The following is a 56,361-nucleotide window of genomic DNA, read 5'->3' on the forward strand; positions in this document are numbered from 1 at the left end:
TCACCCGTGCATGAAAGATCAGGGTACCGGGCCGCGTGCCCGACCGGATACAAGGTGATGCGGTCCTGCCGCATTGTCGTTCACGGCCCAGGCCTCGCATCACGTCCCGCCTGCCAGCGCCGATGCGCATGTTGCGAACGCTCCATTGTGGCGCCGAGCTCGTCGCGGTCAAGGCCGCTAACGCGCCGCCTCCGGCGGTGGCCTGCGGCCAGTCTTGACCGTGCCTCGCCTCGGCGCCCAAGACCGCCGCCAACAAACAATGCTCTCTTGACAACTCACTCCCCATACAAGGATGAGGGCGGGAGCTAGATCTGAGCTCCCGCTTCCAACTTTACTTCATCGGCCAGATCGCCTCGGCAATCGCCGCCTGCGGCGGGAAGATGGTGACGAACTTGCCGCCGACATATTGCAGCAGCACCGGATCGGCGTCGTTGTTCTGGCCCATCTCGTCGAACTTGACGCGCTTCCAGGGCATGATGGTCTTCTCGCCCGGGATGTCGGTCGCGGCCAGCGCGTCGCGGATCTTCTCGCCGTCGGTCGACTTGGCGCGGCTGATGGCGTCGGCCAGGATGATCAGGCCCATGAACTGGCGCGAGGTGAGGTCGTTGAAATCCTTGCCGGACTTGGCCTTGAACATCTCGTTGATCTTGCCGACCATCGGCCGCTTCTGCGCGAGGTCGAGCGAGAAGGTGCCGCGCGAGATCACGCCTTCGAGCTTGTCGCCGACCGCGTCGTACAGCGCCTTCTCGGAAAAGCCGGCGTCCTGCGCCACGATCGCATTCGGCTTGTAGCCGAGCTCGGCCATGGTCTTGACCAGGAGGATGCCGTCGGTGGTGTAGCTCGACGGCATCAGCACGTCGGCATTGGCGGTCTTGAGCTGCTGTACCTCGGCCGAGAGCGAGGGCGAGTTGGCGCGGTACTTGATATCGGTGACGATCTTGTAGCCGCGCTCGCCGGCGATCTTGGTCTGGGCGTTTCCGGAATCGGTGCCGAAGATGGTGTCCTCGTGGAACAGCGACAAAGTTTCGATCTTGGTGCCCTTCTTCTTCATGGCGTCGAAGAAGTCGAACATCGCGGCCGAGTACATCTCGTCATGCGGCGAGGCGCGGAAGTAATATTTCAGGCCGCGGCGGTGCAGGCTCGGCGAGGAATTGTCGGCGGACACGAACGGAACCTGATAGCGCTCGCAGATCTGGCTCACGGTCACGGCCACCGCGCTCTGGTAAGTGCCGATGATGGCGCAGACCTTCTCCTGTGTGATCAGGCGCTCGGCCTCAGCGCGGCCCTTCTGCGGATCGGCCTGATGATCGGCGAACACGAGACGGATCTTGCCACCGCCGAGACCCGGCAGGCCTTCGCCCTTCGCCAGCGGCAGGTCGAAGTCGGTGTCCTTGTTGATGACTTCGAGCGCGGTCTCATAGGCCTTCTGCGCGTCGACGCCCTGCTGCGCGCTGCCGCCGGAGAACGGATAGATCACGCCGATCACGACTTCCGAGGTCTGTGCGCGCGCTGCCAGCGGCACGAGAGCGGCAGTGGCGGTGGCTCCCAACAACACGTCGCGGCGAGTGATCGTCATGGCAAAGTCCCCTGTGACTGAATTTCGGCTGATCGAATGAAGCGATTGATGGATGCGGTAAAGCCTGAAGAAGCAGCAGACGCTGCCCACTAAATCACGGCCATGTTTCTGTTCTTGAGATCCGTCACCAGCATCAGGCCGGGCGAATGCGTGATCGCGAATGGAAGCTTTGCGGCATTGATCACCGATTGCGGCGTCACCCCGCAGGCCCAGAACACCGGAATCTCGTCGTCGGCGACCGGCACCGGATCGCCGTAGTCGGGCTTGGCAATGTCCTTGATGCCGATCAGATGCGGATGGCCGAGATGCACGGGCGCGCCGTGCACGGCGGGATAGCGCGAGGTGATCTGCACCGCGCGGATCGCGTCGGCCGGCCTGAACGGGCGCATCGACACCACCATGGGACCGGCAAACGGACCTGATACACCGCAAGCGATGTTGGTGCGATACATCGGCACGCGCACATTCTTCTCGATGTGGCGGATCGGCATGCCCTCCTCGAGCAGCGCCTCCTCGAACGAGAACGAGCAGCCGAGCACGAAGGTGACGAGGTCGTCGCGCCAGTAGCTCTTGACGTCGGTCGGCTCGTCCACGACCTCGCCGTCGCGCCAGACGCGGTAGCGCGGAACGTCGGTGCGGATGTCGAGGTCGGCGCCGAGCGAGGGGATGTAAGGGCTGCCGACGTCGGACATGCCGATGATCGGGCACGGTTTTGGATTGAGCTGGCAGAAGCGATGAAAGGCGCCGGCGTATTCCGCCGGCAGGATCGCCAGATTGCCCTGGACGTATCCGGGGGCGACGCCGGCGGTGGAGGCGACCAGCCCCTCGCGGTAGGCGAGCCGGGCCTTGCGGCTCGGAAGGGCGTCGGGTGTTTCAGTTTGCTGCGCTGCCACCAAAACAGTCATGTGATCGACCTGCCTATAAACTCGACAAAGACAAGCCAACACCAAGCGTGCTATAAAGTCTAATCGTCGTTTCTAATCAATCTCGATAAATCTGATTTATCGACTGGGAAAATCCTTCCAATGCTGGACTTCAGGTCGATCGAGACGTTCCTTTGGGTGGTGAAGCTCGGCAGCTTCCGTGGCGCCGCGCAGCGGCTCAACACCACACAGCCGGCGATCTCCCAGCGCATCGCCCAGCTCGAGCGCGAGATGGGCGTGAAGCTCTTGAACCGAGATCATCGCGTGGCCTCACCGACACCGAGCGGCCGGCAGATGATGGTCTACGCGGAGAAGCTGATCGGCCTGCGCGCTGCGATGATGGCGGAAATCGGCGACCGCTCGGCAATGCGCGGCGTGATGCGGCTCGGCGTCGCCGAGACCATCGTGCACACCTGGCTGCCGCGGCTCGTCAAGAGCGTGAACGAGGTCTATCCGAACCTGTCGCTGGAGATCGAGGTCGACATCACGCCGAACCTCACCGCGCGCCTGCTCGCGCAGGAGATCGAGCTCGCCTTCGTCGTCGGACCGCTGTCCGCCTCCGGCGTGCACAACCGCGTGCTTGCCGATTATCCGATCGGCTTCCTCGCAAGTCCCTCGCTCGGGCTCGGCAAGGGCCCGGTGACGCCGGCGGAGCTCGCGCGGTTTCCGATCATCACCTTCCCGCGCAAGACCAAGCCTTACGAGGTCGTGCGCGAGGTGTTCGACCGGCCGGAGCTGCCGCCGATCCGCCTGCATGCATCCGCCTCGCTGGCGACCGTCATCCATATGGCGGTCGAGGGCCTCGGCATCGCCGTGATCCCCGACGCCATCGTCGAGAACGAGCTTGCCGACGGGCGGCTGCAGCTGCTCGACACCGATCTCGCCATCGCGCCGCTGACCTTCACCGCAAGCTGGCTCGCCTCGCCCGATGTCGTCGCCGTCGAGCGCGTCGCCGAGCTTGCACGGCAAATTGCGCAGAGCAGCCTCGCGGTTGACGCGCCCGCACTGGCGCGTCATTGAAAAAGGCGCCGGACCTTTCTCCCGTCATTCCGGGGCGATGCGACAGCATCGAACCCGGAATCTCGAGATTCCGGGTTCGCCCTTCGGGCGCCCCGGAATGACAGCGACAAATGGAAACGACCGCATGAGCCGAGCCGCCACCAACCTGCAAATCGATTCCGCCCGCCTGTGGGGCTCCATCCACGAGACCGCGCAATTCGGCGCGACCGCCAAGGGCGGCGTGCGGCGGCTGACGTTGAGCCACGAAGACAAGCAGGTGCGCGATTGGTTCCGCAAGGCTTGCGAGGATGCCGGACTGGAAGTCCACGTCGATGCGCTCGGATCACAGTTCGGCCTGCGCAAGGGCCGCGACATGTCGAAGCTGCCCGTCGGCATCGGCTCGCATCTCGACACCCAGCCGACCGGCGGCAAGTACGACGGCATTCTGGGGACGCTCGGCGCGCTCGAGGTGATCCGCACGCTGAACGATGCCGGCATCGAGACCGAGGCGCCGATCTGCGTCGTGAACTGGACCAACGAGGAAGGCTCGCGCTTCGCACCTGCGATGATGGCCTCCGCCGCCTATGTCGGCGACTTCACCACCGACGACATTTTGTCGCGCAAGGACGCCGAAGGCACCACCGTGGGCCAGGCGCTCGACAGCATCGGCTATCGCGGCGAAAAGCCGGTCGGCTTCCAGAAGCTCGGCTGCTTCGTCGAGCTGCACATCGAGCAGGGACCGATCCTTGAAGCCGAAGGCAAGACCATCGGCGTGGTCGATTCGGGCCAGGGCGTGCTCTGGTACGACGGCAAGATCTCCGGCTTCGAGAGCCATGCGGGCTCGACCCCGATGCCGCTGCGGCGCGACGCACTGGCGACCTTGTCCGAAATCGTGCTGGCGATGGAGTCAATTGCGAAGAAGCACGGACCGAACGCAGTCGGCACCATCGGCGAGGCGGTCATTGCCAATCCCTCGCGCAACGTCATTCCCGGCGAGATCGCCTTCACCATGGACTGCCGCAGTGCCGATGGCGCCATCATGGATGCGCTCGATCGCGATCTGCGTGAGGCAATCGCCGAGATCGCCGCGCGCCGCAAGGTCGAGGTCAAGATCGATCTGGTCTGGCGCAAGCCCCCGACGCATTTCGATCCGAAGCTGATTGCGGCGGTCGAGAACGCCGCAAAGACGCTCGGCTATACCTCGCGCCGCATCACCTCCGGCGCCGGCCACGACGCCTGCAACCTCAACACGATCATGCCGGCGGCGATGGTGTTCGTGCCCTGCAAGGACGGCATCAGCCACAACGAGCTGGAGGATGCGACGCAGGGCGACTGCGCCGCGGGCACCAACGTCCTCATGCATACCGTGCTGGCGATCGCCGGCGTCGCATCCTGACCACCGGAGAGAACCATGCGCGGAGTTTTCGTCGACGCCAATGAATCGCTGGCCGTGATCATGGAGCGGCTGGAGAAGCCCGGTGATCCCAAGGTGCGGATCAACAGGAACCCCGACATCACGCCCGAGCAATATCCGGAAGTTCTCGATGGCGCCGAGATCGCGATCGTCGACCATACCGCGCTGCCGACCGAGGTCGCGAAGAAATGCACGGGGCTGAAGCACGTCGTGTTCCTCGGCACCGGCGCGCGCAGCTACATGAATCCGGAAGAGCTTGCCGAGCTCGGCATCTCCGTGCATCTGATCAAAGGCTACGGCGATACAGCGGTTGCGGAATCCGCGATCGCGCTGATGTGGGCGTCGGCCCGCGTCATCGCGATGATGGATCGCGAGATGCGGGCCGGCAACTGGCTGCGCGAGGACGGCATGCAGCTCACCGGCAAGACGCTCGGCCTGATCGGCTTCGGCGGCATCGCCGCGGAGGTCGCGCGTATTGCGTCCGGAAGCGGCATGAAGGTGATTGCCTGGAACCGCTCGCCGAAGAGCCACGCGAGCGTCGAATTCACCGACCTCAACAGCGTGCTGGCCAGAAGCGACGTGGTGTCGCTGCACCTGCTGCTCAACGACGAGACGCGCGGCATGATCACCCGCGAGAAGATCGGCAAGATGAAACGCGGCGTCATCCTCATCAACACCGCCCGCGCCGCGATCGTCGACGAAGCCGCCATGATCGAGGCGCTGAAGTCCGGCCATATCCGCCACGCCGGCCTCGATGTCTTCAACATCGAGCCGCTGCCCGGCGATCATCCGCTGACCAAGCTGCCGAACGTGACGCTGTCGGCGCATTCGGCCTTCCGCACGCCGGAAGCGAGCGAAAACCTGATTGAAGCGGCGCTGGTTCACTGCCGCCGGATCGTGAAGGGATAAGAGCAACAACAATGGCCGACTATCGCATCATCAAGGCTGAGCCGCTCACCAAGGCCATCCATACCATCGTCAAGGCTGGCGGCTCCTCGGACCGCGAGGCCGAGCTCGTATCGACCAATCTCGTCGAGGCCAATCTGAAGGGACATGACTCGCACGGCGTGGGCATGGTCCCGCGCTATGTCCAGAGCGTCACCAATGGCGGCCTTGCCGTGAACGCGCACGTCAAGATCGTGCTCGACACGGGTCCTCTTCTCACCCTCGACGGTCTCACCGGCTATGGCCAGGTGATCGGCCACGAGGCGATGGAGCTGGCGGCAGAGCGCGCCAAGCGCAACGGCGTGTGTCTCGTCGGCCTTTCGAACTCGCACCATATCGGCCGTATCGGCCACTGGGCCGAGCAGTGCATCGACCACGGGCTGGTCTCGATCCACTTCGTCAATGTGATCTCGCGCCCGATCGTGGCGCCCTGGGGCGGCAGCGATGCGCGCCACGGCACCAACCCGTTCTGCGTCGGCATCCCGCGCGCCGGCAAGGATCCGATCGTGCTCGATTTCGCCACCAGCAGGATCGCTCAGGGCAAGACCCGCGTCGCCCATAACAAGGGCGTCGAACTGGAGCCCGGCACGATCATTGATCACGAGGGCAAGCCCACGGTCAATCCGCGCTACACCGTGATCCCGCCGTACGGCGCCATCCTGCCGTTCGGCGAGCACAAGGGTTCGGGGCTCGCGCTGGTGTGCGAAATCCTCGGCGGCGCGCTCTCCGGCGGTCAGGTCGTCAAGGGCCCGTCCGACGGCAAGTACAACGTCCTCAACGGCATGCTCTCGATCGTCATCGATCCGGGCAAGCTCGGCACCGGCGAGAACCTCGCGCGCGAAGTCGAGAGTTTCGTCGCCTGGCACACCGGCTCGCCGCCCGCCCCCGGCGTCGACAAGGTCAGGATCGCGGGTGATCCCGAGCGCGAGACCAAGACGAAGCGGTTGGCCGAAGGCATCCCGATCGACCCGACCACCTGGCAGGAGATTCTGGAGGCCGGGAAGAAGTTCGGGCTGGATCAGGCGGCGATCGAGAAGATCGCGGGCTGAGCCATCACAACAGGTGTCATCCCGGACAAGCGCAACGAAGCGGAGCGCTGATCCGGGACCCATAGCCATAGGGAGCGGTTTGGCGAAGACTCGGAGTTACCCGCGAATGCTACGATTACTGCCTGTGGTTATGGGTCCCGGATCTGTGCGCGCTTTTGGCGCGCTTGTCCGGGACGACCACAGAGTTTGCCGCGACGGCGGAGCCTAGCTCTCGCAAGTCCGCCTTAGTCCACCATATCCGCAACCGCCTTGCCGCACGCAGTCGTGTCGGCATTGCCGCCGAGATCCTTCGTGCGCAGCGTGCGCTCTGCGAGCGTGCGCTCGATCGCCTCGACGATCGACTTGCCCGCTTCCTTCTCGCCGAGATGCTCGAACATCATCGCGCCGGACCAGATCATGCCGATCGGGTTGGCGATGCCCTGGCCTGCGATGTCGGGCGCCGAGCCGTGCACCGGCTCGAACAGGGATGGGAAATCGCCCTCGGGGTTGATGTTGCCGGACGGAGCGATGCCGATCGTGCCGGTGCAGGCCGGGCCGAGGTCGGAGAGGATGTCGCCGAACAGGTTGGAGCCGACCACGACGTCGAACCAGTCCGGATGCAGCACGAAGTTCGCGGTGAGAATGTCGATGTGGTACTTGTCCCACTTCACGCCCGGAAACTTCTTCGCCATCGCCTCCACGCGCTCGTCCCAATAGGGCATGGTGATCGAGATGCCGTTGGACTTGGTCGCCGAGGTCAGGTGCTTCTTCGGCCGCGACTGCGCAAGCTCGAAGGCGAATTTCAGGATACGATCGACCCCGGTGCGGGTCATCACCGTCTGCTGCGTCACGAACTCGCGGTCAGTGTCCGGGAACATGCGGCCGCCGACCGAGGAATATTCGCCTTCGGTGTTCTCGCGCACCACCCAGAAATCGATGTCGCCGGGCTTGCGCCCCGCCAGCGGTGACGGCACGCCGGGCATCAACCGCACCGGGCGCAGGCTCACGTACTGGTCGAACTCGCGGCGGAACTTGATCAGCGAGCCCCACAGCGAGACGTGGTCCGGGATCTTGGCCGGCCAGCCGACCGCACCGAAATAGATCGCATCGTGCTTGCCGATCTTCTCCTTCCAGTCGTCCGGCATCATCTGGCCGTGCTTCTCGTAATAGTCGTACGACGCGAAGTCGAAATGGTCGAAATGCAGCGAGACGTTGTGCTTCTTCGCCGCCGCCTCCAGGACGCGCAGGCCCTCCGGCATCACCTCCTTGCCGATGCCGTCGCCGGGAATGACCGCGATCCGGTATTGTTTCTTGCTCATCGAGAACGTCCTTGGTTGGTCCGGCAGTCGCCGCTTTCTGACTGCCCTGCAATGGACCAAACGCGGCGGCAGTGCAACGCTGCACTGCAATGTTGACCATGGCGCCGGCGAGCGCCTACTGATTTGATCCTGTTCCCACGAACGAGTACCCCCATGGACCTGCATCTGCGCGGCAAGCGCGTCCTGATCACCGGCGCGTCCAAGGGCATTGGCGCAGCCGCCGCCGAGGCGTTCGCCGAGGAAGGCGCGCATCTCCTCCTCGCGGCGCGCAGCGGCGATCAGCTCAAGGCGCTGGCCGACCGCCTGCGCACCGCGCACCAGATCGACGCCGCCACCAGCATCGTCGATCTGCGCAAGGAGGACGACGTGGCCCGGTTGGCGAAGGAAGCCGCCGACATCGACGTCCTCGTCAACAACGCCGGCGACATTCCCGGCGGCTCGATCGACAAGATCGACGAGGCAACCTGGCGGCACGCCTGGGAATTGAAGGTGTTCGGCTATATCAACCTGACGCGGTACATCTACGCGCAGATGAAGGCCAGGGGCGGCGGCGTCATCGTCAACGACATCGGCGCGGCCGGCGAGAAGTTCGACGCCAACTACATCTGCGGCAGCGCCGGCAATGCCGCGCTGATGGCGTTCACACGTGCGCTCGGCGGCAAGAGCCTCGCCGACAACATCCGGGTGGTCGGCATCAATCCCGGCCCCGTCGGCACCGACCGTCATGTCACCCTTTTGAAGACGCGGGCCAGGCACCAGTTCGGCGACGAGAGCCGCTACAAGGAATTCCAGAAGAGCCTGCCGCTCGGGCGCCCTGCGCATGCGCGCGAGATCGGCGACCTCATGGCGTTCCTCGCGTCCGATCGCGCCGGCTATACGTCGGGCGTGATCTACACGGTCGACGGCGGCATCAGCGCGGGGTGGGGTTGATGCATATAGTCATTCCGGGGCGCCCGAAGGGCGAACCCGGAATCTCGAGATTCTCAAGTGCGCAAGGGCGCACCATAGTTCGATGCTGCGCATCGCCCCGGAATGACGAACACGACAATGAGGAGCTATAAGTTTGTCTGATCTGATCCGCGAAACCGCCTGCACCGTCGTCGACAAGCTGCGCTCCGGCGACGTCTCGCCGCTCGAGCTCTTGGACGTGCTGGAGAAGCGCATCGAGGAGGTCGACGGCAAGGTCAATGCACTGCCGACCTTGTGTTTCGATCGCGCGCGGGACAGCGCGAAATCGCTGATGCAGAAGCCGGCCGGCGCGCGCGGACTGCTCGCCGGGCTGCCGGTGCCGATCAAGGATCTGACCGATGTCGCGGGCGTGTTGAACACGCAGGGCTCACCGATCTTCAAGGACAACATCCCCGCGAAGTCCGACCTCATGGTCGAGAACCTCGAGGGCAACGGCGCAGTCGTCTACGCCAAGTCGAACACGCCGGAATTCGGCGCCGGCGCCAACACGTTCAACGAGGTGTTCGGCGCGACACTCAATCCCTGGGATACGAGGAAATCGGCCGCGGGCTCTTCCGGCGGCGCGGCGGTGGCGCTTGCGACCGGCATGGCCTGGCTCGCCCAGGGCTCCGACATGGGCGGGTCCTTGCGCAGCCCCGCGGCCTTCTGCGGCGTCGTCGGCATGCGGCCGAGCATCGGCCGCGTCGCGCATACCCCCAAGTCCGGCATCGATCGCAATCTCGGCGTGGTCGGCCCGATGGCGCGCAACGTCGAGGATCTCGCGCTGCTGCTCGACGCCATGAGCGGCGACTATGCCGACGATCCGCTGTCGCTGCCGGCTCCCGCAACCTCGTTCCTGTCGGCGGCCCAGGCGGGCAAGAGGCCGAAGCGCATCGCCTATTCGCCCGATCTCGGCATCACCCCGGTCGATCCCGAAGTGAAGGCGATCACGCGCAAAGCCGCCGAACGTTTCGCCGAAGCTGGCGCCATCGTCGAGGAGGCGCATCCGGATTGGCGCGAGGCGCATGAATGCTTCCACGTGCTGCGCGCCTTCGATTTCGCGATCACCAAGGCCAATCTGCTGCGCACCAAGCGCGATTTGCTCAAGCCAGAGGTGATCTGGAACATCGAGGAAGGCCTCAAGCTCACGGTCGAGCAGCTCGCGCGCGCCGAGGCGCAGCGCGTCGGCATGACGGCGCGGGCGGTCGAGTTCTTCAAGAGCTACGACCTGCTGCTGACGCCGACCACGATTGTTCCGCCCTTCCCTATCGAGCATCGCTATGTCGCCGAATGCGATGGCAAGAAGTTCGAGAACTACATCGAATGGCTCGGCATCGTCTACGCCATCACGCTGGCCTGCTGCCCGTCTCTCTCCCTGCCCTGCGGCTTCACGGCCGCGGGCCTGCCGGTCGGCGTGCAGGTGGTCGGCGCGCCGCGCGCCGACGCGCAGGTGATTGCCGGCGCGAAGGTGCTGGAGGATATCCTAAGCCTGCGCGCGACGACGCCGATCGATCCGAAGGTGAAGGACTAGCCTCACTCTCGTGCCCCGGACGCCGCGCAGCGCTTCTTGAGCGTTGCGCTGCAGAGCCGGGGCCCATCTCTCCGCGACTTCCGGTGCTGCCCTGGGTCCCGGCTCTGCGGCGCAGCGCTAGCGCGCTGCCCCTTGTCCGGGACACGAGACCTCACCTCTCTGGTCGCCTCCAGGCTGCGATTGTGGCGCGACATCGCAAAGCAAAAGCAAAAGATCGCGGTACGACTTCCCGTCGCACCCTGCCAGTCATCGCGCGGCACGCAGAACGGTTGCTCGGTTCGCTATTTGGCGATCGGGCAGGAGCCGGGATCATCGCAGCGAGGAGGCGTCGGTCGCGTGGTACCGGTCGCCTCTTCGGAGCTCGGGCCTACCGCCCCGTTCAGAACGACCGAGACACTCCATCGATATGTTGTTTGCGGCGTCAGACCGGAATCCCCAAAGCTCGATCCTGTCACGTCGCCAATCGCCTGGAACGCACCATCTGGCCCCGCCCGCGAAACCCGGTAAGTTGTTCCGTCGTCCCCTGGAGACCAGGCCAGGTCAGCGCCGCTATCCGACGTATCGATCACGGTGAGCGACTGCGGTGCCGATAGCGAGGGCGCGGTCGCGCCGGCGGGCGCCGCGGCAGCGGCCGTGAGCGCATCCAGCATCGCTTTGATCGCCTTGATTTGCGATCCGGACTTCGTCACGTAGCTATCCTGATGGTCGACGTAGCTCCACCAATCCCAACAGGCCTGCGGATTGCTTGGCCAGTATGAGCTGGTCTTGGTCTGCGGATAGAGAATGACCAGGCGGTTTGTGTCCGCCCACTCATTGTAGCCGGCCTCATCCACGAATCTGCGTCCGATATCGGCGACGTCCTGCTTGCATCCATGGAGCGCGACATGGACGCGACACGGACTGCCCTGCTCGCAATCCCGAGGTACGAACACGTAGCCGGTATCGCCCATGCTCAGCGCGTCGGGCAGATGCGGCGTGGTATAGATCGATTGATCAAAGCTCTTCACCGAACCCGCAAGTTGCGCGGGACTGGGCGGATTCAGGCGGCCGTAAATATGCTGCAGGATGACGCCGGCCTGGTCATAGCCGCATTGGTCGATATAGGGCGCCGTGTTGGCCTTGCAGTCGTTGAGCCCGGGTGCGCCCTGTTTCGCCACGACGAACGAGTGGCCCGCGCCGAGCGTGGCTTGATAGAACAAGTTGGCGCGATTGGCATCCCCCAGATAATGGCGATAGAAATCGGCGGCCGCATCGGTCGCGGCCTTGTCGACGACAGCGTCATTGTAGCCGTGAAAGAGATAGATCTTCTGCCTGCTGACATTGCTGAGAGGGTCGATCTCGCCCGCTGCGGCCTTCGCGTCGGCCTTTGCCATAAAATCCTTCGGATTCAGATCCGACGCCGGCCCTTTCATGCATGCACCCGTGGCTCGCCAGATCGGCCCCCAGTACCAGGTGGCGGCGTCGAACGCGTCCGCCTTCGCGCACCAGTAAGGGCCGCCTGCGACCACGCCGACGCCCTTGATCACCGACGACCACGCCGTGCCGAACTGAACGGCCATGAACGTGCCCGACGAAATTCCCGAAATCGAACTCTCACCGATCGGCGCGCGATAGCGCCGCAACTCCTCGGCGGCGCACGATGACACGCCGAGAGTGGTTGTGAAGATCAGGATGCAGATCTGGGCGGCGGTGAATTGCCGCAAACCGGCCACGCGCATGACAGCCTCGCCAAATCGACCGCAGGAGCAACCTCTGGTATTAGAGATCAAGATCGGCAATCGATGCAAGCGCAAACAAGCGGCACCAAACGAGGGACCGTCACTTCGGCGTTGTCGGCGCCTCCAAGCTGCGACTGTAGCGTGACATCGCGAAACAGAAGAGAAAGTAGATCGCGGCAACGAAGATGTAGACTTCGACGGAAAATTGCTGCCAAGCGGGATCGATGATCGCGGTTTTGGCCGTCGTCAGCAGGTCGAAAATGCCGATGATCAGCACCAGGCTGGTGTCCTTGAAGAAGGCGATGAAGGTGTTGACCAACGGTGGAATGACGTGGCGGATCGCCTGCGGCAGGATGATCAGCCGGTGCTTGCGCCAGTAGGACAGGCCGAGCGCGTCGGCGGCTTCATATTGCCCGCGCGGCACGGCTTGAAGCCCGCCGCGGATCACTTCGGCGAGGTAGGCGCCGGCGAACAGGATGATCGCGATCTGTGCGCGCAGCAGCTTGTCGATGTTGAATCCGGCCGGCATAAACAGCGGAAACATCACGCTGGCCATGAACAAGAGGCTCACCAGCGGCACGCCACGGATCAGCTCGACATAGAGCACGCTGAGCGAGCGGATCGCCGGCAGCTTCGAGCGCCGGCCGAGCGCGACCAGGATGCCGAGCGGAAAGCCGAAGGCGAGGCCGAACGTCGCCAGGATCAGCGTCACCGGCAAGCCGCCCCAGCGATCCTGAGAGACGAAGGCCAGGCCGAACAGGCCGCCCCACATCAGCACGCTGATCAGCGCCAGCGCGCCGATCCAGAGATAGACCAGCTCGCGTCGCCACAGCGCGCGGCGGGTCGAGACGTAGTACAGCGCGATGAACAGCACGACCGACAGCGCCGGCCGCCACTGCTCGTCGAACGGGTAGGTGCCGAACAGGATGAAGCGGTACTTTTCGGGGATGATGGCCCAGCAGGCGCCGAGGCCGCGCGCGGCGCGACAGGCGCTGGAATCGTTGGTGGGCGTCAGCCAGACCGCGTTCGCGATGCCCCATTGCACGAAGCTGAAAATGCCCTTGGTGAGCAGCATCAGCAGCACGACCGTGATGATCCCATTCGGGATCGAGGAGAACAGGTTCTTGCGCAGCCAGTGCAGCACCGGATTGCCTATCTGCGGTCGGCGAGCGGCGCGGGGGGCATCGGGGATGTCCGTGATCGCGGTCATGATCAGCGCTCCACCAGCGCGATGCGCGCATTGTACCAGTTCATGAAGAAGCTGATCGAAAGGCTGATGGTCAGGAACACCGCCATGATCAGCGCGATCGCCTCGATGGCCTGTCCGGTCTGATTCAGCGTGGTGTTGGCGATCGAGACCACGTCCTGGTAGCCGATCGCGACCGCGAGCGAGGAGTTCTTGGTAAGGTTGAGATACTGGCTCGTCATCGGCGGCACGATGACGCGCAGCGCTTGCGGCAGGATGATCTGCCGCAGCATGAAGCTGCGACGCAGGCCGAGTGCGTTGGCGGCATCCCATTGCCCGCGCGGCACCGACTGTATGCCGCTGCGCACGATCTCGGCGATGAAGGCCGAGGTGTAGGTCACCAGTGCGATCAGCAGCGCGAAATATTCCGGCGCGAGCGTCATCCCGCCGACGAAGTTGAAGCCGCGCAGCTGCGGCCACTCGATGGTCCAGGACACGCCGAGCACCAGCGAGACCGCCACCGGCACCACGATGATAAGGCCGAGCGCAAACGGCCAGGCCGGCCGCGGCTTGCCGTCGCGCATCTGCTGCGCGACCAGCCATCGCCGGACGAGGTAGAACAGCGCGCAGCCCAGCACCGCGGTGCCGAGCACCGCGAGCTGCCGCGGGCCGAACGGGATCGCCGGCAGGATCAGGCCGCGATTGGACAGGAACACACCCTCGACGGGCCGCCACGCGGCGCGTGCGGCCGGCAGCGCCTGCATCAGCACGTACCAGAACAGCAGCTGGAGCAGCAGCGGGATGTCGCGGAGCGTTTCGACATAGACCGCGGCAAGCCGCGACAGCAACCAATTGGCCGACAGGCGCGAGATGCCGACCAGCGTGCCCAGGATCGTCGCGAGCACGATTCCGATCACCGCGACGCGCAAGGTGTTGGCGACGCCGACGACGAAGGCCCAGAGATAACTATCCCTCGGATTATAGGCGAGCAGACTGTCGGCGATCGGCATGCCGGCCTCGCGGCCGAGAAAGGCGAAGCCGGTGGTGATGCGGCGGGCCGAGAGATTGGTGACGGTGTTGGACCAGAGGAAGGCGATCACTGCGACCGCGATTCCGACCACCAGGACCTGCCAGAACAGGCCCTTCAATTCGTTGCGCCCGAGCGCGAAGAGGCGGCGGCGCGGCGGCGGCCTGGGACGATCGGCGGTCACAGCACAAAAATCCTTCCTCAAATGCAGCGATTTCCGGCGGCGCACGTCAACTGTTGCACCAAACTTCATTTCATGCAACAAATGTTTCATGGTCGTATCAGCGAAATCCTCGCCCCTGAGCGAACTGCGCATCGCATTGCCATCGCTCCCCCTGCGCTTGCAGGAGGTCGGCCGTTTCGTCGCTGCCAATGATTACGACGCCACCACGCGCTCGATGCGCGATCTCGCGGCGGAAGCCGGCGCCGATCCAGCCGCGTTCACGCGGCTTGCGAAGGCGATCGGCTATTCCGGCTGGGACGAGCTGCGTGCGGCGCTGACCGAGGCGCGGCGGCCGTCGCAGACCGCGCCCTTCTCCGGTCGCACAAGAGGCCGACGCCACGGGCCGAACGCCGATGTTGCGCTCGTCATCGACAAGCTCGAGGCTGAGGCCGCCGGCCTTCCGCGCATCCCGGCACAGCCGATCGCGGAAGCGGCGCACGCGCTGCACGACGCCAAGCGGATCTGGATCGCGGGCTATCGCAGCTGCCGCAGCGTCGCGGAGCTCCTGAACTACGAGCTGCGCCTGTTTCGGCCCGAACAGGTGCAGCTCGTCGGCACGTCCGGGCCTGACGACCTCGATCTCGGTGCGTTCCAGCCCGGCGAAGCCGTCGTCGTCATCGGCTTCCTGCCGTACACCCATGCCAGCGTCCGCGTCGCGCAGGCCGCTCATCGCAGCGGCGCCACGCTGATCGCGATTGCGGACAGCCTGTCGGCACCGATGGCCGAGGGTGCCAACCATGTGCTGCTGTTCGAAGCAGCATCCTCGCCCGGCTTTTTCCCCAGTCTCACGGGCGCGATCGCGATCGCGCAGTCGCTCGCGGCGGTCACGTTCTCGCTCGGCGGCGCCGCAGCAAAGAAACGTCTGGAAAATACCGAGGCGCGGCTCACCGCTGCCTCCACCTACGTCCCGGAGAAAGGTTGACCCATGAGCACTCGCACCAGCCGCGTGCTGCATCGCTCGCTGCGCGAAACGCCGCCCAAGGCGGTCGGCGGCGAGGGCGTTTATCTCTTCGCCGAGGACGGCCGCCGCATCATCGATGCCTCCGGCGGAGCGGCGGTCTCCTGCCTTGGCCACCAGCACCCGCGCGTGATCGCGGCGATGGCCAAGCAGGCCGCGACGCTGGCCTATGCCCACACCGCCTTCTTCTCTTCCGAGCCGGCCGAAGCGCTGGCCGAGCGGCTGGTCGGGCATGAGCCCGGCGGCCTCGCCTACGCCTATTTCGTCAGCGGCGGATCGGAGGCGATCGAAGCCAGCATCAAGCTGGCGCGGCAATATTTCATCGAGCGCGGCGAGCCGCAGCGGCAGCATTTCATCGCGCGGCGGCAGAGTTATCACGGCAACACGCTCGGCGCGCTCGCCGCCGGCGGCAACGCCTGGCGTCGCGCGCCCTACGCGCCGCTGCTGTCGACCGCTTTCAGCCACGTCACGCCGGCGTTCGCCTATCACGAGAAGCGCGAGGGCGATTCGGATGGGCAGTTCGTTGCGCGCCTCGCCGCCGAGCTCGAGGCCGAGTTCCAGCGGCTCGGCCCGGACACCGTCGCGGCGTTCCTCGCCGAGCCCGTCGTCGGCGCCACCGCCGGCGCCGTGACCGCCCCCGACGGCTACTTCAAAGCGATGCGCGAGATCTGTGACCGTCACGGCGCGCTGCTGATTCTCGACGAGGTCATGTGTGGCATGGGCCGCACCGGCACGACCCATGCGTGGGAGCAGGAAGGTGTCGCCCCCGACATCCAGGCGATCGCAAAGGGGCTCGGCGGCGGCTATCAGCCGATCGGTGCGATGCTGGCAAGCGGCAAGATCATCGACGCCATCCGCTCGGGCTCGGGCGCGTTCCAGCACGGCCACACCTATCTGGCACACCCCCTCGCCTGCGCCGCGGCGCTCGCGGTGCAGGATGTGATCCGCGAGGACGGTCTGCTCGACCGCGTGAAGGAGCGCGGCAAGCAGCTCGAGCAGCGCCTGACCGAACGCTTCGGCAATCACCGCCATGTCGGCGACATCAGGGGTCGCGGCCTGTTCTGGGCGATCGAGCTCGTCGCCGATCGCGCTAGCCGCGCTTCGTTCGATCCGGCGCTCAAGCTGCACCAGAAGATCAAGGCGGAGGCCTTTGCCGGCGGCCTCGGTTGCTATCCGGGCGGGGGCACCGTCGACGGCGTGCGCGGCGACCATGTGCTGCTGGCACCGCCCTATATCGCCTCAGCGGCCGAAATCGATCTGATCGTCGACAAGCTGGGCACGGCCGTCGACAACGTGTTGCGTAGTGTCAATCAGTGAGGGGAGAGTAGTATGAGGAACGTGGTTATCGCAACGGGACTGCTCGCGGCATCGACGGTGATCGCATCGGCGGCGACGCTCGATACTGTGAAGAGCCGCGGCACGCTGGTGTGCGGCGTCAGCGCCGGTTTTGCCGGCTTCTCGGCGCCGGACTCACAGGGCAATTACAAAGGTCTCGACGTCGACTATTGCCGCGCGCTGGCGGCCGGCGTGCTCGGCGATCCCACCAAGGTGCGCTACGTCTCGCTGACGGCCCAGAACCGCTTCACCGCCCTGCAATCGGGCGAGATCGACGTGCTCTATCGCAACTCGACGCAGACCTATCTGCGCGGCGTGACGCTGGGCCTGCGGCAGGGCCCGATCAACTTCTACGACGGCCAGGGTTTTGTCGTGAAGAAGGACCTCGGCGTCAAGGAGCTGAAGGACCTCAAGGGCGCCACCGTCTGCGTCGCGCAGGGCACCACGCACGAGGTCACGCTCGGCGATTACGGCCGCGCCAACGGTATCGACTGGAAGCCGCTGGTGTTCGACCGCATCGACACCATGTACCAGACCTTCTTCGGCGGCCGCTGCGATGCGATGACCCAGGACGCTTCCGCTCTCGCCGGCGCGGTGACCACGGCGGCGCCGAACGCGGCCGACTACATCGTGCTGCCGCAGACCATCAGCAAGGAGCCGCTCGGACCCTTCACCCGCAACGGCGACGAGGTCTGGAGCGACATCATCACCTGGCTGCATTACGGCCTGATCGAGGCCGAGGAGCTCGGCGTCACGCAAGCCAATGTCGAGGAGATGACGAAGTCGCAGACGCCCGCGATCCAGCGACTGCTGGGCGCCTCTGGCGACCTCGGTTCGCGGCTCGGACTCGACAACAAATGGCTGGTCACGGTGATCAAGGCCGGCGGCAATTACGGCGAGATTTTCGAGCGCAATGTCGGCAAGGCGAGCCCGCTCAAGCTCGACCGCGGCCTCAATGGTCTCTGGAGCAAGGGCGGCTTGATGTACGCCATTCCGTTCAAATAAATGTGCCCTGTGTCCCGGACGCGCTGCAGCGTGCAACGCTGCTGCGCAGAGCCGGAACCCAACAGCGACAATGGGCCCCGGACGCAGCGCAATACTGCGCATTGCGCTGCGTCCGGGGCACGAGACTTCCAGGTAGTCATCAATGACGACGCCCCCTCGCATCGCCCTGATCCACGCCCTTAAGCATTCCATCGCCCCGATCGAGGCGGCGTTTGCGCAGGCGTGGCCCGAGGCGCGGCTGATGAACCTGCTTGACGACAGCCTCTCGGCGGATCTCGCCCACGACGGGCAACTCAACAATGCCATGACCGACCGGTTCCTCGCGCTCGGCGATTACGCGGCGGCGACGGGAGCAGATGGAATCCTGTTCACCTGCTCCGCCTTCGGCCCGTGCATCGAAGCGGTTGCGCGCGCGCATGCGCCGATGCCGGTGCTCAAGCCGAACGAGGCCATGATCGAGAGAGCGGTGACCATGGGCCAGCGCATCGGCCTGCTCTCGACCTTTCCGCCGACGCTGGCGTCGATGCCTCCCGAGTTTCCCGCTGCGATCGAGGTCGTGCCGAAGCTTGCCGAAGGCGCGCTGGCCGCGCTCGACCGCGGCGACCGCGCCACGCATGACCGGCTGATCGCCGAAGCCTCGCGGAGCTTGCGCGATTGCGACGTCATCGCGCTGGCGCAATTCAGCATCGCCGCGACCGCGCCGCTGGTCGCCGCGGCCACCGGCCGCCCGGTCGTGACCACCCCGGACAGCGCGGTCGAGAAGCTGATGAGACTGCTGAAGGCGAAGCCCTAAGCGCCGGCCTTGGTCCGGCGCCGCGCATCCTTGATCGCGACCGCGAGCGCAGCCTTCGTCTCGTTGACGAAATCCTCGACCAGCTCCTCGCGCGTGGCGTGCGCCGCCTCGCCGGTGAACAGGCCTTGCTCGGCCAGCATCACCACGCCGTGCAGCGCCGCCCAGATCTTGAGTGCCTGCCGTTCGCGCAAATAGCCCACGGCGGGCGCTTCCAAAGCTTCGATGACGAGCGCAAACGTCTCCCGCGTCGCGGCGTGCAGCTCGCTGCCCTTGGCCGCGCAGGACACCGTGCGCGAGGCGAACATCAAGCGGTAGATGCCATTCCGGCGCAGACCGAACTCGAGCGTCGCCTGTGCGAGCCGCGAGAGCTTCGATTGCTTCGACGGCCTTGCCATCGCTTCGCGCAAGAGCGCCGAGAGCTGCCGGAATGCTGCCGCGGTGACGGCCGCGAGCAGCGCCTCGCGGTCGGCAAAATGCCGGTATGGCGCCGGCTGCGAAACGCCGAGCTTCTTGGCAAGCGCCTTGATGCTGATTGCTTCGGCGCCGCCCCGCTCTGCCTCTTGCAGCGCGGCCTCGATCAACGCATCGCGGAGATCGCCATGGTGGTAGGTCTTCTCGGGCTTGCGGGCTGGTCGTGAACGCATGTCGGGGGGAAGCCTATAAGTTTGCGCTTGACAGGGGAAGCCCGCCGCGAATGTAATAGCATATAACTTAAATAGAACCGAGATGAGGAAACGCGCCGCCTTCGGGCCCTCGCGCGCACGCGATCAAGGAAGCCGAATATGGCAGAGCGACTGAAGGTTCACGTCGATCCGGACAAATGCCAGGGCCATGCCCGCTGCAAGGCGCTCGCGCCGGAGCTTTTCGAGCTCGACGAATATGGCAACGCTCACGAAGCCGGCGACGGCACCGTTCCGGCGGGGCTCGAGGACAAGGCCTGGCTTGCGAAATCCAACTGCCCGGAAATCGCAATCGATGTGACCGAGGAATAGCGCGGCCGCTGCCGCCCTGCGTGCTTTCAGCCAGTTCGAGCCAAGGGATTCCATGCCATGTCCGACGTCGAGCAGCCCGCCGCCCATCCGCCCGTGACCGACTGGGTTCATGACTTCGACCACACCGATCCGCAATGGACCGAGGATCCGTTCCCGATCTGGGACGAGCTGCGAGCCGCAAGCCCCGTGGTGCACACGAAACGCTTTCTCGGCTGCTACCTGCCGACGACCTATGAGGCCGTGCGCGAGATCGCCAACGACACCGAGCACTTCTCCTCCCGCCGCATCATCGTCCGCGATGTGCGTCCCGAGATCACCAGGAACGCGGCGCCGCCGATCACCTCCGATCCGCCCGAGCACAAGCCGGCCAAGCAATTGCTGCTACCGCCCTTCACGCCGGACGCGATGAAGAAGCTCGAGCCGCGGGTCCGCGCCATCTGCAACGAGCTGATCGACGGCTTCATCTCCGAGGGCAAGGTCGATGCTGCCGCGCGCTACAGCAAGTACATCCCGGTCCGGGCCATCGCGCACATGCTCGGCATCCCCGAGAGCGACAGCGACCTTTTCATCAATTGGATCCACATGATCCTCGAGCTCGGCATCAAGGACGAGAGCAAGCTGCTCCAGGCCGTGCAGGAGATGACGGCTTATTTCGGCGGCCACATCGAAGCGCGCAAGAACAAGCCCACCGGCGACCTGATCTCCTACCTGATGAACGCGAGGGACAAGAACGGCAATCCGCTCGAGGACACCCACGTGCTGGGCTCGCTGCGCCTGCTGCTGATCGCCGGCATCGACACCACCTGGAGCGCGATCGGGTCCTCGCTCTGGCATCTTGCGAAGACGCCGGCCGACCGCGAGCGGCTGATCGCCGAGCCCGGGCTGATCCCGACTGCCGTCGAGGAGCTGCTGCGCGCCTATTCGCCGGTGACGATGGCGCGCGAGGTGGTGAAGGAGACCACGGTGTCAGGCTGTCCGGTCAAGCCAGGCAACATGGTGCTGCTGTCGTTTCCGGCCGCCAACCGCGACCCCAAGATGTTTCCGGACGCTGACAAAGTCGTGATCGACCGGCGCGAGAATCGCCACGCGGCCTTCGGCCTCGGCATCCACCGCTGCGTCGGTTCCAACCTCGCGCGCATGGAAATGCAGGTGGCGCTTGAGGAATGGCTGAAGCGGATTCCCGACTTCCGGCTCGATCCGGCAGGCACGGTGACCTGGTCGCAAGGCACGGTGCGCGGCCCACGCCAGTTGCCATTTTTGCTCGGAAAGGCGATGTAGGCCTCTCCAACACGAGACGGAGAAGCTGGACGGCCATGGCTGACGATAACGCGCCGCCCGACAGCAAGCTGACGCGCACCAAGGAGAAGTGGGCGCGCGAGGGCCGCTTTCTCACCGGCAAGATTACGCGGCCGGAGGATCAAAGGCTTCCACCCGGGCAGCACCTCACCAAGGACTGGCCGGTGCTCGATCTCGGGGTCACGCCGCCGGTCTCGCGCGAGCGCTGGCGGCTCGACGTCTATGGCGCGGTCGAGACCCCCGTGTTCTGGACCTTCGTCGAATTCGCCGCGCAGAAGCAGTCTCGGTTCACCTCGGACATCCATTGTGTCACGACCTGGTCGCGCTACGACAATGAATGGGAGGGACTCGCCACGCGCGATCTGCTCGCGGCCTGCCAGCCGCGCGAGGACGCCCGCTTCGTCGTGCTACATTCCTATGACGGCTACACCACCAACCTCGCGCTGGAGGATTTTGCCGCCGAGGACGCGTTGCTCGCCCACAGCTGGTCCGGCGAGCCGCTGACGGAGGAGCATGGCGGCCCGGTGCGGCTGGTCGTGCCGCACCTCTATTTCTGGAAAAGCGCGAAATGGCTCCAGGCCATCGAATTCCTGACCGAGGACGCGCCGGGCTTCTGGGAGGTCCGCGGCTATCATAACCGCGGCGATCCCTGGGCCGAGCAGCGCTATTCAGGCGATTAGGTTCGAGCAAGACGGGGGAAGCCCATGCCGACGGAACGCTTTCAATTCACCGGCGAAGGCGGCCATCAGCTCGCGGCCGCGCTGGAGCTGCCTGACGGCGAACCCGCGGCTTTCGCGCTGTTCGCCCATTGCTTCACTTGCGGCAAGGACACACTGGCGGCCAAGCGCATCTCGGTCGCGCTCGCCGCCAAGGGCATCGCGGTGCTGCGCTTCGACTTCACCGGGCTCGGCTCCAGCGGCGGCGACTTCGCCAATTCGACGTTCTCTTCCAACGTCGCCGATCTCGTCCGCGCCGCCGATCATCTGCGCAAGACCCGCAAGGCACCCTCGATCCTGATCGGCCACAGCCTCGGCGGGGCGGCGATCCTGGCCGCCGCCGGAAAGATTCCCGAGGCGAAGGCGGTGGTCACCATCGCGGCACCCTCGGATCCCGCCCACGTCACCGAGCTGTTCAGGGAGCATCTCGACCTTATCCGCGCGCAGGGCGAGGTCGAAGTCTCGCTCGCAGGACGGCCGTTCCGGATCAAGCGCGAATTCCTCGACGACATCGCCGAGCACGAGCTGATGAAAGACGTCACCGGCCTGCACAAGGCGCTGCTGGTGATGCATTCGCCCGTCGACGACACCGTCGGCATCGACAACGCGACGAAGCTCTTCGTTGCAGCAAGACACCCCAAGAGCTTCGTCTCGCTCGACCATGCCGATCATCTTCTGACCAAGCCTGCCGACGCGCTCTACGCCGCCGACGTGATCGTGGCCTGGGCCAGCCGTTACATCGATACGGCGACGCCGGCGAAGGCGATGGATCTGCCCGAGGAACCGCGGAAGGTCGTGGTGCAGGAGACCCGCAAGAGCAAGTTCAACCAGACCATCACCGTCGGCCCGCATCATTTGGTGGCGGATGAGCCGCTCGCGGCCGGCGGCGCCGATGCCGGACCCGGCCCGTACGATTTCCTGCTCGCCGGCTTAGGTGCCTGCACCTCCATGACCATGCGCCTCTATGCCGACCGCAAGTCGCTGCCGCTCGACCGCGTCACGGTGACGCTGAAGCATTCCAAGATCTACGCCAGGGATTGTGCGGAGTGCGAGACGCGCGAGGGCATGCTCGACCAGATCGAGCGCAACATCACCATCGACGGCGCCCTCGATGCCGAGCAGCGCAAGAAGCTGATGGAGATCGCCGACAAATGCCCGGTGCACCGCACGCTGACGTCGGAGATCCGCATCGTGACGAAGGCGATGGAGTGAAACGGTGCGCTAGAAGCATGATGCCATCGTCCGCAAGGCCGCGCTGATCTCGTTCTCGCGCCACGCCGCAAAGCCGAGCAGCAGGCCGTGATCGCGCGGCTTGCCGAGCGCCAGGCTGGATATCGCTCGCGTGACAACACCCGCCTCAACGAGCCGCGCTACCGCAGCCTGATCGGCGCGGCTGCGCTTGAGGCGGGCCACGAGCTGGATACCGCCCGAGGGCACCTCGACCGACAGCACCTCGCCGAGATGGCGCTCCAGCCCGGCGACGAGATGATCGCGCCGCGCGTGATAGAGCCGACGAACCCGGCGCAGATGCGCCAGAAAATGTCCGTCGGCGATGAACTCGGCGAGCGCCTCCTGGATGTGGCTGGAGGCGATGAGCCCGATATGCCGCTGTGCGATTTCCAAGGTACCGACGAGCGCCGGCGGCGCGACGAGATAGCCAAGCCTGATATCCGACGTCATCGCCTTCGAGAAGGTGCCGACATAGAACACGCGACCATAGGCGTCCAATCCCTGGAGCGCCGGCACCGGCCGGCTGTCATACTGGAATTCACCGTCGTAATCGTCCTCGACGATCCAGGTCTTTCCGGGCCGGCTTGCCCTGAGAAACTCGGTGCGGCGTGCCAGCGACATCAGCCGGCCGGTCGGATGCTGATGCGACGGCGTCATGAAGATGAGCCGCGGCGCGTCGCGGCCCGGCATCCGTTGCATGCCCTGCTCGTCCAGAGCGATACCCGTCGCGCGTGCGCCTGCGGCGCGGAAGGCAGCCGCGGCACCGGGATAACCTGGATCCTCGATCCAAACCTCGTCCCCGGGCGTGATCACGGCCGTCGCGATCAAGGTCAGCGCCGCCTGCGCGCTCGGCAGGATCAGGATCTGGTCCGCATCTGCGCGAACGCCTCTGCTGGTTGCGAGGTAGTGCGCCAGCGCCTCGCGCAAGCGCGGCCGGTTGACCGTTCCGAGCTCGCGCCTGGCTGCCCCGACCGCGCTGCGGCGCAGGCAGCGTCCCCAGATGTCGTTCGGAAATTCCCTGGCGTCGCCGTGGCCCGGACGCAACGGCTTGAATGGCGCCTGATAGGACATCGGCCAGTCGGTCTTCTGGAGCTTTGAGGCCCAGGAGGAGAGCCGCAGCCTGCCGGCGGTCGGACGCGATGCAGCTGTCCCTGCTGGATCGCTTCGCCCGGCACCATCAACGATGACGATGGGGCGCCGCCCGTGCGACGCTGCCAAATAGCCCTCCGCGACGAGCTGCTCGAACGCGTAGGTGACGGTGTTGCGGGAGACGCCGAGCTCGCTGGCGAGCCGGCGGCTCGAGGGCAGCGAGAGGCCCTTGCCGAGGCGACCGCTCGCAATCAGGCTGCGGAGCTGACCCGTCAGCTGCGTCGCCAGGCCCTCCCCGTCGGCCCGTTTCAGGTCGATCAGGCCTGCGATCATGCCTTCCAAAACTGGCACCTCTCTCTTCTCCAATCTGGCACTTTTCCAGGAGCCAGATGAGATGCTATCCGCCGGATCGGACCGCTTCAAGGATCTCCGAGATGAACTCCCTTTCGCCTCGCGCCGCCGTCGGCCTGTTTCTCATCGTCGTGCTGGCCTGGGGCGTGAACTGGTCGGTGACGAAGCAGCTCGTTCAGGTCCTGCCACCGCTATGGACGTCCGCAATCCGGAGCTGGATCGCGCTGTTTGGATTGTTCGCGATCCTTGGCCTCAGCAACAATCTGGTGATTCCGGGGCGCCGCGACATTCCTGTGGTCCTGAGCGTGGGACTGCTGCACATGACGCTGTTCTCGGTTCTGGTTGCGGCCGGTGTGCGCTTCCTACCGGCGAGCAAGGCAATCGTGCTCGGCCTACACCACGCCGCTCTGGGTCGCGATCGCCGCGCCCTTGCTGGGGAAGGATAGGCTGACCGCGCCAAAGCTCGCCGGCGCTCTGCTTGGGTTGATCGGTCTTGCCGCCATCTTGAATCCGTCCTCGATCGACTGGACCAACATCAACGTCCTCCTCGGAGCAGGTATGGTCATCCTGGCCGCGATCTCCTGGGCCGCTAACATCATCTATATCCGCGCGCATCGCTGGATCGCGTCCCCGCTCCAGCTCCTGCTCTGGCAGGTGCTCGTGGCCACGGCCGTGCTTACGACCCTGGCGATCATTATCGACGGGTTGCCGCGAATCGAGTGGTCATGGAGGCTTGTATTGCTCTTCCTGTACTCGGGCCTGATCGGGACGGCGCTGGCCTATTGGGCCATGTCGATGGTCAACAAGAGCATCTCGGCACTGACGACATCGCTCGGCACCACCGCGACGCCGCTCGTCGGCATCGCCAGTGCCGCGATCCTGCTGAGTGAGCCGATCGACGCGAGCCTCGCCGTCGCGGCCGGATTGATCGTCACCGGCATCGCGCTTGCGACGCTGGGCGATCGGCTATCGCGCAGTCAGGCCACCGCCAACGGCTGAACCCGCAGCGCGCCGCGCAGGCCCGCCGTCGTGCCGAGCAGGATGCCGGCAACCGCGACGAACGAGCCCAGCGCGAGCGTAGACACGCCGGTGAGCCCCTGCCCGATCGAGCAGCCGAACGCCATCACGCCGCCGATCCCCATCAGCGCGGCACCGGTGCCTGAGCGCAGCATGTGGCGCGGCGAGGAATAGCCTTCGAGCTTGAAGCGGCCTGTTGCGAGTGCCGTCGCCAGACTGCCGGCGAAGACGCCGGCCACCGTCGCGATGCCGAAATTGAGCGTCAGCCCGGTCGAGAGCATGGCATATTGCAGGCTGTCGGCGATCGGGGCAACGAACGTCAGGGAGGTCACGGGGACCGGATTGAAATCGTCGGTGCCGAGATAGCCGGTGACGTACCAGCCGCCGGCGACGAGGAGGCCCACGAGGATGCCCGCCAACATCTGGGCGGGCGAGCCGCGGAACGCCGGGTGCGCGAAAGCAAACAGGATCAACGCGACGACGATCGTCGCAGCGGCAAGCAAACGCGAAAACGATTCCGTGAAACCGAGCGTCGCCAGCAAAGACGGCAGCGAATTCGCGGCGACCGCGGTTTGCGTCGCCTGGACCAGCGCGATACGGCCCGGCGCGATCAAGCCCTTCAGCGTCATCTGCGCGGCGATCGCCAGCACGATCACGACCACGAAGGAGCGGAGATTGCCGCGGCCGAGCAGCACCAGCGCCCGCGAGCCGCAGCCGTTCGACAGCACCATGCCGTAGCCGAACAGCAGGCCGCCGAGAAACAGCACCGCCGGCGAAAACGACGGCTGCAGATAGATCGACTTGCCGAGATCGACCGTGCCGCTGCCGGCGAGGAGCTGGCTCGCGGCAATCGCAACCGAGATCGCCAGTGCATAGGTCCGCACCAGCCGTCCGTCCCCCTCTCCGAGAAACCCGCGCATGCTGCTCATCAGGCAGAAACCGCTGAGCAGGCCAACGGCGCCGTAGACGAGCCCGATGGCGAGGCCCGCGAGGATGACAAGTTGCGTGGATTCCATCGGTTGTTCTCAGACCTCTCGACGTTCTCCGTCATTGCGAGCGTAGCGAAACAATCCAGTCTGTCTCCGCGGATGCATTTTACGGATTGCTTCGCTGCGCTCGCAATGACGGCGTGTTACGGCTTCAGGATTACTCTATCGCGCGACGATCCGGCGACCGCAACATAGGCCTCCTTGGCGCGCTCGAACGGATAGATTGCATTCGCCTTGATCGGGAACGGCTTCAGATGGCCGCTCGCAAAACCCGGCCCGAGGTCGCGCAGGACGGCGCCCGTCGCGGCCGAGGACAGGCCCAGCGTGTCGATGCCGACATAGGTGTGCTGGCCCCGATAGAATTCGAGGATGTTGAACTGCACGATGCGGTCGATCGCGGCGATCAGGATCTGACGGCCGCGAAGCGCAAGCGACTTGTGCGCGGCCTGAAAATAGGGATCGCCGACCGTGTTGAAGACGATGTCGGCTCCCTTGCCGCCGGTCAATTCGCGCACGCGCGCGGCAACGTCGGTGGCGGAGGCGTCGATCACCTCGATGGCAGCGTTGGCGTGGCCTTCGTAAGCTTCCGCCTTGCGCACCACGCCGATCACGCGCGCGCCCTGCCAGGTCGCGATCTGCACCGCGGCCTGGCCGACCTTGCCGTTGACGCCGAACACCAGAACGGTCTCGCCGCTCTTCGGCAGGCCGGCGCGGCGAAAGCCTTCCATCGCGGTGACGAAGGGCACGCCGATGCCGGCGGCCTCCTCCCAGGACAGCGTCCTGGGCTTCTCCACGACGGCATCGGCTTCGACCACGAGATGGCTCGCGTGGGTCCCGTCACGACGGATGCCGAGATCGCCGGACGAGCCGAACACTTCGCGCCCTATCGTGCCCGCAGGCCCGTCGATCACAACGCCGGCATAGTCGCGGCCGGGGGTTCGCGGGAACACGGCATAGGGCATCAGGCCGGTCGCCGCCTTGACGTCGGAGGGATTGACCGCGGCAGCCTTTACCTCGATCAGGAGATCGTTCGGCCCGCATGCAAGCATCTGCCGCTCAATTGTCGGTGCAAGCGCAGCGGCATTTTCAGCTTTGGCGTTGAGGCGCACACAGCGTGCTTCGACCGTTTTGGCATCGGCTGGCGACATCGAAAGACCCGCGATTTCTCGCGGGCCTTGTCGCCTCTGGAGCCCATGGAGTCAATCCGCCCAGTCAGTCCTTGGGCCGCTTGTCATAGAGCCGCTTGGCCTTGCCGAGCGAGCGTTCCAGCGTCGCGGGCGCAACCACCTGCACCCTGGAGCTGACGCCGATCGTGTTCTTGATGTGGGTCGCAATCTGGTCGGCATGATCGACGAGCCCGCGGCCGTCCCAGCTCTCGGGGCGCGCCTCGGCGATGATGGTGAGCTCGTCCATGCGGCCCTCGCGGGTGAGTTCCAGGATGAAGTGGCCGCCGCACCAGTCGGTCGCGAGCAGGACCTCCTCGATCTGGGTCGGGAACAGGTTGACGCCGCGCAGGATGATCATGTCGTCCGAACGCCCGGTCACCTTCTCCATGCGCCGCATGCCCGGCCGTGCCGTGCCCGGCAGCAGCCGCGTCAGGTCGCGGGTGCGATAGCGGATCACCGGAAAGGCTTCCTTGGTGAGCGAGGTGAAGACCAGCTCGCCCTTCTCGCCGTCCGGCAGCACCGCGCCGGTCTCGGGGTCGATCACCTCGGGATAGAAGTGGTCCTCCCAGATGTGCAGGCCGTCCTTGGTCTCGATGCACTCCTGCGCCACGCCGGGACCGATCACCTCGGACAGGCCGTAGATATCGGTGGCGTCCATGTCGAAAGCGTCCTCGATCTCGGTGCGCATCGCGTTGGTCCAGGGCTCGGCGCCGAAAATGCCGATCTTGAGCGAGCACTGGCGCGGATCCAGCTTCTGGCGCTTGAACTCGTCGAGGATCGCCAGCATGTAGCTCGGCGTCACCGTGATGATGTCGGGCCGGAAATCGTTGATGAGCTGCACCTGCCGCTCGGTCATGCCCCCGGAAATCGGCACCACCGTGCAGCCGAGTTTTTCGGCGCCGTAGTGCACGCCGAGACCGCCGGTGAAGAGGCCGTAGCCATACGCATTGTGGATGATCATGCCGTTGCGGCCGCCGGCGGCGCGGATCGAGCGCGCCATCACCTCGGACCAGGTGTCGATGTCGCGCTTGGTATAGCCGACCACGATCGGCTTGCCGGTCGTGCCCGATGAGGCATGCACCCGCACCAGCTTCTCGCGCGGCACGGCGAACATGTTGAAGGGATAATTGTCGCGCAGGTCCGTCTTCACCGTGAACGGAAACTTGGCGAGATCGGAGAGCTCGCGAAAATCCGACGGGTGCACGCCCGCTTTGTCGAAGACTTTACGGTAATGCGCGACATTGTCGTAGGCGTGCTTCAGCGACCAGGCCAGCCGCTGCTTCTGCAGCGCCATGATCTCGTCGCGCGAGGCGCGCTCATGCGCGTCCATCTCGGCGCTATAGGTGTTGCCACCATCCTTGAGCCTCGTGAGAGCCATCCTCGTTTCCCCACATTGTTTGTTCTTCTTTGTTTGGTCTTATTGATCTTGCGCCGGCAGCCATTTGCCGGGAATGACGCGCGAATGTCCGCGGAATTCCGCGATGACGACCTCGCCCACCGTGACACGCACGTCGTAAATGCCGGAGCGGCCGACGCGGGTGATCTCCCGCGCCTTGGCGATGAGACGATCGCCAAGCTTGCCCGGCTTGATGAAAGTGATCTGGCCCTGCGCCGCCACGACGCGCTCGTTGTGCGAGTTGCAGGCGAACGCGAAGGCGGAATCGGCGAGCGTGAAGATGAAGCCGCCATGAGCGATGCGCTGGCCGTTGACCATGTCCGGCCGCACCATCATCGCGAGCGTCGCAAAGCCCGGGCCGATCTCGACGAGCTCCATGCCGAGACCCTTGGACGCATCGTCCTCGGCCCACATCGCCTCGGCGCAGGCGCGGGCGATATCATCAGGTGACAGGGCGGCTTTGACGTTCACGCGCTTCTCCCGGCCAGATGTTTGCTCATGATGTTGTTCTGGTTGGCTCACACTGTCAAATAATGCGACGCATTTGCATTCCCGAGCCGCAGAACGCCTGATCAGACATGATCATAATCGACCACGACCCGCTCCGTAGACGGCTTGGCCTGGCAGGTGAGAACAAAACCGGCCTTGAGCTCCCACGGTTCCAGCGAATAGTTGATGTCCATCGGCGCCTCGCCCTCGACCAGTTTTGCGCGGCAGGTCGAGCACATGCCGCCCTTGCAGGCAAAGGGCAGATCGACCCCGGCGCGCAGGGCGGCATCGAGGATGGCCTCGTCCTCGGCGACGGGCACGTCGCGGCGCTTGCCGTCGATGATCAGCGAGGCGATCGCCTTCGGCGGCGCGTCGGGCGCAACCGCCTTTTTCGGCCGCGGCTTGCCGCCGAACTCGGAGACGAAGCGCTCGACATGGATGCGCTCGTCGGCGATGCCGAGATCGCGGCAGGTCGCCTCGATCTCCTCGCTCATGCCAAGAGGACCGCAGATGAAGACGTGATCGACGCTTGGCGCCGGCACCAGGGCGCGGAGCAGCACCCTCACCTTGTCGCCGTCGAGCCGGCCATGCAGGATCGGGATGTCCTGCTCCTCGCCGGAGAGCACGAAGAAGATCGAAAGACGATCGATGAAGCGGTCCTTCAGCTCCTCGAGCGCTTCGAGGAACATGATGCTGTCGGTGGTGCGGTTGCCGTAGAACAGAAAGAAGCGGCTGCCCGGCTCGCGCGCGAGCACGCCCTTGACGATCGACAGGATCGGCGTGATGCCGGAGCCGGCGGCGAAGCCGACATGAACGCGCGCACGATCTGCCGGCGGGACCAGACCGAAGCGGCCGGTCGGCGTCATCACGTCGAGCTCGTCGCCGCATTTGAGATCTTCGGCGGCCCAGCTCGAAAACGCGCCGCCATCGACCTTCTTGACGGCGATACGGATCTCGCCGTCGTCGGGGCCGGAGCAGATCGAATAGGAGCGGCGGACCTCTTCGCCGTCGAGCGTGGCGCGCAGCGTCAGGTACTGGCCGGGCGTGAAGGCGTAATCGCTGGCGAGTTCGTTGGGAATCGCGAAGGTCATCGAGACGGCGTCGGGCGCCTCGCGGCGGAGATCGCTGACGGCGAGGCGATGGAAGCGCGGTGCGGCTGCGGACATGGTCAATGACACTTGAAATAGTCGAAAGGTTCGCGGCAGGCCTTGCAGCGCCAGAGCGCCTTGCAGGAGGTCGAGCCGAATTCGGACAGCAGCTCGGTGTTGTCCGAGCCGCATTGCGGGCATGCTACCGCCTGCGCGCCGAACAGGGCGCGTCGCGAGTTTGAAGCTTGCGGCGGTGCGATGCCGTAGGCGCGCAGCTTCTTGCGGCCCTCCTCTGTCATCCAGTCCGTGGTCCAGGCCGGCGACAGCACGGTTCTTACTCTCGGATGTTGGAAACCGGCGCGCTCCAGCGCGAACTCGATTTCCAGCGCGATCATGTTCATGGCCGGACAGCCCGAATAGGTCGGTGTGATCGCGACCTCGACATGATCGCCGTCGAGAACGACCTCGCGCAGCACGCCGAGATCGGCGATGGTCAAGACCGGAATCTCCGGATCGACCACGCTCGCCGCGGCATCCCAGGCGCGCTGCCGCAAATCGCCGTCGCGGTCGAGCACCGTCACCATGTCAGCCCCGGAAAAGTCCGCTGCATCGATTGCAGCTCCGACAGGAGGTGGCCGAGATGCTCGCTGTGACGGCCGGATCGGCCGCCCTGCTGCATCCACTCGTTCTGCGGCAGTGCGAGCGTTGCTTCGCGGGTGACATCTGTGATCGTCGTCAGCCAGCGCCCGCGCAAGCTTCCGGGATCGACGGCAATGCCGGCATCGATCAGCCCGCGTTCGCTGTCGTCGACGGCAAACATCTCGCCGGTAAAGGCCCAGAGATTTTCGATCGCTCCTTGCGCGCGTCGGTGGCTCTCCTCGGTGCCGTCGCCGAGCCGGATGACCCATTCCGAGGCATGGCGCAGATGGTAGGCGCTCTCCTTCTCCGATTTCGCCGCAATCGCCGCCAGCGTCGCATCGCGCGACTTCATCATCGCACGCCAATAGAGATCGGCGAAGGCGGAATAGAAGAATTGCCGCACCAAGGTCTGGGCAAAATCGCCGTTGGGCTGCTCGACCAGCAGCAGGTTGCGGTACTGCCGCACGTCGCGCAAGTAAGCGAGCTTGTCCTCGTCGTTATCCCTGCCTTCGACCTTGGCGGCAAAGGTGTAGAGCTCCCGTGCCTGACCGATGAGGTCGAGCGCGATGTTGGAGAGCGCCATGTCCTCTTCCAGCAGCGGCGCGTGCCCGCACCATTCCGACAGCCGGTGACCGAGGATCAGCGCATCGTCGGCGCGTCGCAGCGCGTAGAGCACCAGCGGCGTTTCGGAGACCTGGATGTTGGCGCAAGACATCACATCAATCCCAATCACATGTGCCCCACTTCTTCCGGCACCTCGTAGAACGTCGGGTGCCGGTAGATCTTGGATTCCGCCGGCTCGAACATCATGCCCTTCTCGGCGGGATCGCTCGCGGTGATCGCGCTCGAGGGCACGACCCAGATCGACAGGCCCTCGCCGCGGCGGGTGTAGATGTCGCGGGCGGCCTGCAGCGCCATGGTCGCGTCGCTCGCATGGAGCGAGCCGACATGCTTGTGCGCGAGCCCGTTACGGCTGCGAATGAAGACCTCCCAGAGCGGCGTGTTCGGCGTGGCCATATCGTTCTCCTATTCGGCAGCCTGGGCGGTCTGACGCTGGGCGCGCTTGGCGGCATAGCTAGCTGCCGCCTCGCGCACCCAGGCGCCCTCCTCGTGCGCCTTGCGGCGCGCGGCCATGCGGTCGCGATTACAGGGGCCGTTGCCGGCGAGCACCTGCTTGAATTCGGCCCAGTCGATCTCGCTGTAGCGCCAGTGCCCGTCGGCGTCCTGCGTCATGCCGGGATCGGGAATGGTGAGACCGAGATATTGCGCCTGCGGCACGGTGGCATCGACGAACTTCTGGCGCAGCTCGTCATTGGAGAAGCGCTTGATCTTCCACTTCGTCGAGGTGTCGCTGTGCTGGCTGGTCGCGTCCGGCGGACCGAACATCATCAGCACCGGCCACCACCAGCGGTTCAGCGCGTCCTGCGCCATCGCCTTCTGCTCCTCCGAGCCGCGGCACAGCGTCACCATGATCTCGTAGCCCTGACGCTGGTGAAAGGACTCCTCCTTGCAGACGCGGATCATCGCACGGGCATAGGGGCCGTAGGAGCAGCGGCACAACGGGATCTGATTCATGATCGCGGCGCCGTCGACCAGCCAGCCGATCGTGCCGATGTCCGCCCAGGTCAGCGTCGGATAGTTGAAGATCGAGGAGTACTTTGCTTTCCCCGCGAGCATGGCGTCGACCAGTTCCTCGCGCGAGGAGCCGAGCGTCTCGGCCGCGGCGTAGAGATAGAGCCCATGGCCGCATTCATCCTGCACCTTGGCGAGCAGCGCGGCCTTGCGGCGCAAGGTCGGCGCGCGCGTAATCCAGTTGCCTTCGGGCAGCATGCCGACGATTTCGGAATGGGCATGTTGGGAGATCTGGCGGGTGAGCGTCTTGCGGTAGGCCGCCGGCATCCAGTCGTTCGGCTCGATGCGCTCCTCGGCATCGATGCGGGCCTGGAATTGTGCAGCTTTGCCTGCATCCTCCAGATCGCGATCAGCGGTCTCGGCCGTGTTCAGCGCCTGGGTGTACATGCGCGTCCTCCCGTTTAGTGGGAGAGAATATATAACAAGATTTACGTCATGCAAGATATTTCTGTAACATATCGTCAGGCGCCGAACCGCCGTTCCAGCAGCTTTCGCGCTGGCGGCAACGGCCCTTTTTCATTGGTTCCATGGCTGTCGAGCCATTGTTCCGACGCCGCGAGCAGCGCGCGATAGATCTCGCCGCAGAGTTCGCGGGCGGCCCTGCCCGGCCAATCCGGCGGCAGCAGGCTCTCGGGCAGCAGCGGATCGCGGAGCACGACGCGGCGGTAATGGTGGATCAAGAGGATGCGCGCGGTGAAGGCGTCGGCCTCGGACAAACCGGTGCCGCGCGCGATCGCGGCGCGCAGCGGCTCGAACGTCTTCATGAACTTCAGATAGGCGTCCGCGGTCCGATCGAGCGGCCAGCTCGCACTGAGCAGGCGGCGGCCGCTGTCGTCTTCCGCCGAGACTTCGAGGCGGATCGCGCCCGCCGCCTCATCCGGCACCGGCACGCCCGATGGCGCGACCCACACGCCCGGCAGCGGGCTACCGAAGCCGGCATTGCGCAGCGCTTCGCGCGAAGCGTCGCGGTCCTCGCCATTGCCGATCAGCAGCAGCTCGAAGCGCCCGGTCCAATCCGATGGCGGGGGATCGTAGATGTGGCGCGTCGCGGCCTCGAAGGTCTGGCGGCCCTTGTCGGCCAGGCGATAGAAACTGTTGCGGCCGACCTTCTCGCGCGTCAGCCAGCCGTCGGCCGCAAGCCGCGACATCGCGGTGCGCACCACGCCGCTGTCGATATCCAGGCTCTCGAAGAATTCCAAGAGCGTGCCGAGCCACACCGAGCCACCACGCGGCACGATGGCGTCGCCGAACACGGTGATGACAATGGAGCCGGTGCGCGAGGGCTCGCGCTTGAGCTGGTCGATGATGCGGGAGAGCGGATGCGCCATGCGTCAGGCTTAGCGCGTTTGGTGCAGGCGCGACAATGGAGGGGAGCGATGCGGCTGCTCTCCCTCTCCCCGTTCTTACGGGGAGAGGGTCGCGGTGAGGGGCTGTATCCGCAAACTCGCTAGCAGAGAGACTCGCGGAAAGTCCCCCTCACCCGGATTGCATCTCCGATGCAATCCGGCCTCTCCCCGCAGGCGGGGAGAGGCAAGACATCACCGATGCGGATCGGGATACACCACGCTCCGCCAGCCGCTGCGATCGAACGGGCGCCACTGGCCTTCCTTCTGCGCAAGGCGATCGGCGACGGCATAGACGGCGGCGGGATGATGGCCCATGCCGCAATGGCTGCTTTCGACCTCGATGCTCTCGGTCTGTGCGCCGGACTTCTCCATGCAGCCCTGCCAGGCGCAGACGCCGTCGGTGCGGCTGAAGATGGCGGTGGTCGGCACCGGCGGCGGCACGGCGAGCTCGCCGCCAAAGCGCGGATCGACCTCGTCAGCCTTGCGCCCGCTCGCCCATTCGTAGACGCGCCAGGCGTTGGTCGAGCGCGGATCGCCGGCGAAGGGGCTGCCGAGCGTGATCACCTGGCGCACGCGCTCCGGCATCATCTTGGCGAGCTGACGCGCATAGAGGCCACCTAAGCTCCAGCCGACCAGGCTGATCTTGCGGCCGTGCGTGTCGCTGAGCTCCTGGACCAGATCGACCATGGCGTCCTGAACGCCCTCGCGCAGACCGTAGTTGCGCCCCTGACGCCAGCCGCTGACCGCATAACCCTTGCTGGCCAGAAACGCGCGCAGCGCACGTGTCGAGACATCGGAAGCCACGAGGCCGGGCAGCACCAGCACCGGATGCCCATCGCCGCGCGGCGCAAGGCTCAACAGCGGCAGCGCGCCGAGGAATGCGCCGAACTCGTGGATCGCTCGCCCCTCCAGAAACATCAAGGTGCGGGACGGCGGGCGCAGCGTCTGGGCAGTTGCGGTCATCAATGTTTCCCCTGGGAAGAATTCCTGGAAAGGCCGCCGGCAGCGACACCGGCAAATGGGCATGAATTCCAATGCACCGGCTTCTTGAACGTTCCGCAGCGCAGCATGAATCAGCTAGGTGGCCGGTTCCCGACATTCAAGCGGGAGCGACGCGCGGCGACAATAGGCCCGCGCGTTAATGCTAACGGACGTGACGCAAAAGTCACAACAATCTGAGCAAAGATTCTACGGTGTAGAGCCCGAGCCCGGCGAGCCCGCCGATCAATGAGCCGTTGAAGCGGATGTATTGCAGGTCGCGCCCGATGTTGATCTCGATCAGCGAAATCAGCTGCGTCATATTCCACGCCTTGACCTGATCGGAGATGAAGGTCGAGACGCCGCTCTTCTGGTCCGCGACGAAGCTGCGCAGTACGGTCACGAGACCCTTGTTGATCTCGCCGCGCAGCTCGGCATCGCTGGCGAGCGCCTCGCCAGCGGAGACGAACATCCCGGCGAGATGATGTTGCAGCACCTGCGTCTCGCCGCTCGCACTGCGCTCGATGAAAGTGCGCGTGTTGGCCCAGACGGTGCGGGCGAGATCGGCAAGCTCCGGCCGCGCCAGGAGATCGCGTTTCAAACCGTCGATGCGGTCGACATAGGCCTGGTCGGTGCCGAGCCGGTCGACGAAGCTCAGCACCATGCGGTCGAACTCGCCGCGGAACGGATGCTTGGGATCGCTGCGCACTTCGTTGAAGAAGGCGGTGGCGGAAGCCACGATCTTGTTCACCAGAAACTTGTCGGCGCGATAGAGCTTGAGCAGGGTCGGCAATTCCGCACGCACCTTTTCGCGGATCATTGCCATCGTCTCTTTTTGGTTCAAGCTCTCGTGCATCACGCGCAGGAGATCGTCGAACAGGATCTGGTGCCGTCCCTCCGCGACGAAGCCGCGCAGCGTGCCGGCCGCGAGCGGCGCGAGGTCGATGGCCTGGAGCTGCGAGGACATGCGGCGGATGATGAAGGTCATCAGGCCGGAGCTTTCGGTTGCGGACACTGCCTCCGGCAACAGACGCAGCGCAAAGCGCGCGAGGTCGTCACTACGCTTGCGCTCGCGCAGCCAGTCGGCGACGAAGGAGCCGAAATCGATTTCCTTCAGCTTGGCCTCGACGGGACCGGCCTCGAGGAAATGCACCTGGATGAATTCGCCGAGCTTGTCGGCGATTCGGGCCTGGTTGCTCTGGATGATCGCCGTATGCGGAATGGGCAGGCCGAGCGGCCGCTTGAACAGCGCCACCACGGCATACCAATCGGCGAGACCGCCGATGGTCGCAGCTTCCGCAAAGGCGGCAATGAAGCCGAAAACGGGATGCACCGGCAGCAGCCACTTTGCGACGACAAACAGTGCGAGCGTCGAGGCCAACACCAGCGTCGCCAGCGCCTTGACGCGGCGGAGTTCAGCCGCGCGCTCGACGTCGCCGGGAGCGTCGAAGGAGAAAGTGACAGACGAGTCCATGACTGCATCACAGTACTCGTCATTGCGAGCGAAGCGAAGCAATCCAGAATCTTCCAGGAGGAAAGACTCTGGATTCGTCGCAAGGGCTACATCGCAATGACGGCGTCGCAGAAAAACAAAGGCCCGCCGAAGCGGGCCTGAAATTTCAGTTTGTGCTCAGGCGGCAGATCAGGCGGTCTTGCTGTAGACCTTGGCGAAATTGTCCTGAGCGGACTTCGCACCGTTGGCGGCGAGCTTGCCGAGATAGTCGGCGGTCGCCTTGGCGCGCGAGACGAACACTTCGCCGCGGGAGCGGAGCAGGCTCGACTGGATCTCGACGGCTTCGCTGACCGACTTGGCGGACGCGAGCTTGTCAATGCCCGAGAAGAACGCCTCGGCATCCTCGTAGATCGCCTGCTGGATGTTGCGGCTGATCTTGCCGGCCTCGGTGATGGACTCGGTCACCGCGTTCTCGACGGCGGCGGTCACGCGCTCGGAGCCAGCGAACACCTCGGCAGCACGGTCCTTGGCGGTGTTGGCAGTCTTCTTGACGAATTCGCGGGCAGCCTCGGGAACTTCCAGGTTCTGGATGTTCTTGAAAGCGTCCTTGAAGCCCTCGAAAGCGGTATTGGTTTCAGTGGTCATGGGGTTCTCTCCATCCTCAATGGTCTGAGCTATGGGCTCACCCCGTCCGCATCGGCCCGGGGCACGGTCTATATGGCACGGTTAATTGTGCGGCGCAATATTTGTATTGCACTGCGATATCGCGAAATCGTGAACAGCCTTAACGGGAGGCATCGTGACGCCTCCCGAGCCACGGGCTCGGTGATCGGCCCGATCCGGCCCTAATGCCGGACGACCCTGTTAGTGCTGGACAGCGCCTGGCAGTCCATAGGCCTCCATCTGGGCCTCGACCTGCGCGACGTTATGGCCGAGCACGACGATATCGTGGGTCTTGCCGTCGACGTCCCGGACCTGGTCCCGCAACAGGGCTTCAGCCTTGAAGCCGAGGCTCTCGAACAGGGCGATCGCCGCCTGCTGATCCACCGTCATCTGGACCGAGAGCTTTTCCAGGCCCGCGCCGAGCGCGAGCGCAAACGTCTCCTGCGACAGCGCCTTGCCCACGCCCTTGCCGCGGACCTCGGGGGAAACCACCATGCGGATCTCACCGACATGGGGCGACCAGGAATGGGGATCGCGCACCAGCGTTCCGCAACCAACGACCCTGCCCTCACTGACCGCGAGCAGGCTCTGAATCGCTCCGCGCTCGATCTCCTTGACCCAGGCCGACAGCACCTTCGGCTCGCTGATGTTGCGTGGCAGGAACAACAGATCGTGGGTCGGCAGGGCCTTGCCGAAGGCCAGCACCGCACCTTCGTCGGCCGGCGACATCAGGCGGATCTCGATAGCGCCAGCGTCGGTCTTGACGTGGCGCGGATAGGAACGCTGCTCGCTCATGTCGATCTCTTTCCCAGCCAGGAATCCAGTTTCGGCCACAGCCGCTTCACCGCATTGGCGCCGGCAACGAGCGAGACATGACCGCCCTTCAGAATGACCTCTTCCTTGTCGGTCGAGCCGACCTTGGCGATCAGGTGCTTGGCGGCCTCATAGGGCACGATGTGATCGTGCTCGGCGACCGCATGCAGGATCGGCACCGTGATGTTCTCGAGCTTTGCCGCACGGCCGCCGACCGACATGGTGCCGTTGAACAGCTTGTTGTCCCACATCAGGTCCTTGGTGATGGCGCGGAAATATTCGCCGGCGAGCGGCAGCGTGTCGGTCGCCCAGCGGTCGAACATGCGGTACGACTTCACGAACTCGTCGTTCCAGATGTTTTCCCAAAGCTGGATCTGGCTCACCGTGCGCGAGGCCGGGCGCAGCATCTCGAACGAGGACAGGATCATTTCCGGCGGCACGTTGCCGACGCTGTCGACGAGGTGGTCGACGTCGAAATAGCGGCGGTCGGAGAAATTCGAGAACAGCTTCATCTCGCGGAAATCGATCGGCGTGGTGAAGCAGATCAGGTTCTTCATCGGCCCGTCCTTGTGGATCGAGCCGTAGAGCAGCGACAGCACGCCGCCAAAGCAATAGCCGATGACGGAGACGTCCTGCTCGCCGGAATCGGCCTGCACGCGGCGGACGCAGTCCGGGATGAAGTCGAGGACATAGTCCTCCATGCGCAGGCTCTTCTCCTCCGGCCGCGGCGCGCTCCAGTCCAGCATGTAGACGTCATAGCCGCGTTTCAGCAGGAACTCGATGAAGCTCTGGCCGGGCACGAGGTCGAGAATATAGCCGCGGTTAGTGGTTGCCATCACGATCAGCACCGGCACGCGGTAGATCTCGTCCGTCATCGGCCGGTAGTGATAGAGGCTCATGGTGCCGCGCGAGTGCAGAACGTCCTTTGGCGTCGAGCCGAGCGAGGGGCCTGAGGTCGAGAAATATTCGACGCCCTTGATGCTGCGCTGAATCGCGCGCTGCACCTCGGACTGGATGCGCTCCGGGATCGACGCAAGATCAAGTCCCGCAGGCGCGTTCATTTCTGGTCTCCGCCTTCGGATGGCGGACGTTTGGTGCGCGGCGGCCGCGGCGCGGCGCCGGGTTGCTGCGCGCCCGAATTTGCCGACATCTGGCTCAGCATCGACTTGATTTCGCCGAGCTGGCCTTCGATCGACTGGAGCCGTTCCGCGATGCCGGTCATCTGCTCCCGGCTCGGCAGGTTCATCGAGAGCAGGTATTTCTCCATGAGATCGCCGAATTGCTTCTGAGCACCTGCAGCAACGCCGCCGGCTCGATTCATGGCCTGCGAGAATTCGGGCGTCTCCATCGCCTTGGTCGCGAAGGAGTTGAAACCCTTCTCCATTTCGCCGACCATCTTCTGCCACAAGGCAACGGGATCGGTGATCTTGTCGGTCATCAGCGTCCTCCCAGTACGGAGGGCTTCGCACCCTTCTTGTCCCGCCATACCACACCGTTGCGCGGTGCCGGTCAACCGGCAAGCAGCCGGCGCAGCGTCGGACACGCCCGCTTCTTCGCGGAACGAAACCGTGCGATACAGCATCGGTCAGCAGGAGGGACCCGTGACCGCCCATCAGCCGCCCCAGACCGTCCGCGCCAACGACATCGACATCTGCTACGAGAGCTTCGGCAGCGACAATGCCGAGCCGCTGCTGCTGATCATGGGCCTCGGCGCGCAGATGATCCATTGGGACGATGCGTTCTGCGAGCAGCTCGCCGCACGCGGCTTCCGCGTGATCCGCTTCGACAATCGCGACATCGGCAAATCGAGCCATCTCACCGGGGGCAAGCGGCTGACGCCGTTCGAGCTCTTGAAGCTGCGCTTGTTGCGGATCCCCGTGGCCGCCACCTACAAGCTGATCGACATGGCCAAGGACACGGTCGGCCTGATGGATGCGCTCGGCATCAAGTCGGCGCATCTCGTCGGGGCGTCAATGGGCGGCATGATCGCGCAAGAGGTGACGCTGTCGTTTCCGCAGCGCGTGCGCTCGCTCACCTCAATCATGTCGACGACGGGCAATCCGCGCATACCGCCCCCGACCCGCGAGGCCGCCGCGATGCTGATGGCGCCGCCGCCGCGCAGCAAGGAGGAGTTCATCGTCCGCTACGGCCAGACCTGGAAGGTGCTGCGCGCCGGACATTTCCCGGAAGAGGAAGCGCTTGATCCCGGCCGCGCCGAGCGCGTGTTCGCGCGCGGGCTCAATCCGGCCGGCGTCGGTCGCCAGCTCCGCGCCGTGCTTGCCTCAGGCAGCCGCAAGGAGCGGCTGCGCGCCGTGAAGGCACCGACGCTCGTGATTCACGGCACCGTCGATCCGCTGGTCCGCCCCGAAGGCGGCAAGGACACGGCCGCGTCGATCCCGAACGCCAAGCTGCTGATGATCGAGGGCATGGGCCACGCGCTCCCGATGCGCTTCTGGCCGCAGATCGTCGACGCGATCGACAAGCACGCGCATGGCGCGGCGGCACAGGCCGCTTAGGCCGGCCGGTCTCCTCCCGGTGACCATGTGAGCTGCCGGTGCCTGTCTTAACGCGGGTTCCGATGAAGGCTATACAAGCCGTCTCAGACGCCAAACAGAGGCTGCGGCCTCTCGGAGCTCACATGCATTTCATCATCCGATCCGCGGCAATGGCCGCTTTCATTCTCATGTTGTCTCTCGCCGGCGGCGCCGCGATGGCCGCCAGCGCGCAGGAAGAAGCCAACCGCCAAACCGTGCTGGCATTCTATGAGAAGGGCCTCAACCAGAAGGACGCCGACGCCGCCCTCGCCTATGTCGGCAACCGTTACGTCCAGCACAATCCAACCGCTCCCGATGGTCCGGACGGCTTCCGGAAGTTCATCGGCTTCCTGCGCGAGAAGTTTCCGAACTCGCGCAGCGAGATCAAGCGCAGCTTCGCGGAGGGCGACTTCGTCATCCTGCACGTTCATTCCGTTCGCGAGCCCGGCACCAGGGGCCGCGCGATCGTGGACATCTTCAAGCTGGAAAACGGCAAGATCGTCGAGCATTGGGACGTCGTTCAGGAGATTCCTGAAAACCCCGCGAACGGCAACACGATGTTCTAGCCGGAAAACGTAGCCGCGTAGGGTGGGCAGAGGCGCGCCCTTCACGCGCCGTGCCCACCATCCATCCGCATCCTCGATGGAGGCGATGGGCACGCGCCTTCGCTCTCCGGGCTACGGCCGCTTTGCCCACCCTACTGTTTCTTCGCGATCCAGATCACGTGGCGGGCGCCGCCGCCTCTGCCGGTGGCGCGAACGTTGACTTCGTTGACGTCGAAGCCGGCACGCTTGAGGCGTCCTGTGAACGGTGGATTGGGTCCCGACGACCAGACGGCCAGCACGCCTCCCGGCCGCAGGGCCGTCTTCGCAACCTGCAGCCCGCTCGCATTGTAGAGCGCGTCGTTGCCCTTCCGGGTCAGCCCCTCAGGCCCGTTGTCGACGTCGAGCAGGATGGCGTCGAAGGCTGAACGCTTCGCCCTGATGACTTCACCAACATCGATCTCGCGAATGCTCACCCTGGCATCGTCGAGACTATCGCCGAAGACCTCTGCCATCGGGCCTCGCGCCCAGGCGACGACCGACGGGACCAACTCGGAGACCACGATCTTCGCCTGGGGCCCGAGCACGGCCAGCGCCGCGCGTAGCGTAAAACCCATGCCGAGACCGCCGATGAGAACGACGGGCTTTGCGACTTTCTCGATCTGCTTCGCGGCAAGCGTTGCCAGTGCCGCTTCGGAGCCCGACAGGCGGCTGTTCATCAGCTCGTTGGTACCGAGCTTGATGGAGAACTCCTTGCCCCGCCGCATCAGGCGGAGCTCCTCATCGGAACCGGGGATTTTTGCGGTGTCGATCTTTTCCCAGGGAATCATGGGCGACGTTTAGCACGAACCGACCGGCAATCACCCTCCCCAGACGTCCAGCACATACCTGTTGTTCGCGCCCATCTCCTCGATCCAGCGCGCGCCGGCGGCGGCATCGCTGCCGCTCTTCTCGCGATGGATCGCGACCAGCGCAGCCTTCACGTCCGGCTCCATCTTGCCGCCGTCGCCGCAGACATAGATGATCGCGCCCTGCTCGATCAGCGGCCAGACCTTGCCCTTCTGCGCCGCTAGCACGTGCTGCACATAGGTCTTCGGCCCGTCCGCGCGCGAGAACGCCGTGAACAGCTCGGTGATGCCGCTCGCCGCCAGCGCCTTCAGCTCCTCCGCGTAAAGAAAATCCTGCTCGGGATGGCGGCAGCCGAAGAACAGCATGGATGGACCGAGGGTGGCTCCCTTCGCCTTGCGCGCGGCGCGCTCCTGGAGGAAGCCACGGAACGGCGCAAGTCCCGTGCCCGGACCGATCATGATAACAGGCACGGATGGATCATCCGGCAGGCGGAAGCCGGCCTTGGTTTCGCGCACGGTGGCGTAGATCGTATCGCCCGTGCGCCGGTTGGCGAGATAGTTCGAGCAGATGCCCTTGTACGTGCCACGGCCGGAGGCGGCCGGCCCTTCGACCACGCCGACCGTGACGCTGCAACGCGCCGGGTCCACCGACGGCGAGGACGAGATCGAGTAATAACGCGGCGCCAGCAGCGAGAGCATTTCCAGATAGACGTGGAACGGCAATTCGCAAGCCGGATATTCGAGCAGCAGGTCGAACACCGATTTGCGCTTGGCCAGGATCTCGGAGCGGTAGCGCTGGAGCGGCTCCGCCTCCTCGCCGACGAAGGCCAATAGCTTCGGCTTGGTGACCGGGCAGCGGGTGTGCTCGGCCATGATCTGGATCTGCTTGCGGGTCGCGACCTGCTGCAGCTCGACGAACTCGCTCAGCAGGCGGCCCACCGAAACGGCCTCGCCCACCGGCAATTGCGCGCGCCGACCCTCTGCCACCTGCAGTCTGATCTGGTCGGCGGGCAGGAAGCCGAAGCGGCGGGCCACCGAATCCACCAGCGTCGGATCGTTGCGCGGAACGACGCTGAGGTGATCGCCAACGCGGTAGCTGACGTTGGCCGGCAGCTGCACCTCGATGTGGCGGGTCGAACGATCGGAAGGATTCGCTCCGGACTTGTTCTGGAGCTCATCATTGACCAGCACCTTCATCGCCACCGCGCCGCCCTGGGCGACGATGGTGTTGACGGCGGTCACCGCGACCGGCTCGATCGCATAGAGCGGATCGTCCTCCGCGGTGCGGGTGAAATTCCAGTCGATGCCGAATTCCTTGGTCGCGACCTGTGCGGCCGCCGGGAACCATTTCTGGAACTGGCCATCCAGATCGCTACGCGCATCGCCCTCGCCGCGCGGATACACCGCGCGCGCACCGTGCTTCGACAATTGCTCGTCGATGAAGCGCGGCACCGATTGATACGTCGCGGCCCAGTCGCTGTTGCCGCAGCCGAACACGGCATAGCGCACACCGGCAAACGCGTCCTTCGGCAAATCGCCGCCGAGCCATTTTACAAATTCCGTGGCGTTGTCCGGCGGCGCCCCGCTATAGGAGGCGCAGATGATCAGCACCCCGCCCTCCAGCGGCAGCTTGCCGACGTAATCGTCAAGCGGGCCGAGATGCACGGCAAAGCCGTTGATCTCGGCAAGATCGGCCATGCGCGTTGCGAGCTCTTCGGCGGTGCCGAGATTGGAGCCGTAGAGCACCAGCATCGGCGTGTTGTGGCCGGGCCGTGTGGTGGGCTGACGCTGCGCCTTTGGCGCCGAGGAAGTAGCCGCAACGGGTCCGCCATAGGCGCCGCGCTCGCGATCGGCGCGCGGCCGCACCTTGATCTTGAAGCCTTCCGGCTTGATCGTCAGCGTCTCCTTCAGATGCATCTGGTAGCGCTGATGGTCGATCAGCTTGAAGCGCTGCAGGATCATGCCGAGCGCGAGCGCTGCCTCGTGCATGGCAAAGCCCCGGCCGATGCAGGCGCGCTGGCCGTTGCCGAACGGCTTCCAGGCATTGATCGGCCGTTTTGCCTCCGCCTCACGGCTGAAATTCTCGGGGTCGAACGCGTCGGGGTTGGGACCCCACACGCTGGGATCACGATGCAGCGCCGTCACCAGGATGGTGACGAACGTTCCCTTCCTGAGCTTGTACTTGCCGCCGCCGATGGTCTCGTCGTTCAGCGGCGAGATGCCGTAGGCCGGCGCCGGCGGCCACAACCGCAGCGACTCCTTGAGGATCTGCGTGATGTAGGTGAGCTGCGTCACCTGTTGATAGGTCGGCTTGGCGTTGACGTCGGGGCCGAAGACGCGGTCGACCTCGTCATAGGCCTTCTTGAGGATGTCCGGATGCTTGAGCAGCGCATAGAGCGTGTAGGACAACAGGCCGCTGGTGGTCTCGTGCCCCGCGATCAGGAAAGTGTTGATCTGGTAGCGGATATTGACGTCGTCGAGCTGCTCGCCGGTCACGCGGTCGACGCCGGTCATCATCGCGGCGAGCATGTCCTTCTTGTCGTCGATGCCTTCCGCGCTCTTGCGTCGCTCGGCTATGATCTCGTCGACCATCCTGTTCATGAAAGCGACGTCTTCGGCCAGCGTCTTGCGCCGCTTCTGCATCCAGAGCTGCTCGAACGGCAGGCCGCGCGTCATCATGATGGTTTCGAGCGAGCGCACCAGCGACTCGACGAAGGGATGGTAGTCGCGCCGGTAGAACGAATTGAAGCGGTAGTCGAAGCCGCACAGGCCGATCGTATCCAGCGTCAGCGCGGTCATGTCGTGCACGACGTCGATCTCGTCGTCGGCGTTGAGCCGCTCCCATTTCTGGACGAGCTGCTCGGCGATGTCGACCATGCTCGGATGGTAGGACTGCATGGCGCGGTTGCCGAAGGGCTGCAGCAGGATGTTATGCGCCTTGCTCCAGTTCGGCTCGCGGGTGTCGGCGGTGAACAGGCCGTCGCCGCCGACCGCACGCACGCGCCGCAGCGCGCCGCGCACCGTCTTGTCGAACCGCTTCTCGTCCGAGAGCTCGTCGACGAGATCGTGGCCGGAGACGACGACGATCGGCGAGCCCATCATGTCGAGCCAGAAGATCGGACCGAGCTCCTTGGCAAGCCGCGTCAGGTGCTGCACGGGAGCGGCGGCGTCCAGCGACAACATATTCCCGACCACCGGCTTGGTCGGCGGCTGCGGAATCGGGTCCAGACGGTTCTTGGATGACATCGAAATGTAGTCCCCCTTGCCTCAATGTCGTCATTGCGAGCGAAGCGAAGCAATCCAGAAATATATCGGCGGAGGCAGCCTGGATTGCTTCGTCGCTTCGCTCCTCGCAATGACGAGCTCGCAATGACGAGCTAGCCAAATCGCCTTCTACGCCATTCGATCAGCTTGGCGCTGACCTCTTCCGGCTTCTCCTGCTGCGTCCAATGGCCGCTGTCCTTCACCAGATACTTCTCGAGGTCATCGATCAGCTTTTCCATGCCGTCGGCCGCCGACGGCGGCAGCACCGCATCGTTCTCGGCCATGATCATCAAGGACGGCACATGGATGTGGTGGTCCAGCCCCTTCGCCCGCTCCCAGTTGCGGGTGAAGTTGCGGTACCAGTTGATGCCGCCGGTGAAGCCGGTCTTCGTGAACGTGTCGACGAACACCTTCTTCTCGTCAGCCGACAGGATCGGCGTCCGCGGATCATGTCTGGCGTCGTAATTCGCGATCATCTGCGGGAACGCCAGATTGATGCGGGGCGAAGCACCAATGCCGGCAATCGGCTGTTCCTGAGGCGCACCCGGAGGACGCGCGGCCGGCTTGCGCATGAAGGCATCAAAAGTCTGCTCGACACGGCTGCCGAAGATCCTGTCCGGCTCACGCGCGGGGTCCTGGAACTGGACGATATACATCTGGTCGCCAAAACGCTGGCGAAACAGCGCGATCGGGTCGATCGGCGCGCGGTCCCAGTGCGGAGTGTTGACCCCGACGACGCCGGCGACGCGCGTGGGGTGCCGCAGCGGCATCTGCCAGACGACGAAGCCGCCCCAGTCGTGGCCGACGAAGATCGCCTTCTCGATGCCGAGATGATCGAGCAAACCGACGAGATCGCCGGTCAAGTGCTCCATATCATAGGCTTCGACCGGCTCGGGCCGGTCGGTCGCGCCGTAGCCGCGCTGGTCGGGCGCGATCACGCGGATGCCGGCCTCGCTCAGCGCCTTGATCTGGTGACGCCAGGAAAAGGCGAGCTCGGGCCAGCCGTGGCACAGCACGACCGGCGGCTTGTCGTCCGCTGGGCCTGCCTCGTAATAGCCCATGCGGATTCCGTTCGTCGTCGCGAACTTGAGCGGCGGCATTTCAATCATTGCAAGTTCCTTACTCTGCGGCGCCCTTGATATCGGCGGCCGGCGGCGTGTAGGCCGCCTCCAGCGCGGCGAACTCCTCGGGCAGCATGTCGCACATCACCTGCACATGCGGAATGATGTTGGCACCGACGATGAAGCCGAAATCGAGCTGGTCGCGGTAGCTCTGCACGGTGATGTTGAGCGCCTGTCCGTGCGTCGCGATCGACACCGGGAAGATGTGCAAGAGCTCGGCGCCGGCGGCGTAGAGGGTCTGCCGCGGCCCGGGCACGTTGGACACGGTGATATTGGCCGCGGGCGGCAGCACGTCCGACAAATTGGAGCGGCTGTAGAGCAGCGCCAGAATCTGCACCATGATCGGCGCGCCCAGCATCGAGATGTTCGAGACCTGCGGCATCAAGGCGCGCAAGGGATGCGACATCTCCTTCGACTTGGTCGATTGCGCGATGATCGCCTCGAGCCGCGCCTTGGGATTCTCGACGTTGGTCGCGATCGAGCAGATCATGCCGAACACCTGATTGTTGGCCTCGGTGTTGCCTTCCTCGCGCAGCGAGATCGGCACCGCGGCCGTCAGGGATTTCGCCGGCAGCGTGCCATATTGCAGGAGATAGCGGCGGACCACGCCGGAGGCGAGCGCCAGCACGACGTCGTTGAGCTTGCCGCCGGCCTGCTTGGCCAGCGCCTTGGCCCGCGACAGCGGGATCGACACGCCGGCAAAACTCCGCTCCGACGAGATCGTCTTGTTGAGCATGGTCGGCGGCGAGACCATGCTGGCGAGGCTCTCCCGCGATTTGGGATCGGCGATCCTGCCGAGCACGTCTGACACGCTCTTGAGCACGGTCGGGATGTTGCCGGCGAAGCGTACCGCGCTCTCGATCTGGTACATCGCGTTGTCGAACAGGATCGAGCCGATATCGCTCTTGCCGGTGCGCGGCAGCTGCAGGTTCTTCGCCGCTTGCGAAGCCTCCAGCGGCCGGCTGAACAGCTGCTGATAGGAATCGAGCAGGTTGGCGGCGATGCCGCGCGGCTCCTGCCCTGGCTTGCTGCCCGCGGTCGGCGGATCGACCTTCCGCGGGATCGGCGAGATGTCGTAGATCATGTTGGTCAGCGCCGCACCGGCGCCGCCGTCGATCGCGGCATGGTGCATCTTGGAATAGAGCCCGACCTCGTTGTCCTTCATGCCCTCGAACACGTAGAACTCCCAGAGCGGGCGGGCGCGGTTGAGCAGCTTGGCATGCATCCAGCCGACGATGCGCTCGAGCGTGGCGCGATCGCGCGGCTGCGGCAGGCTGGCACGGAAGATATGGCGGTCGATATCGAACTGGTCGTCCTCGACCCAGGAGGGATGATCGATGTCGAGCGGCGCCTTCTCCAGCCGCGCCTTGAGAATCGGCGCGATGTGCAGGCGCGAGACGATCATCGCCTTGAAGTCTTCGAAGAAGTCGCCCTTGTAGTCGTCAGGCAGGCGGAAGATCGCCATGCTGCCGACATGCATCGGCATCTCCGGTGTTTCCAGATAGAGAAACGACGCGTCAAGCGACGACAGCTTCTTACCGTCAGCCATGGTTCCCTCCCGAATATTCACCGGGCGCCTTGGTGGCGCTTCTCGTCAGGCCGATACTGCCCGGTCCGGCGGGGCATATGCAATGGCAAACGGCCCCGCCCGGTCAAATGGCCAGAAGTCTCCCTCCGGTTGCGCCAGGCGGTCGGCCAAGGCCCACAGCACCGCCGGGTTCACGCCGAGCCCGATATGGCTCGCCAGCAGCACCTCGATGTTCTCGGCACGGTCGGAGGGGCGCAGCAGACAGGTCCGCCAGTTCACGATCCCGTCGGCGCGCGAATAGATCGACGTCGCCGGCACCGGCAGATCGCCCGCGATCGCCTCGCGCGCTTGCGCAAAGTCCTCGACCTTCTCGCCGGACAGCGTCTCATAGAGCCGCGTCGCGTTGGTCGCCCGCACGTCGTTGGCAAAAGGGCTGCCGAGCGTGATGACGTAGCGGACCTTGTCGGGCGCCCAAAGCGCGAGATCGCGGGCATAGACGCCCCCTAGGCTCCACCCGACCAGGCTGACCTTGCGCCCCGTGGCGGCATGGATTTCGGCCAAACGCATGCGCAGCGAATCCCGCATGCGCCCGAGCCCGCCGAGATTGCGGCCCATCCGCCAGGCATGAGCCGCATAACCGAGCTCGCTGAGATAGCGCCGCATCGGCACCATCGAGAGGTCGCTGGCGAGAAAGCCCGGCAGCGCCAGCACTGGGTGGCCGTCGCCCCGCGGCGCCCGCATCAGGAGCGGCGACAGCAAGAGGCTCGCATTCAGCTCGAACAGCCCACGGGACTCGGCGAGCAGCAGGCCGAGACCGGGCGGACGAAGCCGGCCTTCTTGCAGCACCCCGTCCGGTCCGGGCGACACTATTTTTTCTTGTCGCCGCTGCGCGTGCCCCCGAGCCCGGCCATGGCGACGAACATGTCCTGAAACCGCTCGGCGATCTTGGGATCGAAGGTGAACCAGCTCTGGATCAGCGATTCCGGCGAGACCTTCTCGATGTTGCTGAGCACCTGCTGCTGCAGCTTCTCCATCACCGCCGTCTGCATCGGCCCCACATCGGGCAGACCGAAGAACTGGCGGGCCTCGAGGGGGGTGCAGTCGATTTCGATGTTAACCTTCATGTCCCCTCCAGATGAGATTCGAGCGGCCTGTCGGAGTATCACCGCGAGAAGGTCTGCAACGCAAGCGACCTGAGGGGAAGCCGTAAGGACCGGCTTGCCCGATCGACGGGTATGGTCAATCAAATTGTCGGCCCGCGCCCCGCGCAGAAGCTCGCCGGCCCGCCCGGGATTGCCGGGCAGCATTGCTGCACAGCGGTGCAACTTGGCGCGTTCCTTGCTGGAATGACGCTTGCACGGGTCGAGAACTCTGGGCAACATGGATCAGTCAGCCCCGCCGAACAATCAAAAATCACCGGCGCGGCAGTGTGGAGAGGGTCAAGAATGTCAATCGGTCAAAGTCTGTTTGCGGCGACGCTCGCCGGTACGCTTGCGTTGGCGGTCTCGCCAGCAGCCAGCCAGACGCTACGCTATGCCAACCAGGGTGACCTGAAGTCGCTCGATCCCTATACCCTGAACGAGAGCACCACCCACGCCCATCTCGGCCACGTCTATCAGGGCCTCACCGCGCGCGACAAGGACCTCAAGATCATTCCGGCACTGGCGGAAAGCTGGGAAACCCCGGAGCCGACCCGCTGGCGCTTCCATCTGCGCAAGGGCGTGAAGTTCCACAACGGCGACCCCTTCACCGCCGACGACGTGGTGTTCTCGGCCGATCGCGTCCGCAAGAAGGGGTCCAACATGCAGACCCGCCTTGCAGCCGACGTCAAGGTCGTCAAGGTCGACGACTACACCGTCGACTTCGTCCTGCCCTCGCCCAATCCCATCCTGCACAACGCGTGGGATGTCTGGTACATCATGGACAAGAAATGGGCCGAGGAGAACAACGTCGTCGATCCGACGCCGGTGGCGGCGACCACACCGAGCTATGCCTCGCTGCATGAGAACGGCACCGGCCCCTTCATCATCGAAAGCCATCAGCCCGGCGTGAAGACGGTGTTCAAGGCCAATCCCAATTACTGGGGCAAGGTCGAGGGCAATCTGAAGGAGATCATCTTCACCCCGATCGCCTCCGACGCCACCCGCGTCGCCGCGCTGCTCTCGGGCGAAGTCGACGTGATCGAGCCGGTGCCGATCCAGGACATCTCCCGCGTCGATTCCAGCCCGAACGCCCAGGTGCTGAAGGGGCCGGAGCTGCGCACCATCTTCATCGGCTTCGACCAGATGCGCGACGAGCTGCTCTACTCCAACATCAAGGGCAAGAACCCGTTCAAGGACGCCCGCGTCCGCGAGGCCTTCTACAAGGCGATCGACATCGAGCTGATCAAGACACGCGTGATGCGCGGGCTGTCGACGCCGTCGGCGCTGATGATCGCGCCGGAGCTGTTCGCACTGTCCAAGAGCTTCACGCGGCCGAAATTCGATCCTGATGGAGCCAAGAAGCTACTGACCGAAGCCGGCTACCCCGACGGCTTCGAGGTCACCATGGACTGCCCGAACGACCGCTACGTCAACGACGCCGCGATCTGCCAGGCTGTGGTCGGCATGCTCGCCCGCATCGGCGTCAAGATCAATCTCCTGGCGCAGCCGAAGGCGCAGTACTTCGCCAAGGTGCTGAAGCAGGGCGGCTACCAGACCTCGTTCTACCTCTTGGGCTGGACCCCGAGCACGATGGACTCCCACAACGTGCTCTACGACATCATGGGCTGCCGCGACGACGCGAAATCCTCGCGGGGCGAGGCCAATCTCGGCGGCTACTGCAACAAGGAGTTCGACACCATCACCGACAAGGTGCTAGTCGAAACCGACCCCGAGAAGCGCAACCAGCTGATCAAGGAGGCCTACGAGATCGGCATGAAGGACTGGTCGTACATCCCGCTGCACCAGCAGGCTCTGGCCTGGGGCGTCTCGAAGAAGGTCAACCTGCCGCAGCGCGCCGACAATCTCGTCATGTTCCACTGGGCGACCAAGAAGGAATAAGCATCGGTGGAACACGAGGTCCCGGCGGCATCCGCCTTCCGGGACCTTTCCGTTTCCGGCTGACAAGGACGTCGGCCGTACGCATACCCAAGGAAAGTGGAAGGCATGCTCGCTTTCACGCTTCGCCGCGCCGTTCAGGCCATCGGCGTCATGTTCGCCGTCGGCATCATCGCGTTCTCGATGTTCCGTTTCGCCGGCGACCCCGTCAATCAGATCGTCTCGATCGACACTTCGGCAGCCGAACGCGCGATCGTGCGCAAATCGCTCGGCCTCGACGACCCCGTGCCGGTGCAGTTCGTGCGCTATTTCGCCGATGCGGCGCAGTTCAAGTTCGGCGTCTCCTACCAGTTCCGTCAGCCGGTCGCGGCTCTGCTGATGGAACGCATGCCGGCGACGCTGGAACTTGCGATCTGTGCGACATTGTTTGCGATGGTCTTCGGGATCCTGATGGGCGTCTATTCGGCGCTCAAGCGCGATACACTGCTGGCCAAATTATTCCAGGCGGTCTCGCTGATCGGCATCTCGCTGCCGACCTTCCTGATCGGCATTCTCCTGATCTATCTGTTCGCAGTGACGTTGGGCTGGTTGCCCTCGTTCGGCCGCGGTGAGGTAGTCAAGCTCGGCTGGTGGACGACGGGCCTGCTCACGGTGTCGGGACTGAAGGCACTGATCATGCCTGCGATCACGCTCGGCCTGTTCCAGATGACCCTTATCATGCGGCTGGTGCGCGCGGAGATGCTGGAAGTCTTGCGGACCGACTATATCCGCTTCGCCCGCGCGAGGGGGCTGACCACCCGTGCCATCCATTTCGGCCACGCGCTGAAGAACACGCTGATTCCGGTGATTACTGTAGCAGGGCTTCAGTTTGGCTCGGTTATTGCATTTTCGATCATCACCGAAACCGTGTTCCAATGGCCGGGCATGGGGCTTCTGTTCGTCCAGGCCGTGCAAAACGTCGACATTCCGATCATGGCCGCCTACTTGCTGATGGTTTCACTGATCTTCGTCACCATCAATCTGGTGGTCGACATCCTCTACACGGTGGTCGATCCGCGCCTGCGTTCGACCGTCGGTCGCGCGGCATAAGGCAAACTGCATGTCCAACGCAGTCGTCTCCAATTCCGACAAGCAAAGCGCACAGCCGATGCCGGCCGCCCATGGCTGGTTCAGCCGCACGCTCGACAGCGACCTGTTCTATTCGTTCCGCCGCTCCAAGCTCACCATGGTGGCTGCCGCCATCACGGTCCTGTTCTTCCTGCTTGCGATCTTTGCATCCGTGCTCGCGGTGCAGAACCCGTTCGATCCGGCACAATTGCAATTGATGAATTCGCGGATTTCGCCGCTCTGGACCGCGGACGGTCAGAGCCCGTTCCTGCTCGGCACCGACGAGCAGGGCCGCGACGTGTTCTCCGCCATACTCTATGGCATGCGCATCTCGCTCGCCGTGGGCGTCGCCGGCGTGATCTTCGCCGGCGCGCTCGGGATCGCGCTCGGCCTGATCGCCGGCTATTTCGGCGGCGCAGTCGACGGCGTGATCATGCGGATCGCCGACGTGCAGCTCACCTTCCCGGCCATCCTGATCGCGCTCCTGGTCAACGGCATCGCGAAGTCGATCCTCGGCAACCGGCTGGACGCCACCAGCATGCTGGCGGTGCTGGTGATCTCGATCGGCCTGAGCTTCTGGGTGGGCTATGCCCGGACCGTGCGCAGCTCCGTGATGGTCGAGAAGAACAAGGACTACGTGGCCGCCGCGCAGCTGATCGGTCTGCCGGCGCCGAAGATCATGTTGCGGCACGTGCTGCCGAACACGATGGGCCCGATCCTGGTCATCGCCACCATCAACCTCGCGCTTGCCATCATCACCGAGGCGACGCTGTCCTTCCTCGGCGTCGGCCTGCCCGACACCATGCCCTCGCTCGGCACGCTGATCCGCATCGGCAACAATTATCTGTTCGCCGGCGAATGGTGGATCGTCGCCTTCCCGGGGCTTGCGCTCGCGGCGCTGATCCTGTCGATCAATCTGCTCGGCGACTGGCTGCGCGACGCGCTCAATCCGAAGCTTCGATGAATACGCCTCGTCCATGACCGAACCCGTCCTTTCCGTACGCGATCTTCACGTGGAGTTCGCCTCCCGCCGCGGCACGCTGCGCGCCATCGACGGCGTCTCCTTCGACATCGCCAAGGGCGAGGTGCTCGGCGTGGTCGGCGAGTCCGGAGCCGGCAAGTCCGTCACCGGCCTCGCGGTGATCGGATTGATCGATCCGCCCGGCCGCATTGCCGGCGGCGAGATTCATCTCGCGGGCCTGCGCATCGACAATCTGCCGCCGGAGGAGATGCGCCGTGTGCGCGGCAAGCGCATCGGGATGATCTTCCAGGATCCGCTGACATCGCTGAACCCGCTGTACAAGGTCGGCGACCAGATCGTGGAGACGATCCGCACCCATCTCAATCTGTCCGAACAGGCCGCCCGCCGCCGCGCCATCGATCTACTCGCCGAAGTCGGCATTCCCGCGCCGGAAAAGCGCATCGACGGCTATCCCCACGAGTTTTCCGGCGGCATGCGCCAGCGCGTCGTGATTGCGCTCGCGATCTGCGCCGAGCCGGAGCTGATCATCGCGGACGAGCCGACCACCGCGCTCGACGTCTCCGTGCAGGCGCAGATCATCTCGCTGATCAAGCGCCTCGGCCGCGACCACGGCACCGCCGTGATGCTGGTGACCCACGACATGGGCGTGATCGCCGAGACCTCGGACCGCGTGGCCGTGATGTATGCCGGCCGCGTCGCCGAGATCGGCCCGGTGCAGGACGTCGTGAAGAATCCGCTGCACCCTTACGCCAAGGGCCTGATGGGCGCGATCCCGACCCTTGCCGGCGAGGACAAGCGCCTGGTGCAGATCCCGGGCTCGATGCCGCGCCTGTCGGCGATCCCGCGCGGCTGCTCGTTCAATCCGCGCTGCGCCTTTGCGTTCGATCGTTGCCGAGTCGATCGGCCGGAGCCGCTGCCGCGCGGCGCGCAATCGGTGGCCTGCCACCTCTATGACGACGTGCCGGCGGAGAGCATGGCATGAGCGCTCCCTTCGTCCAGGCCACAAACCTGCGCCGCGTCTTCGACGTCTCGAAGCCCTGGCTCAACCGCGTGCTCGAAGGCGGACATCTCGAATATCTCAAGGCAGTCGATCACGTCACCTTCGACATCAGGAAGGGCGAGACGTTTGCTCTCGTTGGCGAGTCCGGCTCCGGCAAGACCACGGTGGCACGCATGGTCGTCGGCCTGCTGCCGCCAAGCGCCGGCGACGTGCTGATCGACGGCGTCTCCATGACCGACCCGCGGCAGGCCCTCGCAAGGCGGAGGCTGCGCCGCCGTATCCAGATGATCTTCCAGGATCCCTATGCAAGCCTGAACCCGCGCTTCCGGGTCGATGCCATCATCTCCGAGCCGATCCGTGCCTTCGACCTGATCCAGGGCGAGCGCGACATCCAGGCCCGGGTCGGCGAGCTGCTCAGCCTCGTCGGCCTGCATCCGGACGACCGGTTGAAATACCCGCACGAATTCTCCGGCGGCCAGCGCCAGCGCATCGCGATCGCACGCGCGCTCGCCTCCGACGCCGAGTTCATCGTCTGCGACGAGCCGACCTCGGCCCTCGACGTCTCCGTGCAGGCACAGATCCTGAACCTGATGCGCGACCTCCAGGACAAGTTCGGCCTGACGTACATGTTCATCAGCCACAACCTCGCCGTGGTCCGCCACATGGCGAGCCGCGTCGGCGTGATGTATCTCGGCCGCATCGTCGAGATCGCGGAAGGACGCGAGCTGTTCGCCAATCCGCGCATGCCCTACACCAAGATGCTGCTGGGCGCCGTGCCTGATCTTGCCATGAGCGGCCGCCAGCGCATTCCGGTCAAGGGCGAGATCCCGAACCCGATCAATCCGCCCCCCGGCTGCGCCTTCAATCCGCGGTGCCCGCTGGCGTTCGATCTCTGCCGCAGGGAAACGCCGGAATTGATCGACGGCGTCGCCTGCCACGCGGTCAACACTGCGCCGGTCCCGGCGTGACGCGCGCGTGCCATGCGGCCTGCGCATTTGGCGTACCAGCATCGGCTGTGATCAATTGCGCGCGCCGGAAATAAGGTGGTGAAGTCCCATGGGCAGCAATATCAATCCCGATCCGTTCACGACGAGGCCCGAGATCGAGGGCACGTTCGGGGTCGTCGCCTCGACGCACTGGATCGCGACGGCCGTGGGCATGGCCATCCTGGAAAAGGGTGGCAATGCCTTCGATGCCGGTGTCGCCACCGCCTTCACGCTCCAGGTGGTCGAGCCACATCTCAACGGCCCCGGCGGCGACGTGCCCATTATCGTGCATGACGCCAAGCGCGGCCGCACCGAAGTGATCTGCGGCCAGGGCCCGGCGCCGGCGCGCGCCACCATCGCGCATTACAGGAGCGAAGGCCTCGACATGGTGCCGGGCACGGGCCTGCTTGCCGCCTGCGTTCCCGGCACCTTCGAATCCTGGATGATGCTGCTGCGCGACTACGGCACGATGCGCGTGCGCGACGTGCTGGAGCCCGCGATCTCCTATGCCCGCGACGGCTATCCGCTGGTCGAGCGCGCCTGCGCCACGATCCAGACCGTGGAGCAGTTGTTCCGCAAGCACTGGCCGACCTCGGCCGCCGTCTACCTTCCGAACGGCGAGGTGCCGAGGCCGGGCACGCTGTTCACCAACACAACGCTGGCCGCGACCTATGCCCGCATTCTCAGCGAGGCCGAGAGCGGCGACGGCGACCGCGACGCCGAGATCGAGCGCGCGCGAAAAGCCTGGTCGCAAGGCTTCGTCGCGGAAGCCATCGACAAGTTCTGCCGGACCCAGGAGGTGATGGACGTCAGCGGCTCGCCTCATCGCGGCGTGCTCTCCGCCGACGACATGGCGCGCTGGCAGCCGACGATCGAAGCGCCACTCACCTACGATTACGGCCGCTACACCGTCTGCAAGGCCGGCGTCTGGAGCCAGGGACCAGTGACGCTGCAGCAGCTCGCGCTGCTGAAGGGCTTTGCGCTCGACGGCCTCGACCCGACCGGTCCGGAGTTCATCCATCTCCAGATCGAATGCGCCAAGCTCGCCTTTGCCGACCGCGAAAAATTCTACGGCGATCCCAAATTCAACGAGATCCCGATCGAAACGCTGCTGTCGGATAGCTACAACGATGAGCGACG

The 56,361-nt window shown here is 65.0% G+C and carries 54 protein-coding genes (1 of these 54 only partly in view); 24 read left to right on the top strand and 30 right to left on the bottom strand.

Annotation, left to right across the window (positions count from 1 at the left end; all coding sequences use genetic code 11):
• Positions 1–331: 331 nt before the first annotated feature.
• Together HZZ13_RS20220 and HZZ13_RS20225 are read right to left on the bottom strand one after the other, a co-directional pair.
• Entirely contained in the window at positions 332–1,576 is a 1,245-nt protein-coding gene (locus HZZ13_RS20220; protein ID WP_197961299.1) for an ABC transporter substrate-binding protein, read from the bottom strand.
• Positions 1,577–1,665: 89 nt separating this feature from the next.
• Entirely contained in the window at positions 1,666–2,481 is an 816-nt protein-coding gene (locus tag HZZ13_RS20225; RefSeq protein WP_197961300.1) for a putative hydro-lyase, read from the bottom strand.
• A gap of 120 nt (positions 2,482–2,601) precedes the next feature.
• Between HZZ13_RS20225 and HZZ13_RS20230 the strand changes: the two genes are divergently transcribed.
• The 4 genes from HZZ13_RS20230 to HZZ13_RS20245 all read left to right on the top strand — a co-directional run bounded on the left by HZZ13_RS20230 (position 2,602) and on the right by HZZ13_RS20245 (position 6,906).
• Positions 2,602–3,519, top strand: a complete 918-nt coding sequence (locus HZZ13_RS20230; protein ID WP_197961301.1) for a LysR family transcriptional regulator — start codon at positions 2,602–2,604, stop codon at positions 3,517–3,519.
• A 124-nt stretch (positions 3,520–3,643) separates the two neighbouring features.
• Positions 3,644–4,894, top strand: coding sequence for a Zn-dependent hydrolase (locus HZZ13_RS20235; protein ID WP_197961302.1), 1,251 nt, complete (start codon positions 3,644–3,646; stop codon positions 4,892–4,894).
• A gap of 15 nt (positions 4,895–4,909) precedes the next feature.
• Positions 4,910–5,821, top strand: a complete 912-nt coding sequence (locus tag HZZ13_RS20240; RefSeq protein WP_197961303.1) for an NAD(P)-dependent oxidoreductase — start codon at positions 4,910–4,912, stop codon at positions 5,819–5,821.
• A gap of 11 nt (positions 5,822–5,832) precedes the next feature.
• The gene (locus tag HZZ13_RS20245) at positions 5,833–6,906 is read left to right on the top strand and encodes a malate/lactate/ureidoglycolate dehydrogenase (RefSeq protein ID WP_197961304.1); all 1,074 of its coding nucleotides are present in this window, start codon (positions 5,833–5,835) and stop codon (positions 6,904–6,906) included.
• Between the two features lie 224 nt (positions 6,907–7,130).
• Here the strand turns inward: HZZ13_RS20245 and HZZ13_RS20250 are convergent, their stop codons facing one another.
• Positions 7,131–8,204 carry a tartrate dehydrogenase gene (locus HZZ13_RS20250; RefSeq protein ID WP_197961305.1) on the bottom strand — a complete coding sequence of 358 codons (1,074 nt, stop codon included), beginning with the start codon at positions 8,202–8,204 and terminating at the stop codon, positions 7,131–7,133.
• A 153-nt stretch (positions 8,205–8,357) separates the two neighbouring features.
• Between HZZ13_RS20250 and HZZ13_RS20255 the strand changes: the two genes are divergently transcribed.
• Positions 8,358–9,134 carry an SDR family oxidoreductase gene (locus HZZ13_RS20255; RefSeq protein ID WP_197961306.1) on the top strand — a complete coding sequence of 259 codons (777 nt, stop codon included), beginning with the start codon at positions 8,358–8,360 and terminating at the stop codon, positions 9,132–9,134.
• A 133-nt stretch (positions 9,135–9,267) separates the two neighbouring features.
• Positions 9,268–10,683 carry an amidase gene (locus HZZ13_RS20260; RefSeq protein WP_210349414.1) on the top strand — a complete coding sequence of 472 codons (1,416 nt, stop codon included), beginning with the start codon at positions 9,268–9,270 and terminating at the stop codon, positions 10,681–10,683.
• Positions 10,684–10,964: 281 nt separating this feature from the next.
• On the opposite strand, the gene HZZ13_RS20265 is transcribed toward HZZ13_RS20260, so the two are convergent.
• The 3 genes from HZZ13_RS20265 to HZZ13_RS20275 form a co-directional block, all read right to left on the bottom strand.
• Positions 10,965–12,401: an extracellular catalytic domain type 2 short-chain-length polyhydroxyalkanoate depolymerase gene (locus HZZ13_RS20265; protein WP_197961307.1), complete on the bottom strand. Its 1,437-nt coding sequence runs from the start codon at positions 12,399–12,401 to the stop codon at positions 10,965–10,967.
• Between the two features lie 100 nt (positions 12,402–12,501).
• The gene (locus HZZ13_RS20270) at positions 12,502–13,611 is read right to left on the bottom strand and encodes an amino acid ABC transporter permease (protein WP_197961308.1); all 1,110 of its coding nucleotides are present in this window, start codon (positions 13,609–13,611) and stop codon (positions 12,502–12,504) included.
• A 2-nt stretch (positions 13,612–13,613) separates the two neighbouring features.
• The gene (locus HZZ13_RS20275; protein ID WP_197961309.1) at positions 13,614–14,798 is read right to left on the bottom strand and encodes an amino acid ABC transporter permease; all 1,185 of its coding nucleotides are present in this window, start codon (positions 14,796–14,798) and stop codon (positions 13,614–13,616) included.
• An 88-nt stretch (positions 14,799–14,886) separates the two neighbouring features.
• Here HZZ13_RS20275 and HZZ13_RS20280 point away from each other — a divergent pair, with 88 nt between their 5' ends.
• From HZZ13_RS20280 to HZZ13_RS20295, 4 genes are all read left to right on the top strand, one after another.
• Positions 14,887–15,759, top strand: a complete 873-nt coding sequence (locus tag HZZ13_RS20280) for a MurR/RpiR family transcriptional regulator (RefSeq protein WP_197961310.1) — start codon at positions 14,887–14,889, stop codon at positions 15,757–15,759.
• 3 nt (positions 15,760–15,762) lie between these two features.
• Positions 15,763–17,112 (top strand): aspartate aminotransferase family protein, encoded by a 1,350-nt coding sequence (locus HZZ13_RS20285; protein ID WP_197961311.1) that lies wholly within the window; start codon positions 15,763–15,765, stop codon positions 17,110–17,112.
• A gap of 12 nt (positions 17,113–17,124) precedes the next feature.
• Complete coding sequence (locus HZZ13_RS20290) at positions 17,125–18,135, top strand: amino acid ABC transporter substrate-binding protein (RefSeq protein ID WP_197961312.1); 1,011 nt, start codon at positions 17,125–17,127, stop codon at positions 18,133–18,135.
• Between the two features lie 142 nt (positions 18,136–18,277).
• Positions 18,278–18,928 carry an aspartate/glutamate racemase family protein gene (locus tag HZZ13_RS20295; protein WP_197961313.1) on the top strand — a complete coding sequence of 217 codons (651 nt, stop codon included), beginning with the start codon at positions 18,278–18,280 and terminating at the stop codon, positions 18,926–18,928.
• On the opposite strand, the gene HZZ13_RS20300 is transcribed toward HZZ13_RS20295, so the two are convergent.
• On the bottom strand, positions 18,925–19,572 hold the full coding sequence (locus tag HZZ13_RS20300) for a TetR/AcrR family transcriptional regulator (protein ID WP_197961314.1): 648 nt from the start codon (positions 19,570–19,572) through the stop codon (positions 18,925–18,927). The genes HZZ13_RS20295 and HZZ13_RS20300 overlap by 4 nt on opposite strands.
• A 138-nt stretch (positions 19,573–19,710) precedes the next feature.
• Between HZZ13_RS20300 and HZZ13_RS20305 the strand changes: the two genes are divergently transcribed.
• From HZZ13_RS20305 to HZZ13_RS20320, 4 genes are read left to right on the top strand one after another with little or no spacing between them, the layout of a single operon-like run.
• Entirely contained in the window at positions 19,711–19,920 is a 210-nt protein-coding gene (locus HZZ13_RS20305) for a ferredoxin (RefSeq protein WP_197961315.1), read from the top strand.
• 57 nt (positions 19,921–19,977) lie between these two features.
• Positions 19,978–21,198 (top strand): cytochrome P450, encoded by a 1,221-nt coding sequence (locus tag HZZ13_RS20310; RefSeq protein WP_197961316.1) that lies wholly within the window; start codon positions 19,978–19,980, stop codon positions 21,196–21,198.
• Between the two features lie 35 nt (positions 21,199–21,233).
• Positions 21,234–21,896, top strand: a complete 663-nt coding sequence (locus HZZ13_RS20315; RefSeq protein ID WP_197961317.1) for a sulfite oxidase-like oxidoreductase — start codon at positions 21,234–21,236, stop codon at positions 21,894–21,896.
• A gap of 24 nt (positions 21,897–21,920) precedes the next feature.
• Entirely contained in the window at positions 21,921–23,144 is a 1,224-nt protein-coding gene (locus tag HZZ13_RS20320) for a bifunctional alpha/beta hydrolase/OsmC family protein (protein ID WP_197961318.1), read from the top strand.
• A gap of 9 nt (positions 23,145–23,153) precedes the next feature.
• Here HZZ13_RS20320 and pdxR read toward each other — a convergent pair whose 3' ends face one another.
• A complete protein-coding gene (gene pdxR, locus HZZ13_RS20325; RefSeq protein ID WP_197961448.1) occupies positions 23,154–24,584 on the bottom strand; it encodes a MocR-like pyridoxine biosynthesis transcription factor PdxR in 1,431 nt (476 codons plus the stop codon).
• A 101-nt stretch (positions 24,585–24,685) separates the two neighbouring features.
• Between pdxR and HZZ13_RS36865 the strand changes: the two genes are divergently transcribed.
• Positions 24,686–25,048, top strand: coding sequence for an EamA family transporter (locus HZZ13_RS36865; protein WP_246504502.1), 363 nt, complete (start codon positions 24,686–24,688; stop codon positions 25,046–25,048).
• Positions 25,032–25,601, top strand: a complete 570-nt coding sequence (locus HZZ13_RS36870) for a DMT family transporter (RefSeq protein WP_246504503.1) — start codon at positions 25,032–25,034, stop codon at positions 25,599–25,601. The genes HZZ13_RS36865 and HZZ13_RS36870 overlap by 17 nt, the downstream gene beginning before the upstream one ends.
• On the opposite strand, the gene HZZ13_RS20335 is transcribed toward HZZ13_RS36870, so the two are convergent.
• From HZZ13_RS20335 to HZZ13_RS20410, 16 genes are all read right to left on the bottom strand, one after another.
• Entirely contained in the window at positions 25,580–26,635 is a 1,056-nt protein-coding gene (locus HZZ13_RS20335; protein WP_197961319.1) for a YeeE/YedE family protein, read from the bottom strand. The genes HZZ13_RS36870 and HZZ13_RS20335 overlap by 22 nt on opposite strands.
• Positions 26,636–26,751: 116 nt before the next feature.
• The gene (locus tag HZZ13_RS20340; protein ID WP_197961320.1) at positions 26,752–27,756 is read right to left on the bottom strand and encodes a quinone oxidoreductase family protein; all 1,005 of its coding nucleotides are present in this window, start codon (positions 27,754–27,756) and stop codon (positions 26,752–26,754) included.
• A 64-nt stretch (positions 27,757–27,820) separates the two neighbouring features.
• Positions 27,821–29,152, bottom strand: coding sequence for a phenylacetate--CoA ligase PaaK (paaK, locus tag HZZ13_RS20345; protein ID WP_197961321.1), 1,332 nt, complete (start codon positions 29,150–29,152; stop codon positions 27,821–27,823).
• Positions 29,153–29,191: 39 nt separating this feature from the next.
• Entirely contained in the window at positions 29,192–29,641 is a 450-nt protein-coding gene (paaI, locus tag HZZ13_RS20350; RefSeq protein WP_197961322.1) for a hydroxyphenylacetyl-CoA thioesterase PaaI, read from the bottom strand.
• A gap of 101 nt (positions 29,642–29,742) precedes the next feature.
• Positions 29,743–30,825: a 1,2-phenylacetyl-CoA epoxidase subunit PaaE gene (paaE, locus tag HZZ13_RS20355; protein WP_197961323.1), complete on the bottom strand. Its 1,083-nt coding sequence runs from the start codon at positions 30,823–30,825 to the stop codon at positions 29,743–29,745.
• Positions 30,826–30,827: 2 nt separating this feature from the next.
• Positions 30,828–31,331, bottom strand: a complete 504-nt coding sequence (paaD, locus tag HZZ13_RS20360) for a 1,2-phenylacetyl-CoA epoxidase subunit PaaD (RefSeq protein ID WP_197961324.1) — start codon at positions 31,329–31,331, stop codon at positions 30,828–30,830.
• Positions 31,325–32,101, bottom strand: a complete 777-nt coding sequence (gene paaC / locus HZZ13_RS20365) for a 1,2-phenylacetyl-CoA epoxidase subunit PaaC (RefSeq protein WP_197961325.1) — start codon at positions 32,099–32,101, stop codon at positions 31,325–31,327. Before paaC ends, paaD begins: the two co-directional genes overlap by 7 nt.
• A gap of 14 nt (positions 32,102–32,115) precedes the next feature.
• On the bottom strand, positions 32,116–32,403 hold the full coding sequence (paaB, locus tag HZZ13_RS20370; protein WP_015687593.1) for a 1,2-phenylacetyl-CoA epoxidase subunit PaaB: 288 nt from the start codon (positions 32,401–32,403) through the stop codon (positions 32,116–32,118).
• Positions 32,404–32,412: 9 nt separating this feature from the next.
• Positions 32,413–33,405 carry a 1,2-phenylacetyl-CoA epoxidase subunit PaaA gene (gene paaA / locus HZZ13_RS20375; protein ID WP_197961326.1) on the bottom strand — a complete coding sequence of 331 codons (993 nt, stop codon included), beginning with the start codon at positions 33,403–33,405 and terminating at the stop codon, positions 32,413–32,415.
• 74 nt (positions 33,406–33,479) lie between these two features.
• Positions 33,480–34,346, bottom strand: a complete 867-nt coding sequence (gene paaX, locus HZZ13_RS20380; protein WP_197961327.1) for a phenylacetic acid degradation operon negative regulatory protein PaaX — start codon at positions 34,344–34,346, stop codon at positions 33,480–33,482.
• Between the two features lie 210 nt (positions 34,347–34,556).
• Positions 34,557–35,327 (bottom strand): esterase/lipase family protein, encoded by a 771-nt coding sequence (locus HZZ13_RS20385; RefSeq protein WP_197961328.1) that lies wholly within the window; start codon positions 35,325–35,327, stop codon positions 34,557–34,559.
• A gap of 202 nt (positions 35,328–35,529) precedes the next feature.
• Positions 35,530–36,816: a DUF445 domain-containing protein gene (locus HZZ13_RS20390; RefSeq protein ID WP_197961329.1), complete on the bottom strand. Its 1,287-nt coding sequence runs from the start codon at positions 36,814–36,816 to the stop codon at positions 35,530–35,532.
• Between the two features lie 168 nt (positions 36,817–36,984).
• A complete protein-coding gene (locus HZZ13_RS20395) occupies positions 36,985–37,440 on the bottom strand; it encodes a phasin (RefSeq protein ID WP_036004804.1) in 456 nt (151 codons plus the stop codon).
• Between the two features lie 219 nt (positions 37,441–37,659).
• The gene (locus HZZ13_RS20400; protein ID WP_197961330.1) at positions 37,660–38,253 is read right to left on the bottom strand and encodes a GNAT family N-acetyltransferase; all 594 of its coding nucleotides are present in this window, start codon (positions 38,251–38,253) and stop codon (positions 37,660–37,662) included.
• Entirely contained in the window at positions 38,250–39,332 is a 1,083-nt protein-coding gene (locus HZZ13_RS20405; protein WP_197961331.1) for a PHA/PHB synthase family protein, read from the bottom strand. Before HZZ13_RS20405 ends, HZZ13_RS20400 begins: the two co-directional genes overlap by 4 nt.
• Positions 39,329–39,709 (bottom strand): hypothetical protein, encoded by a 381-nt coding sequence (locus tag HZZ13_RS20410; RefSeq protein WP_172784029.1) that lies wholly within the window; start codon positions 39,707–39,709, stop codon positions 39,329–39,331. The genes HZZ13_RS20405 and HZZ13_RS20410 overlap by 4 nt, the downstream gene beginning before the upstream one ends.
• Before the next feature lie 163 nt (positions 39,710–39,872).
• Between HZZ13_RS20410 and HZZ13_RS20415 the strand changes: the two genes are divergently transcribed.
• Positions 39,873–40,787, top strand: a complete 915-nt coding sequence (locus HZZ13_RS20415; RefSeq protein WP_197961332.1) for an alpha/beta fold hydrolase — start codon at positions 39,873–39,875, stop codon at positions 40,785–40,787.
• A 122-nt stretch (positions 40,788–40,909) separates the two neighbouring features.
• On the top strand, positions 40,910–41,371 hold the full coding sequence (locus HZZ13_RS20420) for a nuclear transport factor 2 family protein (protein WP_197961333.1): 462 nt from the start codon (positions 40,910–40,912) through the stop codon (positions 41,369–41,371).
• A 131-nt stretch (positions 41,372–41,502) separates the two neighbouring features.
• Here the strand turns inward: HZZ13_RS20420 and HZZ13_RS20425 are convergent, their stop codons facing one another.
• The 6 genes from HZZ13_RS20425 to HZZ13_RS20450 form a co-directional block, all read right to left on the bottom strand.
• On the bottom strand, positions 41,503–42,177 hold the full coding sequence (locus HZZ13_RS20425) for a spermidine synthase (RefSeq protein ID WP_197961334.1): 675 nt from the start codon (positions 42,175–42,177) through the stop codon (positions 41,503–41,505).
• Between the two features lie 30 nt (positions 42,178–42,207).
• A complete protein-coding gene (locus tag HZZ13_RS20430; RefSeq protein ID WP_197961335.1) occupies positions 42,208–45,441 on the bottom strand; it encodes a bifunctional cytochrome P450/NADPH--P450 reductase in 3,234 nt (1,077 codons plus the stop codon).
• A 131-nt stretch (positions 45,442–45,572) separates the two neighbouring features.
• On the bottom strand, positions 45,573–46,568 hold the full coding sequence (locus HZZ13_RS20435; protein ID WP_197961336.1) for an alpha/beta fold hydrolase: 996 nt from the start codon (positions 46,566–46,568) through the stop codon (positions 45,573–45,575).
• Between the two features lie 10 nt (positions 46,569–46,578).
• A complete protein-coding gene (locus tag HZZ13_RS20440) occupies positions 46,579–48,129 on the bottom strand; it encodes a WS/DGAT/MGAT family O-acyltransferase (protein WP_197961337.1) in 1,551 nt (516 codons plus the stop codon).
• Positions 48,130–48,174: 45 nt separating this feature from the next.
• A complete protein-coding gene (locus tag HZZ13_RS20445; RefSeq protein WP_197961338.1) occupies positions 48,175–48,975 on the bottom strand; it encodes an esterase/lipase family protein in 801 nt (266 codons plus the stop codon).
• Positions 48,975–49,232, bottom strand: coding sequence for a DUF6489 family protein (locus HZZ13_RS20450; protein ID WP_197961339.1), 258 nt, complete (start codon positions 49,230–49,232; stop codon positions 48,975–48,977). The genes HZZ13_RS20445 and HZZ13_RS20450 overlap by 1 nt, the downstream gene beginning before the upstream one ends.
• A 321-nt stretch (positions 49,233–49,553) precedes the next feature.
• Here HZZ13_RS20450 and HZZ13_RS20455 point away from each other — a divergent pair, with 321 nt between their 5' ends.
• From HZZ13_RS20455 to HZZ13_RS20480, 6 genes are all read left to right on the top strand, one after another.
• Complete coding sequence (locus HZZ13_RS20455) at positions 49,554–51,149, top strand: ABC transporter substrate-binding protein (protein ID WP_197961340.1); 1,596 nt, start codon at positions 49,554–49,556, stop codon at positions 51,147–51,149.
• Between the two features lie 105 nt (positions 51,150–51,254).
• On the top strand, positions 51,255–52,235 hold the full coding sequence (locus HZZ13_RS20460) for an ABC transporter permease (protein ID WP_197961341.1): 981 nt from the start codon (positions 51,255–51,257) through the stop codon (positions 52,233–52,235).
• A 10-nt stretch (positions 52,236–52,245) separates the two neighbouring features.
• Entirely contained in the window at positions 52,246–53,217 is a 972-nt protein-coding gene (locus HZZ13_RS20465) for an ABC transporter permease (protein WP_197961342.1), read from the top strand.
• 13 nt (positions 53,218–53,230) lie between these two features.
• Complete coding sequence (locus tag HZZ13_RS20470; RefSeq protein WP_197961343.1) at positions 53,231–54,217, top strand: ABC transporter ATP-binding protein; 987 nt, start codon at positions 53,231–53,233, stop codon at positions 54,215–54,217.
• Positions 54,214–55,203 (top strand): ABC transporter ATP-binding protein, encoded by a 990-nt coding sequence (locus tag HZZ13_RS20475; RefSeq protein WP_197961344.1) that lies wholly within the window; start codon positions 54,214–54,216, stop codon positions 55,201–55,203. Before HZZ13_RS20470 ends, HZZ13_RS20475 begins: the two co-directional genes overlap by 4 nt.
• A gap of 88 nt (positions 55,204–55,291) precedes the next feature.
• Positions 55,292–56,361: the 5' portion of a gamma-glutamyltransferase family protein gene (locus HZZ13_RS20480; protein ID WP_197961345.1), read on the top strand. The gene runs 736 nt beyond the window's last position; 1,070 of the gene's 1,806 nt are visible here — the first part of the coding sequence; the start codon lies at positions 55,292–55,294; the stop codon falls past the right edge of the window.

It is taken from the genome of Bradyrhizobium agreste, from assembly GCF_016031625.1.
In the GTDB taxonomy this organism is placed as follows: Bacteria; Pseudomonadota; Alphaproteobacteria; order Rhizobiales; family Xanthobacteraceae; genus Bradyrhizobium; species Bradyrhizobium agreste.

What these genes read in the sequence shown, in the direction of transcription:
- HZZ13_RS20220 (WP_197961299.1), bottom strand. Translation starts at nt 1,576, where the DNA reads ATGACGATCACTCGCCGCGACGTGTTGTTGGGAGCCACCGCCACTGCC.
- HZZ13_RS20225 (WP_197961300.1), bottom strand. Translation starts at nt 2,481, where the DNA reads ATGACTGTTTTGGTGGCAGCGCAGCAAACTGAAACACCCGACGCCCTT.
- HZZ13_RS20230 (WP_197961301.1), top strand. Translation starts at nt 2,602, where the DNA reads ATGCTGGACTTCAGGTCGATCGAGACGTTCCTTTGGGTGGTGAAGCTC.
- HZZ13_RS20235 (WP_197961302.1), top strand. Translation starts at nt 3,644, where the DNA reads ATGAGCCGAGCCGCCACCAACCTGCAAATCGATTCCGCCCGCCTGTGG.
- HZZ13_RS20240 (WP_197961303.1), top strand. Translation starts at nt 4,910, where the DNA reads ATGCGCGGAGTTTTCGTCGACGCCAATGAATCGCTGGCCGTGATCATG.
- HZZ13_RS20245 (WP_197961304.1), top strand. Translation starts at nt 5,833, where the DNA reads ATGGCCGACTATCGCATCATCAAGGCTGAGCCGCTCACCAAGGCCATC.
- HZZ13_RS20250 (WP_197961305.1), bottom strand. Translation starts at nt 8,204, where the DNA reads ATGAGCAAGAAACAATACCGGATCGCGGTCATTCCCGGCGACGGCATC.
- HZZ13_RS20255 (WP_197961306.1), top strand. Translation starts at nt 8,358, where the DNA reads ATGGACCTGCATCTGCGCGGCAAGCGCGTCCTGATCACCGGCGCGTCC.
- HZZ13_RS20265 (WP_197961307.1), bottom strand. Translation starts at nt 12,401, where the DNA reads ATGCGCGTGGCCGGTTTGCGGCAATTCACCGCCGCCCAGATCTGCATC.
- HZZ13_RS20270 (WP_197961308.1), bottom strand. Translation starts at nt 13,611, where the DNA reads ATGACCGCGATCACGGACATCCCCGATGCCCCCCGCGCCGCTCGCCGA.
- HZZ13_RS20280 (WP_197961310.1), top strand. Translation starts at nt 14,887, where the DNA reads ATGGTCGTATCAGCGAAATCCTCGCCCCTGAGCGAACTGCGCATCGCA.
- HZZ13_RS20285 (WP_197961311.1), top strand. Translation starts at nt 15,763, where the DNA reads ATGAGCACTCGCACCAGCCGCGTGCTGCATCGCTCGCTGCGCGAAACG.
- HZZ13_RS20290 (WP_197961312.1), top strand. Translation starts at nt 17,125, where the DNA reads ATGAGGAACGTGGTTATCGCAACGGGACTGCTCGCGGCATCGACGGTG.
- HZZ13_RS20295 (WP_197961313.1), top strand. Translation starts at nt 18,278, where the DNA reads ATGACGACGCCCCCTCGCATCGCCCTGATCCACGCCCTTAAGCATTCC.
- HZZ13_RS20300 (WP_197961314.1), bottom strand. Translation starts at nt 19,572, where the DNA reads ATGCGTTCACGACCAGCCCGCAAGCCCGAGAAGACCTACCACCATGGC.
- HZZ13_RS20305 (WP_197961315.1), top strand. Translation starts at nt 19,711, where the DNA reads ATGGCAGAGCGACTGAAGGTTCACGTCGATCCGGACAAATGCCAGGGC.
- HZZ13_RS20310 (WP_197961316.1), top strand. Translation starts at nt 19,978, where the DNA reads ATGTCCGACGTCGAGCAGCCCGCCGCCCATCCGCCCGTGACCGACTGG.
- HZZ13_RS20315 (WP_197961317.1), top strand. Translation starts at nt 21,234, where the DNA reads ATGGCTGACGATAACGCGCCGCCCGACAGCAAGCTGACGCGCACCAAG.
- HZZ13_RS20320 (WP_197961318.1), top strand. Translation starts at nt 21,921, where the DNA reads ATGCCGACGGAACGCTTTCAATTCACCGGCGAAGGCGGCCATCAGCTC.
- pdxR (WP_197961448.1), bottom strand. Translation starts at nt 24,584, where the DNA reads ATGATCGCAGGCCTGATCGACCTGAAACGGGCCGACGGGGAGGGCCTG.
- HZZ13_RS36865 (WP_246504502.1), top strand. Translation starts at nt 24,686, where the DNA reads ATGAACTCCCTTTCGCCTCGCGCCGCCGTCGGCCTGTTTCTCATCGTC.
- HZZ13_RS20335 (WP_197961319.1), bottom strand. Translation starts at nt 26,635, where the DNA reads ATGGAATCCACGCAACTTGTCATCCTCGCGGGCCTCGCCATCGGGCTC.
- HZZ13_RS20340 (WP_197961320.1), bottom strand. Translation starts at nt 27,756, where the DNA reads ATGTCGCCAGCCGATGCCAAAACGGTCGAAGCACGCTGTGTGCGCCTC.
- paaK (WP_197961321.1), bottom strand. Translation starts at nt 29,152, where the DNA reads ATGGCTCTCACGAGGCTCAAGGATGGTGGCAACACCTATAGCGCCGAG.
- paaE (WP_197961323.1), bottom strand. Translation starts at nt 30,825, where the DNA reads ATGTCCGCAGCCGCACCGCGCTTCCATCGCCTCGCCGTCAGCGATCTC.
- paaD (WP_197961324.1), bottom strand. Translation starts at nt 31,331, where the DNA reads ATGGTGACGGTGCTCGACCGCGACGGCGATTTGCGGCAGCGCGCCTGG.
- paaC (WP_197961325.1), bottom strand. Translation starts at nt 32,101, where the DNA reads ATGTCTTGCGCCAACATCCAGGTCTCCGAAACGCCGCTGGTGCTCTAC.
- paaB (WP_015687593.1), bottom strand. Translation starts at nt 32,403, where the DNA reads ATGGCCACGCCGAACACGCCGCTCTGGGAGGTCTTCATTCGCAGCCGT.
- paaA (WP_197961326.1), bottom strand. Translation starts at nt 33,405, where the DNA reads ATGTACACCCAGGCGCTGAACACGGCCGAGACCGCTGATCGCGATCTG.
- paaX (WP_197961327.1), bottom strand. Translation starts at nt 34,346, where the DNA reads ATGGCGCATCCGCTCTCCCGCATCATCGACCAGCTCAAGCGCGAGCCC.
- HZZ13_RS20385 (WP_197961328.1), bottom strand. Translation starts at nt 35,327, where the DNA reads ATGACCGCAACTGCCCAGACGCTGCGCCCGCCGTCCCGCACCTTGATG.
- HZZ13_RS20390 (WP_197961329.1), bottom strand. Translation starts at nt 36,816, where the DNA reads ATGGACTCGTCTGTCACTTTCTCCTTCGACGCTCCCGGCGACGTCGAG.
- HZZ13_RS20395 (WP_036004804.1), bottom strand. Translation starts at nt 37,440, where the DNA reads ATGACCACTGAAACCAATACCGCTTTCGAGGGCTTCAAGGACGCTTTC.
- HZZ13_RS20400 (WP_197961330.1), bottom strand. Translation starts at nt 38,253, where the DNA reads ATGAGCGAGCAGCGTTCCTATCCGCGCCACGTCAAGACCGACGCTGGC.
- HZZ13_RS20405 (WP_197961331.1), bottom strand. Translation starts at nt 39,332, where the DNA reads ATGAACGCGCCTGCGGGACTTGATCTTGCGTCGATCCCGGAGCGCATC.
- HZZ13_RS20410 (WP_172784029.1), bottom strand. Translation starts at nt 39,709, where the DNA reads ATGACCGACAAGATCACCGATCCCGTTGCCTTGTGGCAGAAGATGGTC.
- HZZ13_RS20420 (WP_197961333.1), top strand. Translation starts at nt 40,910, where the DNA reads ATGCATTTCATCATCCGATCCGCGGCAATGGCCGCTTTCATTCTCATG.
- HZZ13_RS20425 (WP_197961334.1), bottom strand. Translation starts at nt 42,177, where the DNA reads ATGATTCCCTGGGAAAAGATCGACACCGCAAAAATCCCCGGTTCCGAT.
- HZZ13_RS20430 (WP_197961335.1), bottom strand. Translation starts at nt 45,441, where the DNA reads ATGTCATCCAAGAACCGTCTGGACCCGATTCCGCAGCCGCCGACCAAG.
- HZZ13_RS20435 (WP_197961336.1), bottom strand. Translation starts at nt 46,568, where the DNA reads ATGATTGAAATGCCGCCGCTCAAGTTCGCGACGACGAACGGAATCCGC.
- HZZ13_RS20440 (WP_197961337.1), bottom strand. Translation starts at nt 48,129, where the DNA reads ATGGCTGACGGTAAGAAGCTGTCGTCGCTTGACGCGTCGTTTCTCTAT.
- HZZ13_RS20450 (WP_197961339.1), bottom strand. Translation starts at nt 49,232, where the DNA reads ATGAAGGTTAACATCGAAATCGACTGCACCCCCCTCGAGGCCCGCCAG.
- HZZ13_RS20455 (WP_197961340.1), top strand. Translation starts at nt 49,554, where the DNA reads ATGTCAATCGGTCAAAGTCTGTTTGCGGCGACGCTCGCCGGTACGCTT.
- HZZ13_RS20460 (WP_197961341.1), top strand. Translation starts at nt 51,255, where the DNA reads ATGCTCGCTTTCACGCTTCGCCGCGCCGTTCAGGCCATCGGCGTCATG.
- HZZ13_RS20465 (WP_197961342.1), top strand. Translation starts at nt 52,246, where the DNA reads ATGTCCAACGCAGTCGTCTCCAATTCCGACAAGCAAAGCGCACAGCCG.
- HZZ13_RS20470 (WP_197961343.1), top strand. Translation starts at nt 53,231, where the DNA reads ATGACCGAACCCGTCCTTTCCGTACGCGATCTTCACGTGGAGTTCGCC.
- HZZ13_RS20475 (WP_197961344.1), top strand. Translation starts at nt 54,214, where the DNA reads ATGAGCGCTCCCTTCGTCCAGGCCACAAACCTGCGCCGCGTCTTCGAC.